Source organism: Nitratireductor sp. ZSWI3 (genome assembly GCF_024655565.1).
In the GTDB taxonomy this organism is placed as follows: Bacteria; Pseudomonadota; Alphaproteobacteria; order Rhizobiales; family Rhizobiaceae; genus Nitratireductor.
Window position 1 is genome coordinate 1 of sequence record NZ_JANKOF010000009.1, and the last position, 55148, is coordinate 55148.

Annotated in this window: 59 protein-coding genes and 2 tRNA genes (1 of these 61 running past the window's edge); 25 read left to right on the forward strand and 36 right to left on the reverse strand. The window is 65.4% G+C overall.

The genetic code is table 11. From position 1 onward, the window contains the following. Positions 1-19: 19 nt before the first annotated feature. Together xseA and NUU27_RS05055 are read right to left on the reverse strand one after the other, a co-directional pair. Positions 20-1579 carry an exodeoxyribonuclease VII large subunit gene (gene xseA, locus NUU27_RS05050; RefSeq protein ID WP_257760978.1) on the reverse strand — a complete coding sequence of 520 codons (1560 nt, stop codon included), beginning with the start codon at positions 1577-1579 and terminating at the stop codon, positions 20-22. Between the two features lie 65 nt (positions 1580-1644). After that, a complete protein-coding gene (locus NUU27_RS05055) occupies positions 1645-2607 on the reverse strand; it encodes a LysR substrate-binding domain-containing protein (RefSeq protein ID WP_257760979.1) in 963 nt (320 codons plus the stop codon). A gap of 162 nt (positions 2608-2769) precedes the next feature. Between NUU27_RS05055 and NUU27_RS05060 the strand changes: the two genes are divergently transcribed. Next, a complete protein-coding gene (locus tag NUU27_RS05060; protein WP_257760980.1) occupies positions 2770-3063 on the forward strand; it encodes a DUF1127 domain-containing protein in 294 nt (97 codons plus the stop codon). A gap of 245 nt (positions 3064-3308) precedes the next feature. Here NUU27_RS05060 and yacG read toward each other — a convergent pair whose 3' ends face one another. The 8 genes from yacG to NUU27_RS05100 form a co-directional block, all read right to left on the reverse strand. Then, a complete protein-coding gene (gene yacG / locus NUU27_RS05065) occupies positions 3309-3506 on the reverse strand; it encodes a DNA gyrase inhibitor YacG (RefSeq protein ID WP_257760981.1) in 198 nt (65 codons plus the stop codon). A gap of 2 nt (positions 3507-3508) precedes the next feature. Continuing rightward, positions 3509-4141 carry a Maf-like protein gene (locus tag NUU27_RS05070; RefSeq protein WP_257760982.1) on the reverse strand — a complete coding sequence of 211 codons (633 nt, stop codon included), beginning with the start codon at positions 4139-4141 and terminating at the stop codon, positions 3509-3511. 28 nt (positions 4142-4169) lie between these two features. Beyond that, positions 4170-4388, reverse strand: coding sequence for a translation initiation factor IF-1 (infA, locus tag NUU27_RS05075; RefSeq protein WP_006200926.1), 219 nt, complete (start codon positions 4386-4388; stop codon positions 4170-4172). Positions 4389-4491: 103 nt separating this feature from the next. Next, positions 4492-4971, reverse strand: coding sequence for a low molecular weight phosphatase family protein (locus NUU27_RS05080; protein ID WP_257760990.1), 480 nt, complete (start codon positions 4969-4971; stop codon positions 4492-4494). A 296-nt stretch (positions 4972-5267) separates the two neighbouring features. Further along, positions 5268-5753 (reverse strand): UPF0262 family protein, encoded by a 486-nt coding sequence (locus tag NUU27_RS05085; RefSeq protein ID WP_257760992.1) that lies wholly within the window; start codon positions 5751-5753, stop codon positions 5268-5270. 1 nt (position 5754) lies between these two features. Continuing rightward, on the reverse strand, positions 5755-6198 hold the full coding sequence (locus tag NUU27_RS05090; protein ID WP_257760993.1) for a DUF2948 family protein: 444 nt from the start codon (positions 6196-6198) through the stop codon (positions 5755-5757). Between the two features lie 21 nt (positions 6199-6219). Next, on the reverse strand, positions 6220-7509 hold the full coding sequence (gene murA, locus NUU27_RS05095) for a UDP-N-acetylglucosamine 1-carboxyvinyltransferase (RefSeq protein ID WP_257760994.1): 1290 nt from the start codon (positions 7507-7509) through the stop codon (positions 6220-6222). Between the two features lie 219 nt (positions 7510-7728). Then, on the reverse strand, positions 7729-7920 hold the full coding sequence (locus NUU27_RS05100; protein ID WP_257760995.1) for a hypothetical protein: 192 nt from the start codon (positions 7918-7920) through the stop codon (positions 7729-7731). A 257-nt stretch (positions 7921-8177) separates the two neighbouring features. Between NUU27_RS05100 and NUU27_RS05105 the strand changes: the two genes are divergently transcribed. From NUU27_RS05105 to NUU27_RS05115, 3 genes are all read left to right on the forward strand, one after another. After that, positions 8178-8252, forward strand: a tRNA-Thr gene (locus NUU27_RS05105). 241 nt (positions 8253-8493) lie between these two features. Next, complete coding sequence (locus NUU27_RS05110; protein WP_257760996.1) at positions 8494-8718, forward strand: hypothetical protein; 225 nt, start codon at positions 8494-8496, stop codon at positions 8716-8718. A 229-nt stretch (positions 8719-8947) separates the two neighbouring features. Next, on the forward strand, positions 8948-9883 hold the full coding sequence (locus NUU27_RS05115) for a hypothetical protein (protein WP_257760997.1): 936 nt from the start codon (positions 8948-8950) through the stop codon (positions 9881-9883). A 133-nt stretch (positions 9884-10016) separates the two neighbouring features. Here the strand turns inward: NUU27_RS05115 and NUU27_RS05120 are convergent, their stop codons facing one another. Then, positions 10017-10190 carry a hypothetical protein gene (locus NUU27_RS05120; protein WP_257760998.1) on the reverse strand — a complete coding sequence of 58 codons (174 nt, stop codon included), beginning with the start codon at positions 10188-10190 and terminating at the stop codon, positions 10017-10019. Positions 10191-10651: 461 nt separating this feature from the next. On the opposite strand from NUU27_RS05120, the gene NUU27_RS05125 reads away from it, so the two are divergent. Genes NUU27_RS05125 through NUU27_RS05135 form a run of 3 tightly spaced genes read left to right on the forward strand, consistent with a single transcriptional unit; the run spans position 10652 to position 12840 of the window. Then, on the forward strand, positions 10652-12055 hold the full coding sequence (locus NUU27_RS05125) for a PTS galactitol transporter subunit IIC (RefSeq protein ID WP_257760999.1): 1404 nt from the start codon (positions 10652-10654) through the stop codon (positions 12053-12055). Positions 12056-12066: 11 nt separating this feature from the next. Further along, positions 12067-12528, forward strand: coding sequence for a PTS sugar transporter subunit IIA (locus NUU27_RS05130; RefSeq protein ID WP_257761000.1), 462 nt, complete (start codon positions 12067-12069; stop codon positions 12526-12528). Positions 12529-12552: 24 nt separating this feature from the next. Continuing rightward, a complete protein-coding gene (locus NUU27_RS05135) occupies positions 12553-12840 on the forward strand; it encodes a PTS sugar transporter subunit IIB (protein WP_257761001.1) in 288 nt (95 codons plus the stop codon). A 78-nt stretch (positions 12841-12918) separates the two neighbouring features. On the opposite strand, the gene NUU27_RS05140 is transcribed toward NUU27_RS05135, so the two are convergent. Beyond that, on the reverse strand, positions 12919-13326 hold the full coding sequence (locus NUU27_RS05140; protein WP_257761002.1) for a VOC family protein: 408 nt from the start codon (positions 13324-13326) through the stop codon (positions 12919-12921). Between the two features lie 195 nt (positions 13327-13521). Here NUU27_RS05140 and NUU27_RS05145 point away from each other — a divergent pair, with 195 nt between their 5' ends. After that, the gene (locus NUU27_RS05145; protein WP_257761003.1) at positions 13522-15147 is read left to right on the forward strand and encodes an MFS transporter; all 1626 of its coding nucleotides are present in this window, start codon (positions 13522-13524) and stop codon (positions 15145-15147) included. 2 nt (positions 15148-15149) lie between these two features. On the opposite strand, the gene NUU27_RS05150 is transcribed toward NUU27_RS05145, so the two are convergent. From NUU27_RS05150 to NUU27_RS05165, 4 genes are all read right to left on the reverse strand, one after another. Then, on the reverse strand, positions 15150-16190 hold the full coding sequence (locus NUU27_RS05150) for a proline racemase family protein (RefSeq protein WP_257761004.1): 1041 nt from the start codon (positions 16188-16190) through the stop codon (positions 15150-15152). A gap of 109 nt (positions 16191-16299) precedes the next feature. Further along, on the reverse strand, positions 16300-17610 hold the full coding sequence (locus NUU27_RS05155; protein WP_257761005.1) for a TRAP transporter large permease: 1311 nt from the start codon (positions 17608-17610) through the stop codon (positions 16300-16302). A gap of 46 nt (positions 17611-17656) precedes the next feature. Beyond that, entirely contained in the window at positions 17657-18145 is a 489-nt protein-coding gene (locus NUU27_RS05160) for a TRAP transporter small permease (RefSeq protein WP_257761006.1), read from the reverse strand. Positions 18146-18344: 199 nt separating this feature from the next. Continuing rightward, positions 18345-19475 (reverse strand): C4-dicarboxylate TRAP transporter substrate-binding protein, encoded by a 1131-nt coding sequence (locus tag NUU27_RS05165; protein WP_257761007.1) that lies wholly within the window; start codon positions 19473-19475, stop codon positions 18345-18347. 230 nt (positions 19476-19705) lie between these two features. Here NUU27_RS05165 and NUU27_RS05170 point away from each other — a divergent pair, with 230 nt between their 5' ends. Then, positions 19706-20353 (forward strand): TetR/AcrR family transcriptional regulator, encoded by a 648-nt coding sequence (locus tag NUU27_RS05170; protein ID WP_257761008.1) that lies wholly within the window; start codon positions 19706-19708, stop codon positions 20351-20353. 21 nt (positions 20354-20374) lie between these two features. On the opposite strand, the gene NUU27_RS05175 is transcribed toward NUU27_RS05170, so the two are convergent. Next, a complete protein-coding gene (locus NUU27_RS05175) occupies positions 20375-21604 on the reverse strand; it encodes an amidohydrolase family protein (RefSeq protein WP_257761009.1) in 1230 nt (409 codons plus the stop codon). Between the two features lie 17 nt (positions 21605-21621). Next, positions 21622-22854 (reverse strand): amidohydrolase family protein, encoded by a 1233-nt coding sequence (locus NUU27_RS05180; RefSeq protein WP_257761010.1) that lies wholly within the window; start codon positions 22852-22854, stop codon positions 21622-21624. A 224-nt stretch (positions 22855-23078) separates the two neighbouring features. Between NUU27_RS05180 and NUU27_RS05185 the strand changes: the two genes are divergently transcribed. From NUU27_RS05185 to NUU27_RS05200, 4 genes are all read left to right on the forward strand, one after another. Next, positions 23079-24059 (forward strand): TRAP transporter substrate-binding protein, encoded by a 981-nt coding sequence (locus tag NUU27_RS05185; RefSeq protein ID WP_257761011.1) that lies wholly within the window; start codon positions 23079-23081, stop codon positions 24057-24059. Positions 24060-24127: 68 nt separating this feature from the next. Then, complete coding sequence (locus NUU27_RS05190) at positions 24128-24649, forward strand: TRAP transporter small permease subunit (RefSeq protein WP_257761012.1); 522 nt, start codon at positions 24128-24130, stop codon at positions 24647-24649. Between the two features lie 46 nt (positions 24650-24695). After that, positions 24696-26006 (forward strand): TRAP transporter large permease, encoded by a 1311-nt coding sequence (locus tag NUU27_RS05195; protein WP_257761013.1) that lies wholly within the window; start codon positions 24696-24698, stop codon positions 26004-26006. 16 nt (positions 26007-26022) lie between these two features. Beyond that, positions 26023-26541, forward strand: a complete 519-nt coding sequence (locus NUU27_RS05200; RefSeq protein ID WP_257761014.1) for a GAF domain-containing protein — start codon at positions 26023-26025, stop codon at positions 26539-26541. A gap of 202 nt (positions 26542-26743) precedes the next feature. Here the strand turns inward: NUU27_RS05200 and NUU27_RS05205 are convergent. From NUU27_RS05205 to NUU27_RS05245, 9 genes are all read right to left on the reverse strand, one after another. Then, positions 26744-26820: transfer RNA gene (locus NUU27_RS05205), tRNA-Arg, on the reverse strand. A gap of 165 nt (positions 26821-26985) precedes the next feature. Further along, positions 26986-28440: a HAMP domain-containing sensor histidine kinase gene (locus NUU27_RS05210; protein WP_257761015.1), complete on the reverse strand. Its 1455-nt coding sequence runs from the start codon at positions 28438-28440 to the stop codon at positions 26986-26988. 106 nt (positions 28441-28546) lie between these two features. After that, positions 28547-29971 carry an NAD(P)/FAD-dependent oxidoreductase gene (locus tag NUU27_RS05215; protein WP_257761016.1) on the reverse strand — a complete coding sequence of 475 codons (1425 nt, stop codon included), beginning with the start codon at positions 29969-29971 and terminating at the stop codon, positions 28547-28549. Positions 29972-30001: 30 nt separating this feature from the next. Then, a complete protein-coding gene (locus NUU27_RS05220) occupies positions 30002-30745 on the reverse strand; it encodes a TVP38/TMEM64 family protein (RefSeq protein ID WP_257761017.1) in 744 nt (247 codons plus the stop codon). A gap of 253 nt (positions 30746-30998) precedes the next feature. Beyond that, positions 30999-31493: a DoxX family protein gene (locus tag NUU27_RS05225; RefSeq protein ID WP_257761018.1), complete on the reverse strand. Its 495-nt coding sequence runs from the start codon at positions 31491-31493 to the stop codon at positions 30999-31001. 156 nt (positions 31494-31649) lie between these two features. After that, complete coding sequence (gene fumC / locus NUU27_RS05230; RefSeq protein WP_257761019.1) at positions 31650-33041, reverse strand: class II fumarate hydratase; 1392 nt, start codon at positions 33039-33041, stop codon at positions 31650-31652. A 146-nt stretch (positions 33042-33187) separates the two neighbouring features. Further along, positions 33188-34828: a chaperonin GroEL gene (groL, locus tag NUU27_RS05235; protein ID WP_257761020.1), complete on the reverse strand. Its 1641-nt coding sequence runs from the start codon at positions 34826-34828 to the stop codon at positions 33188-33190. A gap of 62 nt (positions 34829-34890) precedes the next feature. Further along, the gene (gene groES, locus NUU27_RS05240) at positions 34891-35187 is read right to left on the reverse strand and encodes a co-chaperone GroES (protein WP_257761021.1); all 297 of its coding nucleotides are present in this window, start codon (positions 35185-35187) and stop codon (positions 34891-34893) included. 216 nt (positions 35188-35403) lie between these two features. Beyond that, positions 35404-36042 (reverse strand): DNA-3-methyladenine glycosylase I, encoded by a 639-nt coding sequence (locus NUU27_RS05245; protein ID WP_257761022.1) that lies wholly within the window; start codon positions 36040-36042, stop codon positions 35404-35406. 263 nt (positions 36043-36305) lie between these two features. Here NUU27_RS05245 and NUU27_RS05250 point away from each other — a divergent pair, with 263 nt between their 5' ends. After that, the gene (locus NUU27_RS05250; RefSeq protein WP_257761023.1) at positions 36306-37118 is read left to right on the forward strand and encodes a L,D-transpeptidase; all 813 of its coding nucleotides are present in this window, start codon (positions 36306-36308) and stop codon (positions 37116-37118) included. 206 nt (positions 37119-37324) lie between these two features. On the opposite strand, the gene glcF is transcribed toward NUU27_RS05250, so the two are convergent. The 7 genes from glcF to NUU27_RS05285 all read right to left on the reverse strand — a co-directional run bounded on the left by glcF (position 37325) and on the right by NUU27_RS05285 (position 44053). Continuing rightward, complete coding sequence (gene glcF / locus NUU27_RS05255) at positions 37325-38662, reverse strand: glycolate oxidase subunit GlcF (RefSeq protein WP_257761024.1); 1338 nt, start codon at positions 38660-38662, stop codon at positions 37325-37327. 13 nt (positions 38663-38675) lie between these two features. Then, positions 38676-39056 (reverse strand): hypothetical protein, encoded by a 381-nt coding sequence (locus NUU27_RS05260; RefSeq protein ID WP_257761025.1) that lies wholly within the window; start codon positions 39054-39056, stop codon positions 38676-38678. A gap of 40 nt (positions 39057-39096) precedes the next feature. Further along, the gene (gene glcE, locus NUU27_RS05265) at positions 39097-40305 is read right to left on the reverse strand and encodes a glycolate oxidase subunit GlcE (RefSeq protein WP_257761026.1); all 1209 of its coding nucleotides are present in this window, start codon (positions 40303-40305) and stop codon (positions 39097-39099) included. After that, positions 40302-40709 carry a type II toxin-antitoxin system VapC family toxin gene (locus NUU27_RS05270; protein ID WP_257761027.1) on the reverse strand — a complete coding sequence of 136 codons (408 nt, stop codon included), beginning with the start codon at positions 40707-40709 and terminating at the stop codon, positions 40302-40304. Before NUU27_RS05270 ends, glcE begins: the two co-directional genes overlap by 4 nt. Then, entirely contained in the window at positions 40706-40957 is a 252-nt protein-coding gene (locus NUU27_RS05275; RefSeq protein WP_257761028.1) for an AbrB/MazE/SpoVT family DNA-binding domain-containing protein, read from the reverse strand. Before NUU27_RS05275 ends, NUU27_RS05270 begins: the two co-directional genes overlap by 4 nt. Positions 40958-41013: 56 nt before the next feature. Further along, positions 41014-42510: an FAD-linked oxidase C-terminal domain-containing protein gene (locus NUU27_RS05280; RefSeq protein ID WP_257761029.1), complete on the reverse strand. Its 1497-nt coding sequence runs from the start codon at positions 42508-42510 to the stop codon at positions 41014-41016. A gap of 244 nt (positions 42511-42754) precedes the next feature. Further along, the gene (locus tag NUU27_RS05285) at positions 42755-44053 is read right to left on the reverse strand and encodes a DUF3422 family protein (RefSeq protein WP_257761074.1); all 1299 of its coding nucleotides are present in this window, start codon (positions 44051-44053) and stop codon (positions 42755-42757) included. 246 nt (positions 44054-44299) lie between these two features. Between NUU27_RS05285 and NUU27_RS05290 the strand changes: the two genes are divergently transcribed. From NUU27_RS05290 to NUU27_RS05310, 5 genes are all read left to right on the forward strand, one after another. Beyond that, entirely contained in the window at positions 44300-45088 is a 789-nt protein-coding gene (locus tag NUU27_RS05290) for an FCD domain-containing protein (RefSeq protein WP_257761030.1), read from the forward strand. A 78-nt stretch (positions 45089-45166) separates the two neighbouring features. Then, complete coding sequence (locus tag NUU27_RS05295; RefSeq protein ID WP_257761031.1) at positions 45167-45940, forward strand: (Fe-S)-binding protein; 774 nt, start codon at positions 45167-45169, stop codon at positions 45938-45940. Further along, positions 45940-47379, forward strand: coding sequence for a LutB/LldF family L-lactate oxidation iron-sulfur protein (locus tag NUU27_RS05300; RefSeq protein ID WP_257761032.1), 1440 nt, complete (start codon positions 45940-45942; stop codon positions 47377-47379). Before NUU27_RS05295 ends, NUU27_RS05300 begins: the two co-directional genes overlap by 1 nt. After that, on the forward strand, positions 47376-48047 hold the full coding sequence (locus tag NUU27_RS05305) for a lactate utilization protein (RefSeq protein ID WP_257761033.1): 672 nt from the start codon (positions 47376-47378) through the stop codon (positions 48045-48047). Before NUU27_RS05300 ends, NUU27_RS05305 begins: the two co-directional genes overlap by 4 nt. 3 nt (positions 48048-48050) lie before the next feature. Continuing rightward, entirely contained in the window at positions 48051-48791 is a 741-nt protein-coding gene (locus NUU27_RS05310; RefSeq protein ID WP_257761034.1) for a metallophosphoesterase, read from the forward strand. A 15-nt stretch (positions 48792-48806) separates the two neighbouring features. Here NUU27_RS05310 and NUU27_RS05315 read toward each other — a convergent pair whose 3' ends face one another. Next, positions 48807-48947, reverse strand: a complete 141-nt coding sequence (locus NUU27_RS05315) for a hypothetical protein (RefSeq protein WP_257761035.1) — start codon at positions 48945-48947, stop codon at positions 48807-48809. Positions 48948-49211: 264 nt separating this feature from the next. On the opposite strand from NUU27_RS05315, the gene NUU27_RS05320 reads away from it, so the two are divergent. Further along, positions 49212-49850, forward strand: a complete 639-nt coding sequence (locus tag NUU27_RS05320; RefSeq protein WP_257761036.1) for a hypothetical protein — start codon at positions 49212-49214, stop codon at positions 49848-49850. Between the two features lie 2 nt (positions 49851-49852). Here NUU27_RS05320 and NUU27_RS05325 read toward each other — a convergent pair whose 3' ends face one another. Then, the gene (locus NUU27_RS05325; protein ID WP_257761037.1) at positions 49853-51109 is read right to left on the reverse strand and encodes an Hsp70 family protein; all 1257 of its coding nucleotides are present in this window, start codon (positions 51107-51109) and stop codon (positions 49853-49855) included. Between the two features lie 222 nt (positions 51110-51331). Here NUU27_RS05325 and NUU27_RS05330 point away from each other — a divergent pair, with 222 nt between their 5' ends. The 5 genes from NUU27_RS05330 to rnpA form a co-directional block, all read left to right on the forward strand. After that, positions 51332-52069: a 16S rRNA (uracil(1498)-N(3))-methyltransferase gene (locus NUU27_RS05330; RefSeq protein ID WP_257761038.1), complete on the forward strand. Its 738-nt coding sequence runs from the start codon at positions 51332-51334 to the stop codon at positions 52067-52069. Between the two features lie 104 nt (positions 52070-52173). Then, positions 52174-53547, forward strand: a complete 1374-nt coding sequence (locus tag NUU27_RS05335; protein ID WP_257761039.1) for a glutamate--cysteine ligase — start codon at positions 52174-52176, stop codon at positions 53545-53547. A gap of 97 nt (positions 53548-53644) precedes the next feature. Next, complete coding sequence (locus NUU27_RS05340; RefSeq protein WP_257761040.1) at positions 53645-54565, forward strand: DUF937 domain-containing protein; 921 nt, start codon at positions 53645-53647, stop codon at positions 54563-54565. A 263-nt stretch (positions 54566-54828) separates the two neighbouring features. Then, complete coding sequence (gene rpmH, locus NUU27_RS05345) at positions 54829-54963, forward strand: 50S ribosomal protein L34 (RefSeq protein WP_257761041.1); 135 nt, start codon at positions 54829-54831, stop codon at positions 54961-54963. 23 nt (positions 54964-54986) lie between these two features. After that, positions 54987-55148, forward strand: partial view of a ribonuclease P protein component gene (gene rnpA / locus NUU27_RS05350; RefSeq protein ID WP_257761042.1) — the start only. The gene runs 204 nt beyond the window's last position; 162 of the gene's 366 nt are visible here — the first part of the coding sequence; its start codon is at positions 54987-54989; its stop codon lies off the right edge, out of view.

The following is a 55148-nucleotide window of genomic DNA, read 5'->3' on the forward strand; positions in this document are numbered from 1 at the left end:
TCTTTTTGGGCGGCTCCACTCAGAACAGTGAGCCCTGGCCGCCGGGGGCGCCGTGCGGCTTGCGCGGGTCGCCGCTCTTGCGGCCGTCTCCCGCAGCGACGGCGCGCGTCGTGCCGTCGGCGAACTCGATCTGCAGTTCGAGCCCGGGCTGGATGTCCTGCGCCCGCTTCAAGGGCTCGTTGTCGGGCCCACGCACCAGTGCAAAGCCGCGCTCGAGAACGGCGCGATAGGACAGGGTCTCAAGCAGTCGCTCGGCCTGGGTGCGCTTTTGCATGGCTCGTTCGAGCCGGCCCGCAATGAGCGTGTCGGAGCGCCGCTCCATCAGCCGCAGCCGCTCGCGCCCGTGGACGATGCGCTGGTTCAGCGCTGCCGGCGTGATGCGCGCTGCGTCGCGATCGAACCGGTTGCGCTGCCCGCGCACCATGGCCAGGAACACCGCCGGCAGGCGCTCGCCGCAGGTTTCGCTGTGCCGGCGCGCTTCCTTCAGCCGCCGCTCGAGCATCGCCGGTGACAGCCGCAGGCTGCCGAAGGTCAGGCGCTTGCGCTCGGTGGTCGCCGACAGGGCCCGCCCGAGACGGCTCGCAGCTTCGTCGAAGCGCCGGCGCGGCAGAGCGAGAAGCTGGTCCGGCGAGGGCAGGGCGCGGGAAAGCGCCCTGAGCGTCTGCCGCTTGCGTTCGCCCTCGCGTGAGATGGCGCCCTTCAGACGGGCCGAAAGGCGGGCGAGCGAGGCTTCCAGATCGGCCTTCACGGGCACGGCCATCTCGGCGGCGCCGGTCGGCGTCGGGGCGCGCCGGTCGGCGGCGAAATCGATCAGCGTCCAGTCGGTCTCGTGGCCGACCGCCGAGATGACGGGAAGCTGCGAGGCGGCGACGGCCCGCACCACCGCTTCGTCGTTGAAGCCCCACAGGTCTTCCAGGCTGCCGCCGCCGCGCGCGACGATCAGCACGTCCGGCCGGGGCAGCGGCCCGTCCACCGGCAATGCGTTGAAGCCGCGAATGGCGGCCGACACCTCTTCGCCCGTCGTCTCGCCCTGGACGCGTACCGGCCAGACGAGGACATGGACGGGGAAGCGGTCGGAGATGCGGTGGATGATGTCGCGGATGACGGCGCCGGTCGGCGAGGTGACGACGCCGATGACGCGCGGCATGAAGGGCAGGGGCCGCTTGCGCGCGTCGTCGAACAGGCCCTCGGCGGCGAGCTTCCTCCGCCTTTCCTCGAGCAGGGCCATCAGCGCGCCGGCGCCGGCCGGCTCGATGCTGTCGATGACGATCTGGTATTTCGACGAGCCCGGATAGGTGGTGAGCTTGCCGGTGGCGATGATCTCCAGCCCTTCCTGCGGCAGGAACTTGAGCTTGGAGAAGACGCCGCGCCAGATCACCGCCTCGATGCGCGCCCGGTCATCCTTGAGGGAGAAATAGGCATGGCCGGAGGAATGGGGGCCGCGATAGCCGGACACCTCGCCCCGCACGCGCACATGGCCGAACGCATCCTCCACCATGCGCTTGAGGGCGCCGGAAATCTCGCTGACGGAGAATTCGGCCACGTTGCTGGGCGAATCGGTTTGCGGCAGGTCAGTCATGGTGGGATTGAGACGGGACGCACGCCGCGGGTCAAGTCCGCGCGGGCGTTCCCGGCTTTGTCGGGCTACCAGCCGGCCATGATGTGGCCGGGCCTGAGCCGCTTGCCTTTCGGCGTGTGGAACCCGGCGGTGAAGTCGAAGCTGCCCGTCTCCTCGATGAACGCCGGCACCGACAAATTGTCGAGGCTTTCGCTGATGTGCCGGGCAAGCGCGTCGATGATCTCGAGCTGTCCGGTATGCCCACGCATCAGGCCGATGTGGCAGTCTGGCAGGGCGCTGAAGCCGTCGGCCTCGCCCAGCACCCGCATTCCGGGCCTGAGCGCGCATTCCGGCAGCACGGAGACGGCAAGGCCCGACAGCACCGTGGTGGTGATGACGGTGGCCGAGAAGCTGGTGAAAAGGACCCGGTATTCGCGGTTCACTTCGTCGAGGGCGGCACAGGCGGCCCGCCGCCAGAGGCAACTCGGCCGGCCGAAAGCCATCGGCAGGACGTCGCGCTCGTGTACGGAATGGTTGGCCGAACTCACCCACAGCACGGGCTCGCGCCGCACCGCCTCGGAGCCGCCTTTCGAATCGTCATGGGTGACGAGCGCCAGATCGAGATTGCCGCGCCGGATATGCTCGACCAGGTTGGGGGTAGGCTCGCAGAGCACGGAAAGCTCGACGCGCGGATTGGAGCGCGAGAAACGCGCCATGATCTCCGGCAGGAAACGGTCGGCATAGTCGTCCGGCGTGCCGATGCGGATGTGCCCCTCCAGGCTCGCATCGTCGAACGCGGCCAGCGTTTCGCGGTTGAGGCGCAAGAGGCGGCGCGCATAGGCGAGCAGGCGCTCGCCGTCCTCCGTCAGGCGGTTGCTGCGGCCATCCTTCTGGAACAGCGGCTTGCCGATGCGTTCCTCCAGGCGACGCATCTGCATCGACACCGCCGACTGGGTGCGGTGCACCTCCTCGGCCGCGCGGGTGAAGCTGCCCGTGTCGGCGATGGCGATGAATGTCGAAAGCTGATCGAGGTCGAGCGGAGCGGCCATGGCGGTATCCATCATCGGGATTGATGCCAAAGATTAGAAACATTCGTTCGACTAATCAATAAGGCGCGCATACTGTTTCGGTACAAAAGTTTTCGGGGTGCTTCCGGTCCATCGGATGGCATCCCGGTCCCGTTTTCATCACAGCCAAGAAGGAGAGAGACGATGACCCCCGCCCATTCGGATGCCCTTGCTGCGACCGCTGTTGTTCAGCCGGCCGGCAACGTGCGCCGTGCCGCGGTGGCCGTCCTGTCCGGGCTGATGCATCTGTGGAAAACGCGGCAGGCGATGCGCCAGCTCTCGGAGATGAGCGACTGGCAGTTAGCCGACATCGGCTTGACGCGCTGCGACGTCGACATGGTGGCGCTGAGAGCGCCGCGCAACGAGGCTACGCGGCGGCTGCAGGTGATCGCCAGCGAGCGGGTGCGTGCCATGGTTCCCGACCGCCGCAGTTTCTAGCGCATCGGCCCGAAAATCGGCATCGATTTTCGGAAAGCACGATGCGTGGATCAATGACTTGCAGCGTCCTTTGTGAGTCCAAATGGACGCACGGCGCCAACCGAAGCCAGGAGTTTCACGCAGCCCCTTTCATATCCCATGCAGGCTTGACTCCCGCACCGCCGGTTTCCCCCCGGCCTGCCTGCACATTGCCCGGTCCCGTCAACGGACCGGGCTTTTTTTTGAGGCTGCAGATCGCTGTGCTGTCAGGACGGATCACCGTCCTCTTCATCGATCGAGCGGCCCGGTATCGCATAGGCGCCGGACAGCCACCGATTGAGATCGACATCCTTGCAGCGGGCCGAGCAAAAGGGATAGTGGGCGCGCTGCGAGGGCTTGCCGCATTCCGGACAGGGACGCTTCGGCCGCAGCGGCGTGACCTTTTCCGTCTGCTGATCGGGCATGGCTAACGCGCTCCGACTCCGGACAGCCAGTTGAAGTGGACCTTGTAGCCCTCTGCCACGAGCAGGTTGACGGTCTCGAACAGGGGCAGGCCGACGACATTGGTGTAGGAGCCGACGAGCTTGACGACAAAGGTGCCGGCAAGGCCCTGGATGGCATAGCCGCCGGCCTTGTCGCGCCATTCGCCGGACGCCAGATAGCTCTCCAGCTCCTCGCGCGACAGGCGCTTGAAGCGCACGCGCGTCTCGACCAGCCGCTGGCGCACCTTGCCCGACGGCGTGACGAGGCACAGGCCCGTATAGACACGGTGGGAGCGGCCCGACAGCAACTGCAGGCAGTTGGAGGCTTCGTCGACCATCTCGGCCTTGGGCAGGATGCGCCGGCCGACCGCCACGACGGTATCGGCGGCGAGGATGAAGCCACCCTCGGTGCCGCCGTCGCTCTTCAGGCGGTCGAGCGCTTTTTCCGCCTTGCCGCGCGACAGGCGCTTGGCCAGCGAGCGCGGATGCTCGCCTTTGATCGGCGTTTCGTCGATGTTTGCGGGAACGAGACGGTCCGGTTCGAGGCCGGCCTGCTGCAGGAGTTCGACGCGGCGCGGCGATCCGGAAGCAAGCACAAGTTTCTGCAATGCGCTCATGACGTTCCCAATGGCCGCTGCGGTCGCTCTATTTGAAGCGGTAGGTGATGCGGCCCTTGGTCAGATCATAGGGCGTCATTTCCACGAGAACCTTGTCGCCGGTCAGGACGCGAATGCGGTTTTTACGCATGCGGCCGGCCGTGTGCGCGATGATCTCGTGCTCGTTTTCCAGTTTGACGCGAAACATCGCGTTCGGCAGCAGTTCCGTAACCACGCCTGGAAATTCCAGGACTTCTTCCTTGGGCATCCGTTACCTTTGGTCTTGATAATATTCCCGACCGACGGCCGGAATTGGCGCGGAACCTATCCCATTCATACCGTTTTGTGAACAAGTTTGGGGACGGCTCGCGTTATTTTGTTTCGCCTGCGTTGCCGGCGCCGAAGCGCGCCTGGATCGTGGCGTCGAGCCGCTCGCGCACGTCGCGATAGGCGGCCAGAATCTGCTCGCGCGTGCCGGTGACGATGGTCGGGTCGAGCATCGGCCAATATTCGACGTCGGCGGCCAATGTCCGCGTCATCTCGAGGGCGCGGTGATGGGCCTCAGGAGACAGGGTGATGATGAGATCAAAACTCGTATCGGCGAGTTCCTCTATGGTTTGCGGCTGCCGGTCGCCGAGGGAAAGCCCCGCCTCGCCGAGGATCGCGTCGACGAAGGGATCGCGCTCGCCGGCCCGCACGCCCGCCGAGGCGAGGAACACGCCGCGCGGCAGAGCGCGGCGCGCCAGCGCTTCGGCCATCGGCGAGCGGATGGAGTTCATGCCGCAGAGGAACAGGATCGATCGCGGCAGGCGCCGTTCGTCGCGTTTGGAGAGGGGAGCTGCGGCGTTCATGACCGTGTTCCACGGCGGCGGAAGCTCATGCTAGGGCCAGGACCTATGAATATGGCCACAATGGTCGGCCTGATTTGTGCGGATACGCGGAGCAGGACCGCAGGAAGACTTCACGTCTTTCAAGGTCTTGCGACAAAGCAGCCCGTGCAAATCAGGCCGATCCGAAGGACGCTCGATAGACCGGCGATCTGCCGCGTCAAAGCCCTTGACCGAGGGAAAGACCCCGCTCCGCGGGCTTTTCCTTGCATCTCTTGGTCTATCGAACGCCATTGTGGTCATATTCATAGGTCCTGACCCTAGCCCCGCCAATGCAGAACGCAGACCAGCGTGAACAGCCTGCGTGCCGTGTCGAAATCGACCTCGATCTTGCCCTCCAGCCGGTCCATCAGGGTCTGCGAGCCTTCGTTGTGCAGTCCACGCCGCCCCATGTCGATCGCCTCGATCTGGCTCGGCGTGGCGCTGCGGATCGCATCGTAATAGCTTTCGCAGATCAGGAAATAGTCCTTCACGATGCGCCGGAACGGCGTCAGCGACAGGATGTGGGTAACGACCGCTTCGCCGCTTTCCCGCGCGATGGCGAAGACGAGCCGCGAATCGACCAGCGACAGCTTCAGCTTGTACGGCCCGCCCTGATCGTCGCCGACCGGATGGAAGCGGTTTTCCTCGACGAGATCGAAGATCGCCACCGCGCGCTCATGCTCGATGTCGGGCGTCGCACGGCCGACCGATTCGTCGAGCTCGACGTCGGTCAAGCGTGACGTATCCGCGCCCGTGCCGACCATGTCAGATATCGTGACTTGGCCGGGCCGGCGTTTCCCACGCCGCACCGAGATCGGTCAGCCTGGCTTCGATGCATTCGACCTCGAGACGAATGGCTGCATCGCCGGAGAAGATCAGCTCGATGGTGCCCGACGGTGCTTCGCCGGGGACGAAATGGATCGCCAGCAGCGACAGCACGTCGCCGGGCCGCGACCGATCGATGCCGCTGGCCTTGGTCGACAGGACGCGATCGAAGTGCACGATGCTGCGTCGGCGCTCGTGGGGCAGTGGACGCAGGAAGCGGCGCCTGGTCTCCTTCTCCCAAACGAAGCGGTTCATGGCTGCGGCGAAACGCTTCTCCGGGCGCTCGAACGCCAGGTCGCCGACCTTGACGACCGCGTCCTGCACATGTGCGGAGATGATGCCGAGATCCACCTCATCGAGTGCCACGAGTTTCAGAAAATCCATCGCCAGTCGCGCCGTTCCGGTTCAGCCTGAGATACGCTCGATGTTCGCGCCGCAGCCGGAGAGTTTTTCCTCCAGCCGCTCGAAGCCGCGGTCGAGATGGTAGACGCGGTTGACTTCGGTCGAACCTTCCGCGGCAAGCCCGGCGATGACCAGCGAGACGGATGCGCGCAGGTCTGTCGCCATCACCGGAGCGCCGCGCAGCACCGAGACGCCGTCGACGACGGCGGTCTGGCCCGAGAGCGAGATCCTGGCGCCCAGCCGCGCCAGCTCCTGCACATGCATGAAGCGGTTCTCGAAAATCGTCTCGGTGATGTGGGAGCGCCCCTTGGCCATGGTCATCAGCCCCATGAACTGGGCCTGCAGATCCGTCGGGAAACCGGGGAAGGGCTCCGTGGTCACGTCCACCGGCTCGATTCCGCTGCCGTTGCGGCGCACGCGGATGCCGGTGTTGGCGCGGGTGATCTCCGCGCCGGTCCGCTCGAGGATGTCGAGGGCGGAGTCCAGAAGGTCGGCCTGCGCCCCCTCCAGCATCACGTCGCCGCCGGTCATCGCAACGGCCATCGCATAGGTGCCGGTCTCGATGCGGTCGGGAATGACGCGGTGGCGCGCGCCCGAAAGGCTGGTGACGCCGTCGATGGTGATGGTCGCGGTGCCGGCACCGGAAATCTTCGCGCCCATGGCGTTGAGGCAGTCGGCGAGGTTGACGATCTCCGGTTCGCGGGCGGCATTCTCCAAGACGGTCTGCCCCTTGGCGAGCGCGGCGGCCATCATCAGGACATGCGTCGCACCGACGGAGACCTTCGGGAAGGTGTAGCGGTTGCCGATCAGGCCTTTCTTCGCCTCGGCGATCACATAGCCCTGCTCGATGTCGATCTCGGCGCCGAGCGCCCGCAGACCGTCGATGAAGAGGTCCACCGGCCGCGTGCCGATGGCGCAGCCGCCGGGCAGCGAGACGCGGGCCCGGCCCATGCGGGCGAGCAGCGGCCCGATGACCCAGAAGCTGGCGCGCATCTTCGACACCAGTTCATAGGGCGCCGTCGTGTCGACGATGCTGCGCGCCGTGAAGTGGATGGTGCGGGAGTATCCCTTTTCCTGGCTTTCGCGACGGCCGTTGACGGAATAGTCGACGCCGTGGTTGCCGAGGATGCGGATGAGGCTCTCCACATCGGCCAGATGCGGGACGTTGTCGAGCGTCAGCGTGTCGTCGGTCATCAGCGACGCGATCATCAGCGGCAGCGCGGCGTTCTTGGCGCCGGAAATCGGCAGGGTACCGTTCAGCGTGTTACCGCCGGTTATGCGGATGCGATCCATCTGTTCTCACTTTCCGGGCGGGTTCCGGCCCTGGCCGCGTTCGCGAAGCGCCCCTGCCGGCCAGAATGCACCGATCGCCTTGCGGGATCGTAAACCGATCGCGGCGAGAGCATGGCACAGCGCCGTCGGAACCCTCTCCTGCCGAACAAGGCATGTCTCTTTGAAACGGTCCTAGAACATGGTTGCTTCGGGTGCAAGGAATGCTTGCGTGCCAAGGGTTCATTCCTCGTCGCGCCGGATGTCGCGCCCCAGCCCTTCGGGACGGTCGTCGGCGCTGCCCTGCCGGCGCGAACGGGCCTGGGCCTTGCGGCGGGCGAGATTGGCGCGCAGTTCGGCCGCCAGCCGGCTGCTGCGGTCGCCGTCGCCCTTCCCGGAGCCCTGGCTGCCCTTTTTGTCAGCTGGTTCCTTCACGTGATCACCCCTGCATGTTGCCGGACGCATCGTAGTGCGTGCCGGCGCGACTGCAACCTCACCGGGGCCACACCGACCCCAATCTGCACAGCGTTGCGCGGACCGCCGAAAATCATCACGATGCGCTTGCGCTGCGCATAGCATTGTGGCAGAAGACCGCCGCGTCACGGCTTGCTCTTGTGGAGGGGCTGTGTGGCAATTTGAAGGGCAGGCCGTCCTCCTCCCGATGGAGGCGCAAAGCTACCTGCCCCGTGGATGCTGCGGTAGCTCAGTGGTAGAGCACTCCCTTGGTAAGGGAGAGGTCGAGAGTTCAATCCTCTCTCGCAGCACCATTCTCTCTCTTCCAGCGTTCCGACGGGCAGTCGTTGGCCACTGTATGCAGCATCCTTACTTGCCCATAAGGCGCGCCAAAATCAGTTTATGATTCGTAGAGTTACAGATTCTCGCGCGTTCTCTGCGTGCTGCCAAAGCGTATCTGAATCCGTAAATTGCGCTGTTTGCTGAGGTGAAGCGGGCCGGAGGGATGCCGTTCAGAGACTCTTTCGGACCAAAGGACAAACTGGAAGGTCGTCGTTGCTCGATCCGTTTCCGGGGGTCTCACGGCTGGGAGATGTTGAGAGGCTTTCGGCATGGCTGGCAGAGGAGGAGTCGATCGGCACGTTCGAATTGTGCTGTCTGCTCGCCCAGATCGAACGGTCGTGCAAGCTTCTGGAGGAAGGCCGGGCACAGATTCCGATCCGCCTGCTCTACGCGCGGCGGGTGGTGAAGCTCGCCCTGAAGCGGCGATTGGAGCTTTGACCGGCCGCCGGCTGTGAGCGGCCAGGGATCGAAGCGCCTCTGTGACGGCCTCCGCGGCGGGCAGTGCTTGCGAAGTAGCGTTTTTCGCGTGATGCCACGCTCGTTGGAGCGGGCTTTCAATCCATTCTCACAAAGCGAAAGAATGATGCTGCAACAAAAATTGACCTACAAAACGGGCGTTGGCGGCCAGGTCGCGCTAGCGGGGGCGGGCGGAACCTCCGCTGCGAAGGTGGCTGACACTGCGGTGGACGAGCGGTTGATCGCGCTCCGGGACCTGCTCGCCAGCCCTCATTTCAAGGCGTCGGACCGCAACAGGCGGTTCCTCAAATTCGTCGTCGAGGAAACCGTTGCCGGCCGCGCCGGGCGCATAAAGGCCTTCACCATCGCCGTCGACGTGTTCGGCCGCGATGCCGATTTCGATGCGACCGTCGATCCGATCGTCAGGATCGCCGCAGGGCAGTTGCGCAAGTCCCTGCACGATTATTACGAGAAACATGGCCATGGAGACGGCATGCGGATCAGCTTGCCGCTCGGGGCGTATGTTCCGTCCTTCGAGATGCAGTCGCGCGCCTGGCGGTCGTGGAGAGGGCTCTCCGACAGGATCGGATTGGCCACGGGACGCCTGCCGAAACCGCTGCTTTCTGCCATGTTCGGTGCGGTGCTCGCCGGAGCGTTGGTCTGGTCCCTTCACCTGTTCGAGCCCGCGCAAGGGCCGGCGCGTCCCGTCGTGGTGGTCGACAATGCGCGCAGCTATTCCGCCGATCCGGCTGCCGACGTCTTCGCCCAGGCGCTCACCGATGCCCTGTGGATCCAACTGGCCAAACACACCACCGCCCGGTTCGTCGGGGTGCGGAACGAGGAGCAGTTCAACGGGGTCGTTGCCGAGGCCAGGAACGCCTTCGGAACCAGCGCCGGCCTCTATGAGCTGGTCACGACGGTGCAGGTCGACGGCAGTGCGGTGAGCGTCTACTGGCATCTCATCGATGCGAATTCCCGCGAGACATATTATTCGTCCCGCATCGACGAGACCGTGGTGGCCAAGTCGCAGAACGACGTTGCCGAGGCGGTCGCCGCCAATATGGCGGGCCTGCTGCTAGGCCATGGCGGCGTGATATCCCGCTATGTCGACGGAACGGAGCTGCTGGCCAACGATCTCACCAACTGAACGGCGGTGACGGCCGGGACGGGGAGAGCACCGCTCTCCCCGCCGCGCGTCCGAAAGGCGGCACAGATCACGAGCTGGTGGCCTGATTTTTTCAAACGGATGGGTGCCGTCCGTCTGGATCAGGCCATTGGAGCTATCCGCGACGGTTGGGGAGGAAGCGCGCGCGCGGCTTCGTTTGGCGAAAGGCCGGATGCATACGTTTGCAGTGCTGCAGCATGTCGAGGTCCACCGGGCCTTGCCGGACGATGACGAGGTCCACCTCCGCACCGGACAAGCCGCGCTCTGCCAGTTCGTCCAGCAGCATCATGATGGCAGATTGATTGGTGAGAGGTTGGGCGGGCACTGCTGGAATCCATTGCGGGCGATCCGGCTCTACGGCCGGGTCGATTGAATTGGGTCCCAAAGCCTCGCCTGCGCTCCGGGGAGGCAGACAAGGCTTTGGGAGAAGCCGGCCCGGGGGGCGGGAGGGCCGGCTTGTTCAAAACAGGTTTTCAGAGGTTGCGCCGGGCAACGCTGTCCGATGAAGGTCGTTCTGCTTCACTGCCCTGTCGTCATCCTCATTCAGCTTGTGTGAGGGACAGTGCCGCCGGATGGGAATTATGAGCAAATAGGCGCGTTGTTTTTTCTGGTTTTTTGACGAGCGCCGCTGCTGCGCCGGCGCGAATAGCCGATTGACACCCCCGGACGGCAGGTCATAAACTTGCGTCCATTGAGCAATACAAATGTTCGATGTGTGGGGCGGTTTCGCGCCGCTCTGAGGGGGAGAAAATGGACGTATTTCTGAGCGGCCTCAAGACGGCCGTCGACACGCTTGGCGCAACGGTTCTGTTGCCCATCGTCATCTTCATCATCGCAGTCGTGCTCGGGGCGAGGGTGGGCAAGGCGTTCCGCGCCGCCGTGACCATCGGCGTCGCCTTCATCGGCATCAACCTGGTCCTCGGGCTGATGCTCGGCTCCATCGGGGATGTGGCGCAGGCCATCGTCACCAACACCGGCATCCAGCGCGACATCGTCGACGTGGGCTGGCCTTCGGCGGCGGCCATCGCCTTCGGCTCGTCCGTCGGTCTGTGGGTCATTCCGATCGGCATCGCCGTCAACATCGCGCTGCTTCTGACGCGCATGACGCGCACCCTGAACGTCGATGTCTGGAACTTCTGGCACTTCGCCTTCATCGGCTCGCTCGCCGTGGCCGCCACCGGCAGCCTCGCCTACGGCCTGGTCGTCGCTGCGCTGATGGCCGCGCTGTCGCTGCTCTTTGCCGACTGGTCGGCCCGCGCCGTCCAGAAATTCTATGGCATCCCCGGCGTCTCCGTGCCGCATCTGGCTTCCGCGCAGATTCTGCCCATCGCCATCGTCGTCAACTGGCTGATCGAGCGGATTCCGGGAATAAACAAGGTCAACATCTCCACCGAGACGATCGAGAAGCGCTTCGGCGTGTTCGGCGAGCCGGTGGTGCTCGGTCTTATCATCGGCCTCGTCCTCGGCGTGGTCGCCTATTACAACGCCGGCGATTTCGGCACCGTGCTGTCGAAGGTGCTGCAGACGGGCATGACGCTCGCCGCCGTCATGCTGCTCCTGCCGCGCATGGTGAAGATCCTGATGGAGGGGCTTCTGCCGGTCTCCGAGGCCGCCCAGGATTTCGTGCGCAAGCGCACCGGCGAACGGGAACTGCTGGTGGGGCTTGATTCGGCGATCCTGATCGGCCACCCGGCGGCGATCTCCTCGTCGCTGATCCTGGTGCCGATCGCCATCATCCTGTCGGTGATCCTGCCCGGCAACCGGGTCATCCTGTTCGCCGACCTTGCCGTCATCCCCTTCATCGTCGCCATGACCGCGCCGCTGATGCGTGGCAACGTCTTCCGCATGGTGATCGTCGGCACGGTGACGCTGGCCGTCGGCTTCTACGTCGCCAACGCGCTCGCTCCGCTGTTCACCGCGGCGGCGGTCGATTCAGGCTTCAAGGTGCCGGAGAACGCGGTGCAGATCACATCGGTCGTCGACGGCTTCCTGTGGATCTCCTATGCGGTCATCGCGGCGATCCGCGGCCTCGGCGCGGCCGGTCTGGCGCTGCTGGCGGCGCTCGTCGCCGCGAGCTTCTGGCTCTACCGCCGCAACACGCTCGCCTGGGAACGCGCCGCCGGCGCCGAGGACGATGCGGAACAGAAGGGTTAGCGGATCACGCAATGGCTGAAGCCCTCATCAACCACATCGATCCCGGGGCGATCGCCCTCGGGGTCGAAGCGAGCGACCGGGAAGCGGTCATCAGGCTCCTGGCGGAAAAGCTCCGCCGCGACGGCTACGTGAAGGACAGCTTCGCCGATGCCGTGGTGGCGCGTGAGGCCTCAATGCCGACGGGCCTGCCGCTCGGACGCGCGGTGAATGTTGCCGTCCCGCACACCGATCCGGAGCATGTTCTGAAGCCGGGCATCGCGCTGGCGACGCTTGCAAGGCCGGTGGCCTTCGCCAATATGGAGGACCCGGATGAAGCGGTCGATGTCGGCCTCATCTTCCTGATGGCGCTGAACGACAAGGACAGGCAGATCGAGATGCTGCAGCAGATCATGGAGACCATCCAGAGCGAGGCGGCCATTGACGGCCTCATGCGCGCCGAAACGGTTGAAGATGTCGTCTCGGTTCTGAGATAATCGCGTGCTGATCAGGAGGAGCCAATGAGCATCAAGAAACGCGTTCTGTTCGCCTGCGGCACGGGCATCGCCACCTCGACTGTGGTATCCAATGCGGTGGTCGAGGCGATGAAGGAGCGCGGCATCAGCATCGACGCGCGCCAGTGCAAGGCGACCGAGGTCCGTTCCGAAATGGGCGGCATGGATCTGATCGTATCGACCACGCAACTGCCCTCCGACCTGCCGGTGCCGTCCATCGTCACGCTGGCGTTCCTGACCGGCATGGGCAAGGCGGACGTGCTCGACAAGATCGAGGCGGCGCTCCGCGCCTGAGGCGTTGCATGAAATTCCCGGCAGGGGCAAACCTTCGAGCGGGCTGGAGCCGCAAGCGGCTTCAGCCCGTTCCCGCATTCATGAAAGAGGGGCGTTGAAGCGGAAGAACTCCACCGAGTAGCCGCCGGGATCGCGCAGCAGGAAGCCGTTGACCAGGCTGTTGGTCGGGTTCTCGAGATCCAGATGCTTCTGAAACTCGGCCCCGCCCGCCCGGGCGCGCGCATACCAGCCTTCGAGGTCGGGCGTCTCGATGCTGAGCATGACGCTCTTCGGTCCGGCGGCCGGGTGGTGGCCATGGGCCTCGTCGACGAGGCCCACGCGAGCCGTCCCGGTGATGCGGAAGAATTTCACCCAGCCCCGGTCGAAGATCTTCTCGAGCCCGAGCGTGGCGCCGTAGAAAGCTTCGGCTTGCCCGATGTCGGCGTAGTAGAAGAAGGTGATCTGCCCCTCGATCGGTGGCCGTCCGGTCGCTTGCTCGCTGCCCAAATCTTCCTCCCGCATCCTCATGCCGCCGAAGCCCCGGCCGGCATGCCCATCATTTGATCAAGGATTCTCGCGATTGTCACGCGGGCGCTGGGCGCTGATCCGGGGAGTTACTGGTCCAGTTGTGCCAATCGGTGTACAGGCCGGGGCCAGCGAACTACGATCCCGCATCATCAGGTTCGGCAGGGTCGAGAACAGGTGCCCAGGTCTTCGCTTACAGCTCCGTTCAAGAGTTTCGATTTCCGCCTGTTATGGTCCGCCGTCCTGGTCTCCAACCTCGGCGGCCTGATCCAGGCGGTCGGTGCCGGCTGGATGATGGCGACGATTTCGAAATCGGACGACATGGTGGCCCTGGTCCAGTCGGCCACCACCCTGCCGATCATGCTTTTCTCGCTTGCCTCCGGCGCTTTTGCCGACAGTTTCGACCGGCGGCGCGTGATGCTTGCCGCGCAGGCCCTGATGCTGGTGATTTCGGCGGCGCTGGCGATCTTTGCCGTGACCGGTCAGATGACGCCCTGGCTGCTGCTGACCTTCACCTTTCTGATCGGGTGCGGCACGGCGCTTCACAATCCCTCCTGGCAGGCATCGATGGGTGACATCGTCCCGCGGGAGGACATACCCTCGGCGGTGACGCTGAACAGCATGGGATTCAACCTGATGCGCAGCATCGGGCCGGCGATCGGCGGGCTTGTGGTGGCCGCGGCGGGAGCCGCGACGGCCTTCGCTTTCAATGCGGTGAGCTATATCCCGTTGATCGTCGCGCTGCTGCGTTGGAAGCATCAGCGCGAGCCGTCGAAGCTGCCCCGCGAGGCCTTCGGCCACGCCGTCTCGGCAGGGCTGCGCTACGTGGCCATGTCACCGAACCTCATCACGGTGATCTCGCGCAGCTTCCTCTTCGGCCTCAGCGCCGTCGCCATCCTGGCGCTGCTGCCGCTCGTGGCACGCGACATCATTCGCGGCGGTGCCGTCACCTACGGACTGCTGCTCGGCAGCTTCGGCATCGGCGCCATCGGCGGCGCCTTGATGAACACCCGCGTGCGTGAGGCCTTCAGCAACGAGGTGATCGCCCGCTTTGCCTTCCTCGGCTTCGCCGTCAGCGCCGCCCTGGTGGCGATGAGCCGCGACCTCTGGCTCACCTGCCTGTGCCTGCTTCCGGCCGGCGCCTGCTGGGTGCTCGCCCTGTCGCTGTTCAACGTCATGATCCAGCTTTCGACACCGCGCTGGGTGGTGGGGCGGTCGCTGTCGATCTATCAGACCGCGACCTTCGGCGGCATGGCGGCCGGCGGCTGGCTGTGGGGCGTGGTGGCCGACGCGCATGATGCGACCAACGCGCTTCTGGTCTCCGCGGCTGTGCTTCTGGCGGGCGCTCTGATCGGGCTGCGCTTTCCCCTGCCGGGGTTTCTGGCCCTCAATCTCGATCCGCTGAACCGCTTCAAGGAACCGGCCCTGCGGCTTGACCTCAGATCGCGCAGCGGCCCCATCATGGTTATGGTCGATTACGACATCGCGCAGGAGGACGTGCCGGCCTTCCTGGAGGCGATGACCGAGCGCAGACGCATCCGCATCCGTGACGGCGCCCGCCAGTGGACGCTCCTGCGCGATCTGGAAAACCCCGGCACCTGGACCGAGGCCTATCACGTGCCGACCTGGGTCGAATACATCCGCCACAACCAGCGGCGGACCCAGTCCGACGCGCAGATCTCGGAAAGGCTTCTGGCGCTGCATCGCGGCGATGACCCGCCGCGCGTCCACCGCATGGTCGAGCGCCAGACCGTGCCGGTGCGCGACGACATGCCGATCAAGCAGAACCCGGAAGTGCCCTGACCCTAGCCGGCCTTTGACGCCTTCGGCCAGGTGTCCGACAGGCGATATCCGCCCGGCCAGGGATCGTCAGGATCCAGCATGTGCTGATGAACGCCCGTGATCCAGGCCCGGCCGCTGATCTGCGGGCGGATAGCCGGCAGGCCGCCGACCGTCGTTTCGCCGAGGATCTGTCCGTGAAACTCCGACCCGATGATCGAAACACCGGTAAGGCGGTCGCCGACGGCCATCTCGCCCCTGGCATGCAAAAGGGCCATGCGCGCTGAGACGGCCGTGCCCGTCGGTGAGCGATCGAGCTTGCCGGGCTGGATCGAAACCACCGACCTGGCGCGCAAGCCGGCGTCCGACCGCTCCAGCCTGCCCGCGAACAGGCAGAATGAATGGTGCCTCCAGTCCAGCCGTTCGGGGTGATGAAAGGCGAGTTGTGCGTTGGCTGCGTTGGTGATCCGCACGCCGAGTTCGGCCAGTTGCCGTGCCTCGCCGGGCTCGAGTGCAAGGCCCAGCTTCTCGGCATCGACGACGACGAAGCTGTCGCCGCCATAGGCGGTGTCGACGGTGATGCTGCCGAGCCCCTCGACCTCGATGGTGGCGCCGATCTCGCCGGCGAAAGCCGGCACGTTTTCAACCGTGATGCGCTCGGCCTTTCCGTCGCGGCAATCCGCCTTCACACGCACCAGCCCGCCCGGCGCTTCCAGCACCATCTCGGTCACCGGCTCCTGCATCGGAACGATGCCGCTGTCGAGCAGGACCGTCGAGACGCAGATCGAGTTCGACCCCGACATGGGGGGTGTGTCCTCGGGTTCCATGATGATCCAGGCTGCCTGCGCCTCGGGATGCCTGGGCGGCACCAGAAGGTTCACATGGCGAAAGACCCCGCCGCGCGGCTCGTTGAGCACGAAATTGCGCAGCGTCTGGTCCTCGGCGATCCATTTGCGCTGCTCCCAGACCGTGTCGCCCGGCGGCGGCGCAACGCCGCCGACGATGACATCGCCAACCTCGCCCTCGGCATGGCAGGAAATGACGTGAATGACCTTGCTGCTGCGCATTGAATGTCCTCGCTTTGCGCTGACGAGAGCCGTCCGGTTTTTGTGAATATCACGATTGTAGCCAGCGCGGCTGGATCCTCTGCGGCAGCATCCGGTCTCCCATGCGTCGTCAGCGGTAGATGAGCGAGGGCAGCCACAGGCTGATCATCGGGAAGAGCATCAGCAGCAGCAGCGTCAGCGCGTCCATCAGGATGAACCAGCTCACCCCACGGAACACCTGCGGCAGCGTGACGATGTCGCCCAGCGCTCCCTTGATCATGTAGACGTTGAGCCCCACCGGTGGCGTCACCAGGCCGATTTCCAGCAGCTTAATGACGATGATCCCGAACCAGACCGGCTCCATGCCGGCGCTGTCGACCAGCGGCAGGATGATGGGCAGCGTCAGCAGCAAGAGGCCGATGCTGTCGATCAGCATGCCCAGAACCAGATAGATCACCGTGACCGACAACAGGATCCACCAGGACTGATCGCTGATCGACAGGATGAACTCGGAGAAGGCCGCAGGCAATCCGGACAGCGCCAGGAAGCGCGTGAAGAAAAGCGAGCCGATCAGGATGACGAATATGGAGCCGGTGGCGATCAGCGTCTGGACGATGGCCGCCGAAGCCCGCTCGAACGTCAATCGGCCAAGAACGGCCGCAATGATCGCGGCGAGGAAGGCGCCGAGTGCTCCGGCCTCGGTCGGCGAGAAGATGCCGGTGAAGATTCCGCCCAGCACGCTGAGGATCAGAAGCGGCAGCGGCCAGATCTCGCGCCGGGCCATGCGGCGCTCTTCCGGCGTGATGTCGAGGACGGCCGCACCCGCAAGCTCCGGCTTGATCTTCACGCGAACCGAAATCATCGCCATGTAGATGAGGGCCGAAAGGATGCCGGGCAGGAATCCGGCCATGAAGAGCTGACCGACCGAAACCTGAGCGTAGACGCCGTAGAGGATCATCAGGACGGAGGGCGGGATGAGCGAGCCGAGCGTGCCCGAGGCGGCGATGGTGCCGGTGGCCAGTCCTTTCTCGTAGCCCGACCGCAGCATTTCCGGCACCGCGATGCGCGACATGGCCGATGCGGTGGCGGTGGAGGATCCGGCCGCCGCCGCGAAGAAGGCGCATGCCGCCACCGAGGCGATCGCCAGGCCGCCAGGCAACCGCGACAGCACGACCCGGAGCGCCGCGAACAGGCCGCGTGTCATCTGGGTCTCGGAGCAGATGAAGCCCATGAGCAGGAACATCGGCGCCGCCGAAAGCTCCCACTGGCCGACATAGTCGAACGGTGTCGCGGAGATCATCCCCCAGGCCACCTTCATGCTGAACATGGCCGCGATACCGAGCACCGAGACCGCCCCCAGGGCGAGGCCGATTGGAACACGCAGCGCTATCAGGGCCAGCGCGGCGAGGGTGCCGAAGATGCCGATGTCGAGATTGGTCATGGGGCTCCGATGGGTCGAGATGGCGGACTGGCCGCTGGCTCCGCGGTTACAGCGGCCGGGCCTCCCGCAACGCCTTGATCATGTTGGACAGCAGCGCGAGGCACAGTCCGAGGAAACCGAACGGCAGTGCCCACCGGGCCGGCCAGATGGGAAAGACGAAGTTGGCCATCGCCGTCTCGCCGCGAGCCGTCGCCCTCATCGCGTCCTGAAACGTCTGCCAGCCGAGCATTCCGAAGAAGGCGAGGCCGAACAGGCAGGAGGCAACGTAGAGCCAAAGCTGGAGCGTCGGCGGCATGAGCTGCACGAAGAGGTCGACGCGCACATTCTGGTGCCGCAACTCGACAAAGGCGAAGGAGAGAAAAACCAGCCCGACCATGTAATAGAACGAGACGGTCTCGAGCGTGCCGATCACCGTCCACTTGAAGAAGAAGCGCAGCACCACGTCCAGCGTCACCTGAAACAGCATCAGCAAAAGGCAGACGGCGGCGAGGCCAAGCAACGCCTTGCTGACGAAGGAGGTCATGCGATCGATCATCGGGCAAGCTCCAATCGCGATGTCGCAAACATCGCCGCGCCCGCCGCAGGCCGGGCGCGGGTTTCTCTCGGCTAGAGCGGGATGAGGAAAAGTGTGAAGCGGTTTTCCGCCCGCATCCCGCTCTAACTTTTTGAAAGCGATCGCGTTTATGATTTTGGATTGATTCAATCCAAAATCATCGCGATCTAAGGCGCGCGGCTTATTTCACGCCGTAGGACGCCGGATCGATGTCGGCATAGATCTCCTTGAGGGCCAACGCGGTCAGCGCGTCCTCGTCATCGATGTCCACATTGGCCAGGAGGGCTTCCCATTTTGCCATCGTGTCCGTGAAGTCGTCGATGACGGCCTTCGCGTCGGCCACACCATATTTGGTCTCGGCCGTCTCGTAGATCGAGGAGAGCGTCTCTTCACGAAACGCTTCGACGGACTGCATGAGATCGCCTTCCGGCTCGTAGACGTTGACGCCGCGGGACTTGGCCTCGGCGATCCCGTTGTCGACGTTCTGGCGGAAGTTGATGATGATGCGCGCCATCGAACGCGCCGATGCCTCCATCAGCACGGATCGCTGGTCCGGCGTCAGCGTCGACCAGAAGCCGGCATTGTAACCCCATTCGGGTCCCGACCAGTACATGCCGGTGGGAACAAGCGTCGTGTGCTTGGCGACCTCCCACAGCGACCGGTCGATCAGGTCCGCCGCGGTGTTGCTGGCGCAATCCAGAGTGCCGCGTTCCAGGCCCGTATACATCTCGCCCGATGGCACGTTGACGGGAATCCCACCGGCTTTCTCCACCCACACGGAGACGGTCGATCCGGCCGTGCGGATGCGCTTGCCCTTGATCTCCTCGAGGCTGCGCACGGGGCTCGAGCACATCAGCACATAGGGGAGCGTGGAATAGGCGCCGAGATAGACGAGACCCAGCTTTTCCCATTCGGCAAGCTGCACCGGATTGTGCATCGAAAAGTCGGCAACGGCGAAGATCGCCACCGTCGGGTCGGAGTAATTGAAGCCCAGTTCCTGGACGGCATTGGCGACGGGCATTTCGGACGGCGTGTAGACGGCGGTCTGATGCGCCACCTGAACGACGTTGTCCTGCGTGCCCTGGAGGTTCGCCCGCGCCGCAAGCAGAACCGTGCCGGTGTAGACCTCCGGTTTCAGGTCCCCGCCGGAAAGCTCCTCGACGAGCTTGCCCCATTCGATATAGCCGTATTTCGTCATCGGCACGGCGGTGTCGTAGAAGGAATTCGCGATGAAGCTCGTCTCCGCGCCGGCGGAGGTGGCGGCAAGGAAAGCGGCGAAGGAAAGGGCGATGGATCTGCGCGTCGTGTTCATGAAGTTCCCCGTTCGTTGGTTATCGACAGCGCCGAGGGGCTTGAGAGGGGCCTGGGATGGCCCGGGACTGGCCCGGGACTGGCAACGACATGCTCTCGCCGCTATCTTTAACATACAGACTATCGTGTTTTTAAGAGATCGCAATAAAAAACAGGATGGACTGTTGGTAAATTGATATGATTGAGGCGGACGAAGACCCGAGCATGAACGCAACGCGAGAGAAGAGACCGATGGACGAAATCAGGACGGGTGACGAGCCCACGGTAGTCAGGAAACGGCCGCGCCGAACGCAAGCCGAGCGATCGCAGGACACGCGGCGCCGGGTCTGCGCCGCCACGCTCGATGCTCTGGCCGATGTCGGCTACCAGCAGATATCGACCTCGCAGATCGCCGCACTCGCGAAGGTGTCGCGTGGCGCGCTGACGCATCAGTTCCCGACGCGAAACGACCTTCTGGTTGCGGCGTTCGAGTTCCTTGTCGGCCAGTGGAGGGAGGGCTATCCCTTCAAGACGGACGCCCCGCTGCGCCTGACCATCGACGAGTTCATCGACACCGCCTGGACGGTGATGTTCTCCACCCGGCGCTACGTCGCCTCGCTCGAGCTGATGCTGGCCGCGCGGCTCGACGACGAGTTGGGGCAGCGCCTGCGCAAGGTGCTCAGCGACTGGATCCTCGAGCGCGACGAGCGCGTCATCGAGATTCTCGGTGCCAGCCCGGGCGACAAGGATGCCGAGCTCTTCGTACAGCTCAATCTGTGTGTGCTGCGCGGGGTTGCGGTGCATCGCAGCTTCGACAGCGATCCCTATTTCGCCGAACGGATCATCGCGCAGTGGAAGACGATAGCCCGTGCCCATTCTCCGTTGGGCACGGATTCGTGACGTTGGAGAACCGCGCGGCGATCACAGCGCGTTCTTGAAGACCTGACCGCCGCGCATGATGAGCGGAAGATGGGCACCCTGGCCGGTCAGCAGGGCAAGGTCTTCGAGCGGGTTGCCGTCGACCACGATCAGATCGGCATGCGCGCCGGGTGCGACCGTGCCGATCTCCCCCTCCATTCGCAGCACGCGGGCCGCGTCCACCGTGGCGGAGCGGATCACCGCATCGGCGGGGATATAGCGTCCGCGCAGGGTGAACTCGCCGCTCTGCTGCGTCTGCATGCCGCCCAGAAGATCGGTTCCATAGCCCATCAGAACGCCGGCTTCGTGCATCTTCGCCAGCTTTTCCAGCCCGGCCTCGCGCACATCCTCGATCTTGGCCACCGAAGCGGGCGGAAGCCCGAATTTTGCGCCTTCTCGGGCGAGATAGTCGTAGGTGATGTTGGTCGGCACCACCGCGATCCCTTCGCGGGCGACGCGCGCGATGGTCGCGTCGCTCATCAGGTTGCCATGCTCGATGCATTCGATGCCGCAATCCAGTGCCCGGACGATCGCCTCGTCGGCATAAAGATGGCCGGATACATAGGTTCCGAACCCCTTGGCGATCTCGACCATCGCCTTCAGCTCGTCGACCGAGAAGACCAGATAGCCGATCGGATCCGAAGGTGAGGAGACGCCACCATCCGCCATCACCTTGACGAATTGCGCGCCGTTCTTGAGCTCTTCGCGCGTTGCGCGCTGAACCTCGGCCACGCCGTCGACCACCCGTCCGAGCGAGCCGAGCTTGTCGGCATAGAAGCTGACATCGGCGTTGGAGTAGGGGCCCCGGTAGTCGGTGTGGCCGCCGGTCTGGGAAAGGGCCTTGCCGCAGATGACCAGGCGCGGGCCCTCGATCAATCCCTCCTCGACCGCCTTCTTGAGGCCGATATCGGCCCCGCCGAGATCGCGGACGGTGGTGAAGCCGCGCATCAGCATGTCGGCCATCAACTGTCGCGCGCGCAGCGCCACCAGGGCGTTGGGCAACAGGGCATTCGCCGCCAGATCGGCGGTGGTCGCGATCACATGGACATGGCAGTCGATCAGGCCCGGCATGACGATCGCGCCACCGAGGTCGATCACCTCCTCGGCCTCGAAACGCACGCCCGTGCCCACTTCGGCAAAACGCCCGTTCTCGATGGCGATGTCGACCGGATCGGTCGGCTCGGGTCGTGTGCCGTCGACGATGCGGGCATTCTTGATCAGACAGGTCTTCATGGCTGCTTCTTTCCGTTTCACTGGGTCAGGCGGTCGCGATAGAGCTTGCCGTCCTTCATGATGAGCGGGATGTTCCGCCCTTGCTGGGTGAACGTTGCCGGGTCGGCGAGCGGGTCGCCGTCGACGACCAGTATGTCGGCCAGCGCACCGGGAGCGATGACCCCGATCCGGCCGCCCATCATCATCATCTCGGCATTGGCCGAGGTGGCCGAGATCAACGTGTCCACCGGCCGCTCGACCTGGGCACGCAGGGTGAACTCGTCGCATTGGTGGTCGTGCAGTTCGCTGCCGAGCAGATCGGTCCCGAAGCCGATCGGTGTGCCGGCCTGGCGCGCGATGCGCACGCTTTGCAGCCCGAGTTCGCAGACCTGCGAGATCTTGCGCATCGATTCGGCCGTAAAGCCGTAGCGGTCGGCGAATTGCGTGAGGATGCTCGAGGCGACGAGGGTCGGCACGAGCCATGCCCCCTTGTCGCGCATGAGCTCCGCCGTCTCGCGGTCGATCAGGTTGCCGTGCTCGATGGTGCGCACCCCGGCTGCGACCGCGGCCTTGATGGAGCGCGGGTTGTAGGCATGCGCCATCACATAGGTGTTGAAGGCTTCGGCTTCCTCGACGATGGCGCGCAGTTCCGCGATCGAATACTGTGTGACCTCGATCGGATCGCTGACGGAAGCAGCCCCGCCCGATGCCATGACCTTGATGAGATGGGCACCCTTGCGCAATTCGTCGCGGGCCGCCTCGCGCACCTGCGCCACCCCGTCGGCGATGCGCCCGATCTGGGAGCCGATCAGGCCGGCGGTCTCGCCCGGCGCCAGGGTGCGCGGCCGCATGTCGCCATGCCCGCCCGTCTGGCTGAGCGCCATTCCCGAAATGACCATTCGCGGCCCCGGCACCACGCCTTCCTCGATGGCCCGCACATGGCCGCGATCGGCGCCGCCGGCATCGCGCACCGTGGTGAACCCGCGATCCAGCCAGCCCTTGGCGATGCGGTATGCATGCACGCTGACATAGCTGGCGTGATCCTTGCCGTAGGACAGGTCCACGCTGTTGGCGACGATGTGCACGTGAGCGTCGATCAGGCCGGGCATCAGCACCCGCCCGCCGCAATCGATCACCACGGCTTCGGCGGGCGCCACGGGCGCCTCGCCCATGTCGCTTATCCGGTTTTCCTCCACGACGACGCTCAGCCCCTGCAGGTAGCTCTCCGTCTTGCCGTCGAAGATCCGTGCGTTCCTGAAGATGTATGTCATGGGCCTCGGGCTTATCTCTTGCGGGGGGCGATCGCGGCGTTATGCGGCACTTGATTTACGAACAACATTGTGCGTAACTTAAAAACAGCACAGTCGGAAAGTTTCGTAAAGCGAATTCGCCCGCAGCGGTGATTTTACGGCTCTGCTTCACAGAGCGCGGCTCAGCGCCTCGACGGGAACAGGCGGGCCTTACCGGTCGCAGTCGAAACAAGGAGAACAGGGGAATGTCGTTTCGTTTCAAAGCTGCCTTGATTGGCGCTGTCGTCGCCATGCCGCTTGCGGCGCAGGCCGAGAACTGGGATCTGGCCAACGAATATCCGGCCACCTCGATTCACGCGGAGATCGCGGATTTCTTCGCCAAGGCGGTAAAGGAGGGCACCAAGGGCGAGATCGAGATCGTCAACCACCATGGCGCCTCGCTGGGCTACAAGAGCATCGACCATTTCGATGCGGTGGGCGACGGCGCTCTTCAGCTCGCCTCGTCCTCCTTCGTGTTCTGGACCGGTATCGATCCGATCTTCCAGCTTCCGTCGCTGCCCTTCCTCGCGCCCACGGTCGAGGACACCCGGAAGCTCTACGATCTGGCGAAGCCGGAATATGCGCAGGCACTCGACGAGGCGAACCAGGTGCTGCTGTTTGCCACGCCCTGGCCATCCTCGGGCCTGTGGGGCAACAAGCCGTTCGAAAGCGCGGACGACATGAAGGGCATCAAGGTGCGCACCTATGACACCGCCTCGACCGACACGATGCGCAATGCCGGCGCCTTTCCCGTGCAGATCGCCTGGGCCGACGTGCCCGCGCAGCTTTCGACCAACGCGATCGATTCCGTCCTGACATCGGCCGATGGCGGCGTCGGCGCACAGTTTTGGGAGATGCAGTCGAACTTCACCCAGGTGAACTACGCCATGCCATTGCAGGCGGTGCATCTGAACAAGGACGCCTGGAACGCTCTCGACGACGCGCAGCGCGAGGAGATCCGCAAGGCCGCGGCCGATGCGGAGGCCTTCGGCTGGAACCTGCTCGCCACGCGCACCGAGGAAAACTACGCCAAGATGCGCGAGCACGGCATGACCGTGACGGAAGCCATCGACGGCGCGTTCGCCGATTTCCTGGGCGCCTCGGCGCAGCCTTTCATCGATGCCTGGGTCGAGAAGGCCGGCCCGGAGGCGAGGAAACTCCTCGACGCCTACAAGGCCCAGCGTTGACCCCAAGTCACGGAGCCGGATCTGCGTGCTCCGTGACGCCCATCACCGTTCGAAGGGAGCCGGGCGACATGCAGCGTTTCTATCGCGTGGCCTATTTCCTGTCAGTCTGCGCGGCCACAGTGGCGGCGGCGGCGCTGGTGCTGATGGTGGCGATGATCATCTACGAGATCGCGCTGCGTTACTTCTTTTCGACCTCCACATTCGTGCTCGGCGAATTCGTCGGCTATGGCGTCTCGATCTGCGTGTTGTGGTCGCTCGGCTACACGCTCGAACACAATGGCCTGATCCGCGTCAATCTGCTCATGCAGAGCCTGCGCCCCGGCTGGCAAAGGGGGCTCGAGGTCTGTGCCGCGCTCGCCACCGCCGCCATGACATTCGGCCTGGCGCTCGAATTCCTGAAGCGGGCAATGCGCGCCTGGTCGCGCGGCACCGTCTCGGCCTCCCTGGCCGAAGTGCCCATATGGATTCCCGAAGGCGTGGTCCTGGTCGGCCTGTCGCTCTTCACCTTGCAACTCGTCGCCCACGCGCTGCGCGTTGCGGCCGGACATCCGAGCCCCGCCCGCATCGATCCCCATGTGCTGACCGAATGACCGTCCGCGCTTTTCCATTCCCTCTCGCCGCTCTGGATACCGCCTCATGGATGCACTGATCAGCGCATTCGTCGTGCTGGCCCTGCTGGTCCTTTTTCTGGGCGCCGGATTGTGGGTCTTCGCCTCGCTCAGCCTCGTCGCCGTTTCCTCGCTCGTCCTGCTCTTCGGCATGGACCTGTCGCGGATCGGCTCGATCGCGGCCAACATCGTCTATCGCTATTCATCGTCCTGGGAGCTGTCGGCCATCCCCATGTTCATCTGGATGGGCGAAATCATCTTCCGCACCGACATATCGGCCCGGCTGTTTCGCGGCCTGTCGCCTTTCGTGGCCTATATCCCGGGCCGCCTGCTGCACACCAATGTGCTCGGCTGCACGCTTTTCGCCGCCGTTTCGGGTTCGTCTCCTGCAACGACCGCGACGGTGGGCAAGATCACGACCGGCGAACTCTTCCACCGTGGCTACGACCGATCGCTGACCGTCGGCTCGCTGGCCGGTGCGGGCAGCCTCGGCCTGTTGATCCCGCCGTCGATCGTGATGATCGTCTACGGCATCCTTGCCGAGCAGTCGATCAGCCGTCTGTTCGCCGCCGGCATTGTGCCGGGATTGATGATCGCCGGGCTCTATTCGGGCTATCTGATGCTGCGCGCGATCGTCGATCCGAGCCTCGTGCCGGAAGAGCGCATAAGGTATCGGCCGCTCGACTTCCTCAAGGCGTTTCTCGATCTGGTGCCGCTCACCGTGCTCATGACGATCGTGCTCGGCTCGATCTACACCGGCATTGCGACACCCTCCGAGGCCGCCGCCGTGGGCGTGCTCGCGGCGACCGTGATCGTGATCCTTACGCGGCAGTTCTCGCTGCGGCTGATGCGCGACACGCTGCTCGGCGCGCTCAGAACCTCGACGATGGTGGCCTCGATCCTGATCTGCGCCGCCGTGCTCACGACGGCGATGGGCTATCTGCACATCCCGGCGAATGTCGCGGCCGGCATTGCCGCGCTGGATCTGTCGCCGTGGTGGCTGATCTTCGCGCTGTCGCTCTTCTATCTGGGGCTCGGCTTCTTCCTCGACGGCAACTCCATCGTCGTGATGAGCTTGCCGATCGCCTTGCCGCTGGCGCTGCAGGCCGGCTTCGATCCAATCTGGTTCGGGGTCTATCTGGTCCTGATGGTCGAGATGGCACAGGTGACGCCCCCGGTCGGTTTCAACCTGTTCGTGCTGCAGGGCATCACCGGCCTTTCCATCGGCTATGTCGCCCGTGCCGCCGCGCCGTTCTTCGCGCTGATGCTGCTCGGCGTCGTGCTGCTGGCCGTGTTCCCGCAGATCGCGCTGTGGCTGCCGAATCTCCTTTTCAACTGACGCCGAAACATTCATCGTGACCCTTCCGATAAGCACCACCATCACCCGAATTCTGCGCTTGCAGGCACAGGACAACCAGCCGATGCGCATGTTCCGCGCGGTCGAGGAAGCCTGCCGGGATCGTTTCGGCTTCCGGCTGCTGACCGTCCTCGCATACGATCCGCAGCGCAACGACACATGGCGCGCCTACAGCAGCGATCCGCAAAACTACCCGCGGCGGGCGCGCAAGCCGATGGGCGTGACGCAGTGGGGACAGCGCGTCCTGCACGAGCGCAAGAGCTGGTTCGGAAACGGCCCCGAGGACATCCGCTGGGCCTATCCCGATGCCGATCTCATCCTGTCGCTCGGCTGCGAAGCCACCGCCAATGCGCCGATCGTCTGGAACGGCCGCACCCTGGGAGCATTGTCGATAAACGGCAGCGGCGAGGCCTACCGGCCGCAGATGCTCGGCGAACTCGAGCTGCTCGCGAGCCTTCTCGTTGCCGCAATGCGTGATCTTGACGGGTGCCCCTCCGGTCACGCTGCGGCGGGATAGGTCCGGGGAGCACAAAACTGCTCCCGCCCGTCGAACTTCTGATCAAGGTCGTTACTCTGCCGTTCTTTAGAGGCGCAAAAGTCCTCCTCATCGCACCAAGGTGATTGAGCGGTCGCGGGAGATGGGCCAGCAACGCTGCCGCAAGGGCACGATAGTGTCCAAAAAGGCAAAACAGCGTGGCAATCGACAATTCAAAGAGAAATGGCGCGCCCGAAGAGATTCGAACTCCTGACCCCCAGATTCGTAGTCTGGTGCTCTATCCAGCTGAGCTACGGGCGCGTCGGCTGCCGTAAAGGCGGCCGGTGTGGCAGTCGGTGACTGCCGACCGCGGTTACCTAACGAGTGATGCCGACAAATGCAAGCGGCAACATCCGAAATTCCGACATATCTTTTCACGCGTCCTTCATGAAGCGGCGGGCGAGGGCGGCCCGGCGCCGGAGCGGCTTAGCGCAGCGCGTGCTGATCGGGGATGGTGATGGCGAAGACCGTGTGGCCGCCCATGCTTTCGACGAGCTCCAGGTCGCCGCCATGGGCCCGCACGAGCTCCTGGGCGATCGCCAGGCCGAGCCCGGTCCCACCGCTCTTGGCGGAGCCGCGAAACGGCGCAAAGAGGTTCTCTCGGGCCTTTTGCGGCAGGCCGGGCCCGGTGTCGGCGACGAGGATGCGCGTCGTGCCGTCGAGCCGCTCGGCGCTGATCGTCAGGCGCCGCACCAGGCTGGGATCGTCGTCGCCGGCCATGGCCTGGATGGCGTTGCGGCAGAGATTGGCGAGGGCGCGGAAGAGCTGCTCCGAATCGGCATCCACCTCGAAGGCGGGATCGACGGCGTTGACGAATTCGATGCGGTTTCCCGAATCGAGCGGCAGGGCGCTCTGCACCTCGTCGACCAGCTGGTTGAGGCGCAGCCGGCGCCGGTTCGGCGGCGCTTCCTGGGTCCGGCCGTAGTTGAGAACGCCCTCGGAGTAGGCCACGGCGCGGTCCAGCGCCCGCAGGAGGCGCGGCGTGAGCGTCTTGACGGCCGGGTCGTCGATCATGCTCAGCCGGTCCGATATCAGATGCGCCGAGGCCAGCATGTTGCGCATGTCGTGGTTGATCTTCGAGACGGCGAGGCCGAGATCGGCAAGCCGCTTCTGCTCGCCCAGCGTCTTCTGCAGCGCCGACTGCATCCGCGCCAGTTCCCGCTCGGCGACGCCGATCTCGTCGCCCCGCCGTTCGGGGACGATGACGCGGCGCGGGTCGTCGGGGGCTTCGGCGAAGGACAGCATCGAGCCGGTCATGGCACGGATCGGCCGGATCATGATCCGGTTGATGGCGTAGAACACCAGCGTTGCCGTGAAGAGCGAGATGATCAGCGACAGGAAGGCCACGTTGCGCGCATAGATCAGCATGGCGGTGCGCAGGCCCGCATCGGGAATGAGGATTTCGAACACCTTGCCGCTTTCGCCGACGGTGCCGAAGATCCGGAACACCTGGTCGCCGCCGAAGAAGAGGGTGCTGAAAGTATGCCGGATCGCCGCAAGCGGCGAGATCGTGTCGAGGTCGAGATGGGCGTCGACCGTCGGCGGCATGTCGGAGATGACGAGGATGCGTGAAGCGGCCGCATCGCGCACGGCGATCGCCTTGACGCCCGTCGCCATCAGGATCTCGTCACGGATCGGCGGGGCGAGCGCGCTGTCGCCCTCTTCCATCAGGAGAACGCTGACGGCGGCGGCGTTGGTCAGCCGCTGCATCATCCATTGCATGCCGAAATTGGCGACGGAGGGGATGAAGATCAGCACCTCGGCGATCATCACGAACAGCACCGTCAGCACCAGGAGCTTCGTCGACAGGCCGCGCGTCAGGGGCACCACATCGGTGACGGTGGTCTCCTCTTCCGCGTTGTGCGACGTCCTGTCTGCCATTGCCGGCGCCTTTCACGTCCGCTCCGCGGCATAGAGTGCCGCAGCCATTCGGGCATGCTGGTGGTGCGATCCCAACAGATGGGTACCATCTGTTTCGGTCAGACCACTAGCCGAAGCGGTGCAGGAAACGCACCAATGCGCGCACGAAGGGCTTGCGTGTCGATTCCGTGAAATACGTGATCGAGGCACGTTTGCCAATCTCGGCCATGGTCGGGTAAGGGGCGACATAGGCCGCGATGTCGCGCACGCCGAGTCTGCGGGAAACGGCGAGCGCCCAGAAATTGATCATCTCGCCAGCACCGGCGCCGACGATCGACGCGCCGAGCACGCGGCCCCTTCGGTCGGTGACGAGCTTGATCAGGCCTTCCGTCTTGCGTTCGGCCTGGGCGCGGTCGTTTTCGGCATAGGGCCAGCGCAGCACGCTGATGCGGCGATGGCGCTTGCGCGCCTCCTCCTCGCTGAGACCCACATGGGCGATCTCCGGATCGGTGTAGGTCGCCCAGGGGATGATGGCGCGGTTCTCGCGCACCGGCAGGCGGAAGAGCAGGGCACGCGCCACCAGGCCCGCGTGATAATTCGCCACATGGGTGAACTGCAGCCCCCCGGCAACGTCGCCGATCGCGTAGATGCGCTTGTTGCTGGTGCGCAGCCCGGCCGACACGACGATGCCCTTGCGGTCGTGCGCGACACCGGCCGCATCAAGCCCGAGGCCGGCAATATTCGGCGTGCGCCCGGCCGCGACAAGGAGGTGCGTGCCGTCGATGCGGGCTTCGCCGGCTCCTCCTTCCACATGCACGCGCACACCGGAGTGGCCGTGCTTTTCCACCCGTGTCACGGCCGTTCGTTCGAGAACGGCGACGCCCTCCGCGCGGATGCGCTTGAGGGCGAGGGCGGTCATCTCCGGATCGTCCTTGCCGAGCGCGGCAAGGGCCTCGATCACGGTCACCTCGCTGCCGAGCCGCCGGTGCGCCTGCGCAAGCTCCATGCCGATCGGTCCGCCGCCGATGACGATCAGATGCGCCGGCTGGCGCTGCTGTTCGAAGATCGTCTCATTGGTGAGATAGGGCACGCCGTCGAGGCCGGGGATCGGCGGAACGAAGGGCGCGGACCCCGTGGCCACGACGAAGCGCCGGGCGCGGATCTGGAAATCCCCGGCACGCACCGTGCGGGCATCGGTGAAGCAGGCTTCGGCCTGGATCACGCGCACGCCGAGCGCCGTGAAACGCTCCACCGAATCGTTGGGCGCGATGGCGGCGATCGTTTCCTCCACATGCTTCATAACCCGGTGAAAATCGACCTCCGCCCTGGCCGGCATGATGCCGAGAGGCGCGCCGGTGCCCATCAGATGCGCCTGTTTGCCGGCGGCGATCAGCGCCTTGGAAGGCACGCAGCCGTAATTCAGGCAGTCGCCCCCCATCTTGCCCTTCTCGATGAGGACGACGGGAACACCGAAAGCGGCGGCAATGGCGGCGACCGACAATCCGCCAGAGCCGGCACCGATAACGCAGATATCAGTGGTGAGAAGAGCCATGAAGCGGGGTCTCTTGCTGGTGATGCGGTTTCACGCGTCCGGCGTGCGCCGCAGCTTTCTGATGAGGAGGGGGATGGCCGCCACCGCGGCGAGTACGGCGAAGGCGAGGGTGATCTGCGGCGTCACGAGGTCGGCGAGCCGCACCTCGCGGCCCGTCTCAGCCGCCACCGTCAGCACGCTGTCGAGCCCGTGGCCGAGATAAGCATAGGCGAATGTGGCGGGCAGGATGCCGAGGAAGGTGGCGACGGCGTAGGTGCGCAGCGGCACGTTGAAAAAGGCGGGGGCGATGTTGACGATCCAGAAGGGAAAGATCGGGGCGAGCCGCAGAACGAGCAGATAGCTGAAGGCATTGTCCTCGAACCCCTTGGCCATTCTCGACAAGCGTCCGCCGAGCCTGCGGGCAAGGATGCCGCCCAGCGCGCCGCGTGCGGCGATGAACAGCGCCGAAGCGCCGGCGGTGGCCGCCACCGCAACGAGCATGCCGCCGAGCAGCCAACCGAACAGGAATCCGGCAAACAGGGTGAGAACCGAGGCGGCCGGAAAGGAAAAGGCGACGGCGAGCGCGTAGAGCAGCGCGAAGCCGCCCGGTGCCAGAATGGGATGCCCCGCCACATAGGCGCGCAACGCGTTTCGGCTGTCGGCGAGATAATCGAGGGATAAGTAGCGATCGAGCCCCAGCGCATAACCGGCGGCGAGCCCCGCGAGAATGACGAGCAAGGGCAGAAGACGCCTGAGCAGTCGGTTGGGCACCGGGGCTTCGCTTCTGTCGGCCATCATCCGTATCGTCACCATCTGTTGCGCATGCGCCTGCAAATGCGGGCGGCTCTGCCTCGCTTTGCGTCTACATGCGCTCTCCGGTCCGGCACTGCAATGGATTCGGCTTCAGCTCACCGCGTTTTGAGCGGCATGAAAAGGGCGCTCACCGATCCGTGATGGTCGATGCTCGTGGCGGTCTTGGCATCGGATCAATACGAAAAGGCCCGCTCGTGAGCGGGCCTTTGAGGAAAGGTTCGGGTATGCGCCGCGGTTACGCCTTGGCGCGTTCCACGGCGAGGGTGCCGGAGCCGGAGGCGGTGAGGATGAGCAGACCGCCGGCGATCGCCAGGTTCTTCATGAACTGGATGCTCTGCATCTGATCGCCGAAGTCGAAATGCGCGACCAGCGCCGAGGCGACGCTGAACAGCGCCAGAAGAAGCGCGGCAATGCGGGTCTGAAAGCCGACCAGGATGGCGAGGCCGCCGAGCAGCTCGAGCAGCGCCACGATCCACGCCGTGACCAGCGGGAGCGGCAGGCCGACGCTGCCGAAATAACCGGCCGTGCCGCCGATGTTCGTCAGCTTGCTGAAGCCGGAGGTGATGAAGATGACCGAGATGAGGATACGGCCGATGAGGACGAGGGTGTTCTGAGACATGGTAGCGATCCCGTTGAGAAAGTTGCGCTCATATACGCGAGGCAATCGTGTATAAAAACAGCCCCAGTGGTTACGGTGTGTTATCAAAAGAGATAACAATCCGCTTGCCACCGCCCCGCCCAGGACAGTGGCGAAGAGTACGATGCGCCCTAGTGGTGCGATCCTGACAGATGGTATCCATCTGTCAGGAAAAATCGCCCCACCAGATCAATAGCTTGTGGGCTGACTTGCCGAAACAGATGGGTGCGATCTGTTTCGGTCAGACCACTATGCGGGCGCGATCATCTTTTCCGGGCGCACGAGGCGATCGTAATCCTGCTCGGAAACGAGGCCGCTCTTCAGTGCTTCCTCGCGCAGCGTCGTGCCGTTCTTGTGCGCCGCCTTGGCGATCGCCGCAGCGTTGTCGTAGCCGATCGCAGGCGCCAGCGCCGTGACCAGCATCAGTGAACGCTGCATCAGATCGGCGATGCGCTTCTCGTCCGCCTCGATGCCCTTGACGCAGTTGTCGGCGAAGGAGCGCATAGCATCCGACAGCAGGCGGATCGACTGCAGCACCGCATTGGCGATGACCGGCTTGAAGACGTTGAGCTCGAAATGGCCCTGGCTGGCGGCGACGGTGACGGTGGTCTGGTTGCCCATCACCTGGGTGGCCACCATGGTGAGGGCCTCGGCCTGGGTCGGGTTCACCTTGCCGGGCATGATGGAGGAGCCGGGCTCGTTTTCCGGCAGTTTCAACTCGCCGAGGCCGGAGCGTGGGCCCGAGCCGAGGAAGCGGATGTCGTTGGCGATCTTGAAGAGATCGGCGGCGAGCGCGTTGAGCGCGCCGTGGAAGGCGGTGAGCGCACCGTGACTCGCAAGCGCCTCGAACTTGTTGTCGGCCGTGCGGAAGGGCAGGCCGGTGATGGCGGCGACGCGGGCTGCGAAGGCCTTGTCGAAGCCGATCGGCGCGTTGAGGCCGGTGCCCACGGCGGTGCCGCCCTGCGCCAGCGCATGAACGTCGCCAAGGCTGTCCTCGATGCGCTTGGCGCCGAGCTCGAGCGCCGCCACATAGCCCGAGAACTCCTGGCCGAGGGTCAGCGGCGTCGCGTCCTGGGTGTGGGTGCGGCCGATCTTGACGATGCCGTCGAAGGCCTTCGCCTTTTCGGCAAGGGCTTTTGTCAGGTAGTCGAGCGCCGGCAGCAGCTCGGCCGAAGCCTCGCGGCCGGCGGCGATGTGCATCGCCGTCGGGAACGTGTCGTTGGAGGATTGGCCCATATTGACGTGATCGTTGGGATGGATCGGCTTCTTCGAGCCCATCTCGCCGCCCAGCATCTCGATGGCGCGGTTGGAGATCACCTCGTTGGCGTTCATGTTGGACTGGGTGCCCGAACCCGTTTGCCAGACGGCGAGCGGAAACTCGCTGTCATGCTTGCCCTCGACCACTTCCCTGGCCGCGGCGACGATCGCCTCGCCGAGCTTGGCGTCGAGCTTGCCGCTCTCCATGTTCGCTTCGGCCGCCGCCTGCTTGACGATGCCGAGCGCACGCACCAGCGGCACGGGCATTTTTTCGGTACCGATCTTGAAATTCGCCAACGAGCGTTGCGTCTGGGCGCCCCAGTAACGGTCGGCGGGCACCTCGAGCGGGCCAAATGTATCGGATTCGGTACGGGTCGTGGACATGCATTCACTCCATTGGGCGCAGGCTTTCACGCCGCCCTTAATGACGATATCAGCGCTTCTTGGCAATGGCGCGGCGCCTGTCGTGCGTTCCAAAAAAGAAAGGGCGCCATGAGGCGCCCTTTCCGATGTGGTCTGCACGAAGCGGCTTAGAAGCCCATGCCGTCCATGCCGCCCATGCCGCCGCCCGGCATCGCCGGAGCCGCTTCCTTCTTCGGAAGCTCGGCGACCATGGCCTCGGTGGTGATGAGCAGGCCGGCGACCGAAGCGGCGTCCTGCAGAGCGGTGCGGACGACCTTCATCGGGTCGACGATGCCCATGCCGATCATGTCGCCATACTCACCCGTCTGGGCGTTGTAGCCGTAGGTGACTTCCTTGTTGTCGAGGATCTTGCCGACGACGACGGAAGCTTCCGCACCGGCGTTGGCCGAGATCTGACGGGCCGGAGCCTGGACGGCGCGGCGAACGATATTCACGCCGGCGTCCTGATCGGCGTTTTCGCCCTTGGCGGAGATCGCCTGCGAGGCACGCAGAAGCGCGGTGCCGCCGCCCGGAACGATGCCTTCCTCAACCGCGGCGCGGGTCGCGTTGAGCGCGTCGTCGACGCGGTCCTTGCGCTCCTTCACCTCGACTTCGGTCGAGCCGCCGACGCGGATCACCGCAACGCCGCCGGCGAGCTTGGCCAGGCGCTCCTGCAGCTTCTCGCGATCGTAGTCGGAAGAGGTCTCCTCGATCTGCTGCTTGATCTGGGCGACGCGGCCCTCGATCTCGGCCTTCTGGCCTGCACCGTCGACGATGGTGGTGTTCTCCTTGGAGATCGACACCTTCTTGGCGCGGCCCAGCATGTCGAGCGTGACGTTCTCAAGCTTGATGCCGAGATCTTCGGAGATGACCTGGCCGCCCGTCAGGATGGCGATGTCCTCGAGCATGGCCTTGCGGCGGTCGCCGAAGCCCGGAGCCTTGACGGCGGCGATCTTCAGGCCGCCGCGGAGCTTGTTGACGACCAGCGTGGCGAGTGCCTCGCCCTCGACGTCCTCGGCGATGATGAGCAGCGGACGCGACGATTGCACGACCGATTCCAGCACCGGCAGCATGGCCTGCAGGTTGGAGAGCTTCTTCTCGTGGAGCAGGATGTATGCGTCCTCGAGATCGGCGACCATCTTCTCGGGATTGGTGACGAAGTAGGGCGACAGGTAGCCGCGGTCGAACTGCATGCCCTCGACCACTTCCAGCTCGGTCTCGGCGGTCTTGGCTTCCTCGACGGTGATGACACCCTCGTTGCCGACCTTCTGCATCGCCTCGGCGATCATCTGGCCGATTTCCTTCTCGCCATTGGCGGAGATGGTGCCGACCTGGGCAACCTCGTCGGAGGTGTTGATCTTCTTGGCGGCCTTGGTCAGGTACGCGACGACTTCGTCGACGGCCTTGTCGATGCCGCGCTTCAGGTCCATCGGGTTCATGCCGGCGGCAACCGCCTTGGCGCCTTCCTGCACGATGGCCTGGGCGAGAACGGTCGCGGTCGTGGTGCCGTCGCCGGCGATGTCGTTTGTCTTCGACGCCACCTCGCGCACCATCTGCGCGCCCATGTTCTCGAACTTGTCCTCAAGCTCGATTTCCTTGGCGACGGTCACGCCGTCCTTGGTGATGCGCGGGGCCCCGAAGGACTTGTCGAGAACGACGTTGCGGCCCTTCGGGCCAAGCGTCACCTTCACCGCGTCGGCGAGGATGTTGACGCCGCGCAGCATACGCTCGCGCGCGTCACGGGAGAATTTTACTTCTTTTGCAGCCATGTTTCTCTAGCTCCTGAGCTTCACTGGGAAACTCTGTTACCGTTTCGATCTGGTGGCGATGATCAGCCGATGACGCCCATGATGTCGGATTCCTTCATGATCAGGAGATCCTCACCGTTGAGCTTCACTTCGGTGCCCGACCATTTGCCGAACAGCACGCGGTCGCCGGCCTTGACGTCCAGCGGGACAAGCTTGCCCGCCTCGTCGCGCGCACCGGAGCCAACGGCGATGATTTCGCCTTCCTGCGGCTTCTCCTTGGCGGTGTCGGGGATGATGATGCCACCTGCCGTCTTTTCCTCGGACTCGACCCGGCGTACGACCACACGGTCATGAAGCGGGCGAAAGTTCGTGTTGGCCATGTTCTGAACCCTTGATTCGGATGATGAATTAGGCTTTCTCTCCGTCCGGCGGATGCCGAACGTCCGTTAGCACTCTCGTGCGATGAGTGCTAACGCGGTTTGGAAATAGTAGCGGCGCCGGCTCGAGTCAAGTTTTCGTGAGGCGGGGAAAACGCATTTTTCGGGATGACCCGACGTTTCCCGCCGCGATGCCCGGCGAGGGCCGTCGATACCCCGTCACACGGGACGCCGGAACGTCTGGCGCAGCGTTTCGACCTCGGCGCGGCAGGCGCAGCCCTCGATGTGGTCGTTGACGAGACCCATGGCCTGCATGAAGGCGTAGATCGTCGTGGGGCCGACAAAGGACCAGCCGCGCTTCTTGAGATCCTTGGAGATGCGGGTGGAGATTTCCGTCTTCGGGTTGGCGACGAGCGTCGCGTAATCGACCAGGTCCGGGCGCTCGTGCGGTTGCGGTTCCTGCCGCCAGAAGTAGCGGGCGAGCGAACCTTCCTTCTCGCACAGCTCGATGGCGCGCCGGGCGTTGTTGATGGTCGAGCGGATCTTGCCGCCATGGCGGACGATGCCGGGATTGCCGAGCAGCCGGTCCACGTCCTGCTCGGTGAAGCGGGCGACGCGCTCGAAATCGAAGCCTTCGAAGGCCTCGCGGAAATTCTCCCGCTTGCGCAGGATGGTGAGCCAGGAAAGTCCGGACTGAAAGCCTTCCAGGCAGAGCTTTTCGAACAGGCGGTGATCGTCGGTGACGGGGCGGCCCCATTCATGATCGTGATAGGCCAGATAGTCGGGCAAGTCGCCCGGCCAGAAGCAGCGCGTCGTGCCGTCCGCCCCGGTGATCAGCCCCGTCCTTTTTTCACCCATGCTGTTGCAATCCCTTGGTTAATGGGCACCTAGCCCGTTTTAGCGATGTGTTCACCAGCTTTTTGAACCCGGCGGTAACCACACCAAATGGTTTTCGCGAATCATCGCATTTTATGAAAGCGGATTCACCATTCCGTTGCCGGTCTTCGGCAGCATCCTGACACGGAACGGGTTCAATCAGCCTGTTCCGGCCCTGGCCACCCGCTTCCCGACAAGGAGCAGGCGGCGGGGCTTCGAGGTGACCAACAAGAGAGTAGGGTCTCATGAAGTCGATGTTGTATGCCGCCGGCACGATTGCCGCGCTGCTGATCTCCTGGGGGGCGAATGCCCAGGACCGCTACGTGGAGCCGCCGCCGGTTCTCGTCAGTCCTGACCTGTCCGCCCCATGGGTGATGCAGCTGCGCTCGGCGCCGGTCCGCGCGCGGCAGCATCGCGACGCGCAGGCCGACGTGCAGGCCCGTGAGTATCGTACCTATCGGCAGGCTCAGGGCACGGCCGCCCGCGCGCCCGCCGCGTCGGATTACAGGGCTGGCCGCCGCGCCATGCCGGCGCCGCAGCCGGCCGATCCGCAACCGGTCGCCTACAATGCGTCGCCGAGCGATCGCTCGTGGAGCATGAGCGATCCGAAATGGCTGCCGCAGGTGGTCGAATACGGCGGCCCGCACGCGCCGGGCACGATCGTCGTTGACACGAAGCAGCGTTTCCTCTTCCTCGTCCTGGAGGGAGGCAAGGCGCAACGCTACGGCGTCGGCGTCGGCAAGGAAGGGTTCGGCTGGACCGGCACGGAGAAGATCTCGCAGAAGCGCGAATGGCCAGACTGGCGCCCGCCGGCCGAGATGATCGCGCGCGAGAAGGCCAAGGGCCGCGTCCTGCCGGCGCATATGAAGGGCGGTCCCGCCAATCCGCTCGGCGCGCGCGCGCTCTATCTCGGCTCGACGCTCTACCGCATCCACGGCACCAACGCGCCATGGACGATCGGGCGTGCGGTGTCCTCCGGCTGCATCCGCATGCGCAACGAGGACGTGACCGATCTCTACAACCGCGTTCCGGTCGGCACCAAGGTGGTGGTGATCTGACCGGTCAAGCTACAGCGCCGTGCGTCCGTTCGGACGCACAAAGGACGCTGTAAGTCCTTGAACCTGCGCATCGTGCTTGCTGAAAATCGATTCCGATTTTTGGGCCGATGCGCGAGGATGCCCGGCGCGGGGACCGCCGGGTCGATGGAGAAGGGCGGCGTCGGGGGCGCCGCCTTTCTTCTTTGTCGGGATAGCCGCGCCTCACCTTACCCGGCAGCGGCCATCTCCTGCGCCGCCGCCGCGGGTGCCTTGGCGACACCCTTTGGCCGCGGCCCGCCATAGGCCCAGTCGAGAAGCTCGATCGTGTGCACGATGGGCGTTGCCGTGCCGGTGCCGATCTGCGTCATGCAGCCGATGTTGCCAGTGGCGATCACCGCGGCTCCCGTCGCCTCGATGTTCTTGACCTTGCGGTCGCGCAGTCTCGCCGCGATCTGCGGCTGCAGGATGTTGTAGGTGCCGGCCGATCCGCAGCACAGATGCCCCTCGCGTGGCTCGCGCACGTCGAAGCCGGCCTGCCTGAGAAGTGCGCGCGGCTCGCGCGTGATCTTCTGCCCGTGCTGCATGGAGCAGGCCGAATGATAGGCGACGGTGAGGCCAGGTGCGATCCGCGGCGCCGGCAGGTCGAGCGCCGAAAGATATTCGGTGACGTCCCTGGCGAGCGCTGCGACCCGCGCCGCTTTGTCGGCATAGGCGGGATCGAGCCGCAACATGTGGCCATAATCCTTCACCGTCGTCCCGCAGCCGGAGGCGGTGATGACGATGGCGTCGAGGCCTCCCGTCTCGATCTCTCGGATCCAGGCATCGACGTTGCGCCGGGCGGCGGCGAGCGCTTCCGCTTCGCGTCCCATATGATGCACCAGCGCTCCGCAGCAACCCTCGCCGGCGGGATTCTCGACCACCTCGATCCCAAGCCGGGCAAGAAGGCGCGCCGTCGCGGCGTTGATGCCGGGATCGAGCACGGATTGGGCGCAGCCCGCAAGCAGCGCGACGCGCCCACGTTTCCCGTTCCCGAGAGGTGCCGCAGCCACGGGTCCGGCCTGGGGAACCGTTGCTGGCGCGAGGTCGAGCATCGCCGCGACGGGCGCAAGGCCCGGAAGCTTGCGCAAGAGTGCCGCGAAGGGCCGCCCGAAACGGGCGAGCCGCAGCGCCGCGCGGAAGCGTTTCGGGTAGGGCAGGACCGCCGCCAGCAGGGCGCGCGTGAGGCGGTCGGCTAGCGGACGGCGATAGGTCTTTTCGATATGCGCGCGGGCATGGTCGACCAGATGCATGTAATCGACACCCGACGGGCAGGTGGTCATGCAGGCGAGGCACGACAGGCAGCGGTCGATATGCGTGACGATCTCGCGATCGGCCGGCCGGCCGTTCTCCAGCATATCCTTGATGAGGTAGATGCGCCCGCGCGGGCTGTCGAGCTCGTTGCCGAGCGTCACATAGGTCGGGCAGGTCGCCGTGCAGAAGCCGCAGTGCACGCATTTGCGCAGGATCGCCTCGGATTCCGCCACATGCGGGTCGGCGAGCTGTTCGGGCGTGAAACTGGTCTGCACGGGGGCTCCTTCTCTATATGATCCAGCTTTCGGGGTTCTTGATGGGTTCGCTGCGGCCCACCTGCTGCAGGCCGATGATGCAGCGCACGATCACCCAGATGGCGACGGCGAGCATCAGAAGGAAGCCGATGCCGATGAACATCAGCAGCACCGAGACCAGCGCGTAGAGGATGCCGATCCAGAAGGTGCGGATCGCCCAGGTGTAGTGGGTCTCCACCCAGCCGCCGACCTTGCCGCGATTCATATAGGCGATGATGATGCCGACCAGGGCCGAGATGCCGATGACGAAGCTGACGAGATAGAGGATGTAGATCACCTGGACGTTGGTCGGGCCCGGGTCGAGCCAGCCGTCGGTCTTGCGGCCTTCGGTCGGTTGCGGATCCATGTCGCTCATGACGTTGCCTCCTGGTTTTCCGGCACAATCTAGCACGGGCTCAGGCGAATGCCATGCGGCCGGGATTGAGCACGCCCTTCGGGTCGAACTGCTCCTTGAGGCGGGCGGAGAGGGCGGCGAGCGGGGCCGGCTGTGGCTCGAAGACCGGTGTTGCGGCGCGGGTTGCGAGCGGCGCCCGCACCAGCGTGGCAAAGCCGCCACCGAAATGGGTGATCAGCTCACGCAGGATCTCGGCTTCCGGATCCGCCTCCATGCGCAGCCAGACGAGGCCGCCCTGCCAGTCGTAGAAGGCGTTGGCGCCGGCCGCGCGGCGGAAGGCGTCGACCATGAGGTGCCCCTGCGACGGCGGCATCGAGACGCGCCAGACCGGCGCCGGCGAGCCGTCGGCGAAAGGCTTGCAGTCGCGGATCTCGCGCCACAGCCGGCGCGAGACGGCCTCGTCCAGCGTCTCGGCGGCGCCGAACGGCTTCAGGAGCCGGGTGAGGAGGTCGATTCGGTAGGCGACGGACGGGCCGAATCCCTCGACGCGCAGCACGGTGCGTGCACCGCCGGCAAGGCCGCCGTCGATGAAGCGGCCGGCAACGCCCTCCGGCAGGTGGGCAGCGCCCGAGACTTCCGCGCTGGAGCCCATCGCCGCCGCCATCGCGGCGCTGGCCTGCGCGTCGTCGAGGCCGGTGACGAGGAAGCTCGTCTCTGTTTCGGCCGCCGGCAGCACCTTGAACGTCACATCGGTGGCGACGGCGAGCGTCCCCCAGGAGCCGGCGAGCCCCTTGGAAAGGTCGTAGCCGGTCACGTTCTTCACCACGCGTCCGCCGGATTTGAAGGTCTCGCCGCGCCCCGAGACGGCATGGACGCCGAGGATATGATCACGGGCCGCGCCCGCCTTGATGCGCCGCGGGCCGGAGAGGTTGGCGGCGAGCAGCCCACCGATCGTGCCGCGCCCGGCTTCCCCATCGAGCAGCGGGCCGTAATCCATCGGCTCGAAGGCGAGTTCCTGATTGTGTTCCCTGAGCGCCGCCTCGATTTCGGCGACCGGCGTGCCCGCGCGGGCGGAAAGCACCAGCTCCTCCGGCTCATAGAGCGTGATGCCGGAGAGCTTCGACAGGTCCAGCCGATGCCTCGCCTCGACCGGCTGCCCGATGCCGCGCTTGGTGCCATGGCCGACGATCTCGAGCGACGTCTCCTCGGCGACCGCCCAGCGGACGGCCTCGAGCACCTGAGCGGCGGTGGCGGGGGCGAGGATGGTCATGAAAACTCGCTGGCGTGCAGGGCGGGCATGCCCGTCGTCTGGAGGCGTGCGACTGCCTTGCGATCGAACGAAACGAATGTTTCGCCACCCATCGAGGTCCCCGCGGCGGCGATCACGCCATCGGCAAAATCGCCTCCTGCATCGAGCATGCGCAGACCGGCTGCAACTGTGGCTGCATCGGCAATCACATTCGCCCGGTCCATGATCATGCGAACGGAGGTGGCTATCTCGCCGCGAGGCAGGCGATAAACCCGGCTTAGGACCCAGACGAATTCGCAGAGACACGGCAAGCAGACGGCGACTGCTTCGGCGCCTTCAAGGATCGAAAGGGCCGTCCGCGCCTGAGCCTCGTCATCACGGACGACAACACGCACCAGCAGATTCGTGTCTGCCGTGATATTCATTTCTGGCCAGCCCAACCCTTGGCAATCGCCTCGTTCATCTCCTCGATGGTGGCCACCTTGTCGGTTTTGCCGGCGAGAATCCCATAAACGTCTTTCCAACTACCTTTTGGTCTGGCCGCCCGAACCGTCAGTTGCCCATCCGGCAAGGATTCGACCTCGATCTTCTGCCCCGGTTTCACGCCGAGATGCTGGAGCAGTTCCTTCTTCAATGTCACCTGCCCCTTGGCCGTTACTGTAAGCGTCGTCATCGGTTCGGTTCCTGTGTATTGCTCCAAAGTAAGGCAACATTGCCTTACTTTCAATCTCAGAACCGCTCCAGTTCCGGGAACGGCATCTGGCCGCGATGGATGTGCATGCGGCCGAGCTCGGCGCAGCGATGGAGCTGCGGGAAGACCTTGCCGGGATTGAGCAGGTGGTGCGGGTCGAAGGCGCATTTTACGCGGATCTGCTGGTTCAGATCGTCTTCCGAAAACATCTCCGGCATCAGGTCGCGTTTTTCGACGCCGACGCCGTGCTCGCCCGTCAACACGCCGCCGACCTCGACGCAGAGCCGCAGGATGTCGGCGCCGAAGGCTTCCGCGTTCTCCAATTCGCCCGGCTTGTTGGCGTCGTAGAGGATGAGCGGATGCAGGTTGCCGTCGCCGGCATGGAAGACGTTGGCGACCCGCAGGCCGTATTTCTCCGACAGGGCGCGCATGCCGGCGAGCACCCGCGGCAGTTCCTTGCGCGGAATCGTGCCGTCCATACAGTAATAATCGGGCGAGATGCGGCCGACGGCCGGGAAGGCGGCCTTGCGCCCGGCCCAGAAGACCGCACGCTCCTCGTCGGAGGTGGAGGCGCGGCTGGTGGTGGCGCCATTCTTGCGGGCGATCGCCTCGACCCGGCCGATCAGATGATCGACCTCAGCCTGCGGACCGTCCAGCTCGACGATCAGCAGCGCTTCCACGTCGAGCGGGTAACCGGCATGGACGAAATCCTCGGCGGCGCGGATCGCCGGCCCGTCCATCATCTCCATGCCGCCGGGGATGATGCCGGCGCCGATGATCTCCGCCACGCACTGGCCGGCTTCCTCGCTGGAGGGAAAGCCGATGAGCAGCGCACGGGCGGTCTCAGGCTTCTGCAGGATGCGCACCGTCACCTCTGTGACGACACCGAGCAGACCCTCCGAGCCGGTCATCAGGCCGAGCAGGTCATAACCTTCCGCATCGAGATGCTTGCCACCGAGCCGCACCACGTCGCCGTTCATCAGCACCATCTCGATGCCGAGCACATTGTTGGCGGTCAGGCCGTATTTCAGGCAATGCACCCCACCGGAATTCTCCGCCACGTTGCCGCCGATGGAGCAGGCGATCTGCGAGGAAGGGTCCGGCGCATAGTAGAAGCCTTCCTGCTCCACCGCGTGCGTGATGCCGAGATTGGTGACGCCCGGCTGGGCGACCACCGCGCGGTTCGGATAGTCGATGTTGAGAATGCGGTTGAAGCGGCTCATGACGAGGAGCACCGCATCCTCGAGCGGCAGGGCGCCGCCGGACAGCGATGTGCCCGAGCCGCGCGGCACCACGCGGATGTTGCGCTCATGGCAGTATTTGAGGATGCGCGCGACCTGCGCGGTGGTCTCCGGCAGCACGACGACGAGCGGCAACTGGCGATAGGCCGTCAGCCCGTCGCTCTCGAAGGCGCGCATCTCGTGCTCCGTCTCCACCACGCCCTCGCCGGGCACGATGATGCGCATATCGGCGACGATATCGGCACGCTTGTGCAAGGTAGCGGCATTGGCCTTCGGCATTGCAGGGCCGGACATGCATGTTCCTCCACTGGTCCAATCTATTTACCAGTGCGTCTCCAGTCCTGCAAATGCTGCGCCGAAGCGCCGCCTGCGTCAATCCGCCTCGGGTGTCGCCCCGCCCCTCATCCGCCTGCCGGCACCTTCTCCCCGCAAACGGGGAGAAGGAGGATGGCCGCAATGTTGTGCCTCAACCTCTATGCCCCCTTCTCCCCGTTTGCGGGGAGAAGGTGAGGATGAGGGGCAGCGCCGGCGCACAACATCACTCCCCAGCATCCTCGCGTGCGTGGCCGCGGCGGATGCGGCGCACGAGAAGCCAGACGCCGAGCACCGCGGCAGGCACCGCTGCGGCGGTGATCGTCTCGGCCGAAAGCCCGGGCAGGGTGTGGCCGGCCCCTTTGGCAACGTAGCCGACAAGCCCCACCACATAGTAGGAGATGGCGGCGACGGACAGCCCCTCGACGGTCTGCTGCAGGCGCAGCTGCAGCTTGGCGCGCCGGTTCATGGAGGCGAGCAGGTCGCGGTTCTGCCGCTCCACCTCGACATCCACCCAACTCCTGAGCAGGTTGGCGGCGCGAGTGAGCTTACGCGACAGGTTGGCCTGCCGCTCCTCGACCGACCGGCAGGTGCGCATGGCCGGCTCGACGCGCCGCTGCAGGAAGGCCGCCCAGGTCTCGTAGCCCGAGACGGGAGCCTCGTTCAGCGTGTCGAGACGCTCCTCGACGATGCCGTGATAGGCTCGGCTCGCGCCGAAGCGGTAGAGACTGGCGGCGGCATCGGCCTCCAGCTCGGCGGCAAGCTCGGTGAGCTGCGAGAGCAGGTCATGGCTGTCATGCTTCTCGCGCTGGCGCATCTGCGCCGTCAAGAGGGCGAGGCGGTCTTCCATGCGCCTGAGGCGCGGCGACAGCGACTGCGCCAGCGGCAGGCCGAGCATGGCCAGCGTCCGGTAGGTCTCGATGTCGATCAGGCGCTGCGACAGCGCTCCGATGCGCGCCGGGCTGAGGCCGTCTTCCAGGATCAGGATACGCGTCAGGCCGTCGCCGTCCTGGCGGAAATCGGTGGCGACGGTGGCGCGGCCGCCTTCGACGACCGAATAGCCGAGGCTCGTCGGATCGAAGGCCTCGATCAGCTTTTCGGCCGCCGCCGACCGCTTTCTGATCTCCACCCGCGTTCCCGATATGGCGGTGCCGGGCGGGCTGAAGGCATTGCCGAAGGGCGATTCCTCGAGCGGCTTTCCGTTGCGCGGCGAAATCGGGCAATCCCATTGATAGCTGGAGAATTCCGTGTGGCGCTCCCAGCGCAGCGTACCCTTGCCCCATTTCATCGCGTGGTGGCGGGCGTTGGCGTCCGGCGGCGCGACGCCGAGCCGGCGCGACAGATCGGCAAGGACCGCATGGTCGACCGCCGAGCCGCCCTCGGTCATGAAGGAAAGCTGGATGATGAGACGCGGCGTCTCGAGCAGCGGGTGCGGGCGCGCATGCACCTCGCCCAGCGCGCCGGCGCGGCCCTCATGCGCCGGAAAGCCGAGCACGCTGCCGGTGACCAGCGTCTCGAGCGGCATCGCCTCCGCTTCTGCTTCTTTCACGATTGTAAAAGGTTTCACGGTCTCTTGGCCCATTGCGCCTTGCCGTCTGCATCACGATAGCCCCGCCGCAAGTATGCTATCGCAACGACGAAAGGCGCAACGTGCCCCTTTCGCTGCTGCCGCGCTTTCTTTATTGGACAAAGAAATTGACCAGTTCCGCGCGGCAGCGCTATCCTGCGCGCCAAGAACAGTCCTTCACGCCGCCAAAGACGGCAACGGCCGGTGAAAACAGTCTTTTCCAGGATCGAGCATGCACGCACCGCCGACGGCGTCGTCCGGCAGATCGAGACGCTGATCCTGGAAGGCGTGCTGCGCGACGGCGACCGGCTGCCGGGCGAGCGTGAGCTGGCGCGCCAGCTCGACGTGTCGCGGCCGATCCTGCGCGATGCCCTGAAGGCGCTGGAGGAGCGCGGCCTGATCCTGACGCGCCATGGCGGAGGCACCTATGTCGCCGACGTGATCGGCCAGGTCTTTTCGTCGCCGGTTAGCGCGCTGATCGCCTCGCACCGCAAGGCGACTGCGGATTATCTGGAGTATCGGCGCGAGATCGAGGCGATCGCCGCCGATTTTGCGGCGCGCCGCGCGACGCCGGAGGATCTGGTGTTGCTGCGGGCGATCATGGAGCGCATGGACGCCGCGCACGCCGCGCAGGATTTCGAGGCGGAGGCGGCAAGCGACATCGAGTTCCACAACGCGATCGTCGAATGCGCCCACAACATCGTTCTCCTGCACACGCTGCGCGCCTGCTATCGGCTGCTTTCGGACGGAGTGTTCCTCAACCGCACGCGCATCTATGCGATGCCCGATGCACGCAACACGCTGCTCGCGCAGCACCGCGCGATCCACAACGCCATCGTCGCAGGCGATCCCGCGGCGGCACGGGCGGCTGCGGTCGCCCATATCGACTTCGTCGAGAAGGCCACTTTCGACGCCGAGCGCACGGGCGACTGGCAGCGCATCTCCCGCCTGCGCCTCAACCAGCGCGGCGGCGCGGAGGCGGCCGAGCCATGATCGAGCGCCCGACCTCGATCGAGCCATGAGGAAGCGCTGCGAGGCGCTGCACCAAACCAGCCAGCGAAAGATGAACTGTTGAAAGAAGACACCAAGAAAACACCACGCGTCGGCCTTTTCGTCACCTGTCTGGTGGATCTGTTCCGGCCGACCGTCGGCTTTGCTGCCGTCAAGCTGATGGAGGAGGCCGGCTGCACGGTCGAGGTGCCGATGGCGCAGACCTGCTGCGGCCAGCCGGCCTACAATTCCGGCGACCGCGAGGACGCGGCGGCCATTGCCCGCCAGACGATCGAGGCCTTCGAGGAATACGACTATGTGGTCGCGCCCTCCGGCTCCTGCGCCGGCATGCTGAAGAAGCATTATCCCTCGCTTTTGAAGGCCACGTCGTGGGAAGAGCGCGCCGACGCCTTTTCCGGCAAGGTGCACGAGCTGATGAGCTTCCTGGTCGACGTGCTCGGCGTGACCTCGGTTCACGCCCGCCACGAGGGCAGCGTGACCTATCACGATTCATGCTCGGGCCTCAGGGAGCTGAACGTCCAGAAGCAGCCGCGCCAGCTTCTGGCGACGGTCGAGGGGCTGGAGCTGAAGGAGATGCCGAATGCCGATGTGTGCTGCGGCTTCGGCGGCACCTTCTGCGTCAAGTATCCCGACATCTCCAACAAGATCGTCGAGGAGAAGACGGCAAGCATCGCGGCATCGGGTGCCGAGACGCTGCTGGCCGGCGACCTTGGCTGTCTGATGAACATGGCCGGCAAGCTGCACCGGCAGGGAAGCGGCATCAAGGTGCGGCATGTGGCCGAGGTTCTGGCCGGGATGGACGATGCGCCGGCGATCGGCGGAGGAGGGCGCTGATGGAGGTCGAATCCCCGAAATTCAAGGAAAAGGCACGCCGGGCAATTGCCGACGAGCAGTTGCAGCGCGCCATGGGCAAGGCCAGGATCGGCTTCGTCGGCAAGCGCAAGAAGGCGGTGGAGGCGCTGCCGGAATTCGAGGAACTGCGCTCCTCGGCCCGGGCCATCAAGGACCACACGCTGGCTCACCTCGATCTTTACCTGGAAGCCTATGAGCGCAAGGTGATCGCCTCGGGCGGCCAGGTGCACTGGGCCGAGACCGCCGAGGATGCGCGCCGCGCCGTGCTCGCCATCTGCCGCGCCGCGGGCGCCCGCACCGTGACCAAGGGCAAGTCCATGATCACCGAGGAGATCGCGCTCAACGATTTCCTGGAAGAAGAGGGCATCCAGCCGGTCGAGACGGATCTCGGCGAGTACATCATCCAGTTGCGCGGCGAGCATCCGAGCCACATCATCGGCCCGGCGCTGCACCTCAACAAGGAGCAGGTGGAGGAGGATTTCCGCCGCGTGCACACCGCGCTGCCGGCAGGCCGCGACCTGTCGCAGCCCGAATCGCTGCTCGGCGAGGCGCGCGAGATCCTGCGGCCGCAATATTTCGCCGCCGATGTGGGCATCACCGGCGCCAATTTCCTGATCGCCGAGACGGGCACCTCGATCATCGTCACCAACGAGGGCAACGGCGACCTGACGCAGACCCTGCCGCGCGTGCACATCGTCGTCGCCTCGATCGAGAAGATCGTTCCGACGCTGGAGGATGCAAGCCAGCTCCTGCGCGTGCTCGCCCGCTCGGCGACCGGCCAGGACATGAGCGTCTATACGACCCTGTCCACCGGCCCGCGCCGGCCCGGCGATCCCGACGGGCCGGAGGAATACCATGTCATCCTGCTCGACAACGGCCGTTCCTCGATGCTCGGCACCGAGTTTCACGAGATGCTGCGCTGCATCCGCTGCGGCGCCTGCATGAACCACTGCCCCGTCTACCACGCGGTCGGCGGCCATGCCTATGGCTGGGTCTATCCGGGCCCGATGGGGGCGGTGCTGACGCCATCGCTGGTCGGCGTCGACAAGGCCGGGCATCTGCCCAACGCGTCGACCTTCTGCGGCCGCTGCGAATCGGTCTGCCCGATGCAGATTCCCCTGCCGCGCATGATGCGCCATTGGCGCGAGCGCGAGTTCGAGCGTGGGCTGAACCCGGCGACGCAGCGCTTCGGCCTCGGCTTATGGGCCTTTTTCGCCCGGCGGCCGCGGCTTTACCGCCTGGCGACCGCGCTGACGATCCCGGTCCTTGCGGGGCTGGCCGGCAGCCGGGGGCGCTTCCGCTCGCTGCCGCTCGCCGGCGGCTGGACGAGGCATCGCGACCTGCCGGCGCCGGAGACGCGCACCTTCATGCAGCAATGGCGCGACCGCGAAACCCGCAAACAGGAAAGGAGCGCCGCATGAGCGCGCGCGAAGCCATTCTCGGCAAGCTCAGGGGCGCCGTCGGCGGCGCCGGCGACCAGACGCGCCGCGAGGCGGTGGAAAAGCGCCTTGGCAAGCCGCCGCGCGGCCTGATCCCGGCCCGCGGGCAGGTGGAGGGCGAGGAGCGCCTCGCCCTGTTCTGCCGCATGGCCGAAGCCGTGGTGGCGACGGTCGAGCGGGTGGGAAGCGCTGACGACGTGCCGGGGGCGGTGACGCACTATCTGCGCTCAAAGAACCTCGCCCCCTCGGTGCGCATGGGCGACGACCGGCGCCTGAAGCGCATGGACTGGGCGGCGCAGAAGTCGCTGGAGGTCAAGCATGGCCGCGCCCACCGCGAGGACGAGGTCGGCGTCAGCCACGCCTTCGCCGGCGTGGCCGAAACAGGCACGGTGGCGCTGCTGTCGGGCAAGGAAAATCCGACGACGGTCAATTTCCTGCCGGATCATCACATTATCGTCGTCAACGCAAAGGACATCGCCGGCGATCTGGAAACGGTGATCTCCCGCATGAGGCGCAAATTCGGCAAGGGCGAGATGCCACGGCTCCTGAACCTGATCACCGGTCCGTCGCGTTCCGGCGATATCGAGCAGACCATGCTCCTGGGCGCGCACGGACCGCGGGCGCTGCACCTGATCGTGGTCGACGGGTGACGAATGGGCGCTGGGGTCTCCTATAGAGAGGCTTCGACGCCCGACGGCATGCGCCTCTACGCGATCGGCGACGTCCATGGCCGGCACGACCTGATGGCCGCGCTGCATGCGCGGATCATGGAGGAGATCCTGCACGACCGGCCGGCCGATTGGCGCGTCATCTATCTGGGCGACTATGTGGACCGGGGCATGGCCTCGAGCGGCGTGGTCGAGCATCTCGCCAACCTGCGCGAGCGCGACCCGCGCGTCGTCGCGCTCGCCGGCAATCACGACGTCGGCTTTCTCGAGTTCCTGTCGAATCCCGATCCGTTCGGCCTGTTCGCCACCAATGGCGGCTTCGAGACGGCGCTGTCCTACGGGGTGGAGATCGACTTCACCTCGCGCGCGGCGATGGTGCCGGGATATCAGGCGCTGGTGAAGGCGGTGCCGCAGCACCACAAGGCCTTCCTGGCCACGCTGCCCTTCTCGACGAGCTTCGGCGACTTCTTCTTCTGCCATGCGGGCATCCGCCCTGGCGTGCCGCTGGACGAGCAGACGGCGGACGATCTGATCTGGATTCGCCGGGAGTTCCACGCCTTCGACGGCCTGCACCCGAAGCTGGTGGTGCACGGCCACACGCCGGTGCGCGCGGCGCAGATCCTGCCCAACCGGGTCAATCTCGACACGGGCGCCTGGCAAACCGGCCGGCTGACGGCGTTGAAGCTTGAAGGAACGGATAAGGAACTGATCGAGGCGGCGGTCTGAGAAACCGCCTGACGGCTACTCGATCGCTGCGGTGATGCCGTACCCGTCGACCGGATGGTGGTCGCCGACGGCGCCGGCGGAGAGAAGCCTGGCCCCGACGAGGGTGAACGCAGACACCATGATCAGGAACAGCAATGTTGCGCGCGCGACGGTCATCCGGCAGCGGTCCTCTCGGTTTCAGGTAATGTTCGGCCCTGGTCCCCACCAGTGCCGGAGCGCTATAAGCACAATCGGCCTACAGTTAAAGAAGATTATTCTCGAATACCCTTATTAATTGTGACTGTTGCAAAATGGCGAGCGGGATGAGGAAAAGTGCGAAGCGGTTTTCCGCCCGCATCCCGCTCTGTTTTTTTGGACTCGATCGCGATTATGGTTCTGGATTGATTCAATCCAGAACCATCGCGATCTAGGATGACCGGGATGCCGCTCCAGAACAGGGTCGATCCGTTCGGTGAAATCCGCGCCGTCGAGGCCCGCGGGCTCTTCACGGGCAATCGCGGGGTCCTGCACGATCCCGACACCAAAACGCTTCTCAAGCGCCGCTGGACGACGAAGGCATGGATCGTCTGCGAATGCGCCTTCAAGGGGCGGCGGCGCAGCGTGATGGGCCGCAACGCGCCCTCAGGCGGGGCCGGCTGGACCGAGCTTTTTTTTCTCGACGAGGTGACGGCACTCGCCGCTGGGCACCGGCCGTGCTTCTATTGCCGCCGCGCCGCGGCAACCGATTTCATGGCGCGATTCGCCGCCGCCGCAGGCCTTGCATCGCCGAAGGTCGCCGTACTGGATGCGCGCCTGCATGGCGAGCGATGCGCCTCGGGTGGCCGCCCCCGCGCCATCGGCCGGGACGACCTGGAGACCCTGCCGGACGGGGCGATGGTGGCGGCCGGCGCGAGCGCCTTTGCTCTGCGCGATGGCGAGGCGCGCGCCTGGAGCTTTTCAGGCTATGGAAAGGGACAGCCCCAGGACCATTTGCCGGAGACGCTCGTGCTTCTGACGCCGCCGACGATCCTCGGGGTCCTGCGGGCCGGCTACCGTCCCGTCTGGCACGGGAGCGCCTGACGTCAGGAGAATTTGCGTCGCGCGTCGAGGGCCAGCCCCGAGCCAACGCTGCCCAGAAGGTCGCCGGCGACGATGCGGGCATCCGGCAAGAGGCCGGCGACGGTTTGCTGCAGGAGCGGGATCGAGCTCGATCCGCCGGTGAGGAATACGGTGTCGATGGCGCCGGCGCCGACGCCGGCCATCGCCAGGAGCCTGGAGACCGCCTGCGCAAGACGGTGCATGGCCTCGCCGATCACCGCGTCGAAGGCCGTGCGCGTCACGGCGACGTCGGCCCCGTCGATGAAGCGGGCAAGCCGGATCCGCGTTTCCGCCTCGCCGGTGAGCGCGATCTTCGCTTCCTCGACGGCGAGCGCCAGCGAATGGCCGCGCCGTTCCTCGACCACCCGGATCAGCCGGTCGACGAGATCGCGCCGCGCGGCCTCGTAGCGGATCTGCCGAAGCTCGCTCATGACCTCGCGCGAATACAGCGCGTTGATGCGGTGCCAGGTGGCGAGATCATTGAAATGGCGCTTCGGCAGCAGCCGCTTTCCGTCGGCGGTGGAGGAGCCGAGTCCCAGATGCGGCATCACCTCGGCGATGCTCAGGAGGCGGTCGAAATCGGTGCCGCCGATGTGGACGCCGCCATTGGCCAGAATGTCGTCCTGCCGGTCGGCCTTGCGGGCGCGCTCGGGCGCGACGCGGACGATGGAGAAGTCGGATGTGCCGCCGCCGATGTCGACGATCAGCACCAGCTCCTCGCCGGCGGCCGTCCGTTCGTAATCGAGCGCCGCGGCGATCGGCTCGAACTGAAAGGCGACATGGCGGAAGCCCTGCGCACGGGCGATCTGCTCGAGCATTGCTTCAGCCTCGGCATCGGCTGCATCGTCCTCGTCGACGAAGCGCACCGGCCGGCCGAAGACGGCCTGATCGGCCCTTGTGCCCGCCTCCGCTTCGAGCTTCCCGCGCAGATGGCCGATGAAATGGCCGAGGATATCGGCGAAGGTCATGAAGCGGGTGCGGATGCGCGTCTTCTCATGCATCAGGGAGGAGCCCAGAATGCTCTTCAGCGAGCGCATGAGGCGGCCTTCCTCCCCCTCCACATAGGCATCGATCGCCGCACGGCCGAACCGGACCCGATCGTCGTCGAAACCGAAGAACAGGGCGCTGGGCAGCGTCACCCGATCCCCCTCGAGCGGCAGCAGGCGAGCCTCTTCGGCGTTGCTCACGCCGACCGTGGAGTTGGACGTCCCGAAGTCGATTCCGCAATAGAGAGGGCTCATGGCGCGTGTCCGATCCGTTCGATTGAGGCGACCGGCCAGGGCGCGAAGATGGGCGCGGGTTCCCGTGTGGGAGCCTTGAGCGTCCGGCCAGATGAGTGAAACGAGCCGGTGCGTATAAGCGGCTGAGGCGCAGCCCGCAAGGCGGAAGGCGGACAGAGGGCGAAAAATGCCGGCTGCCGCACGCCTCTTGACGCCCGCCCGACGATCCACCATCAGTCCGCCATGCGCGCGAACTACAAATTGCAACGGCTCTTCATCGATGCCGATCTCTTCGCCGGCGGGCTGGTCGACACCACTCGCGAGCAAGCCCATTACCTGATCAACGTGCTGCGCCTGCGCGAGGGCGCCGAGGTGCTTGTCTTCAACGGTCGCGACGGCGAGTGGCATGCCGAGCTTGCCGAGGCGGGCCGCAAGGTCGCGCGCCTGCGCCTGAAGAGACAGGCGCGCCCACAGACCCCGTTGCCCGACCTCGTCTATTGTTTCGCGCCGCTGAAGAAGGGGCGGCTCGACTATCTCGTGCAGAAGGCGGTGGAGATGGGCGCCGGCGTCCTCCAGCCCGTCGTCACGCAGCACACGCAGGTCGCCCGGCCTGGCACCGAGCGCCTTGCGGCGAACGTGATGGAGGCCGCCGAGCAGTGCGGCATTTTGGCCCTGCCCGAGCTTCGCGAGCCGGTCAAGCTGGACCGGCTTCTGGCAGGATGGGAGCCCGACCGCCGCCTGATCTTCTGCGACGAGGCTGCGGCCGCCGACAATCCGATCGCAGCGCTTTCGGCCGTCGAGGAAAGAAAGCTGGCACTGCTGGTGGGGCCGGAGGGTGGGTTTTCCGACGCGGAACGGGCGCAATTGCGGGCTTTGCCCTTCGTCACGGCCATACCGCTCGGGCCGCGCATCCTGCGCGCCGACACGGCGGCCGTTGCGGCCCTGGCCGTCATCCAGGCGACCATCGGAGATTGGTTATAGGCCCATCGTCAAGAGAAGTTGACGCTGCGGTCAGCAGTTTTTACTTGAAGCGGATTGTCAGCATGGTCCATCAGTCGCGATGACTGATTGGCAGGAGAACCATCATGGCCCGTGACACCACCGACAGCCGGCCGATCGAGCGGGTCGAAGACCTCGTCGAGGACATCGCCAAGGGCTGCAAGCCCAGGGAAAAATGGCGCATCGGCACCGAGCACGAGAAATTCCCTTTCTACGTCGACGGCAACCGCCCGGTTCCCTATGAGGGCGAGCGCGGCATCCGCGCCATTCTCGAAGGGATGCAGCGCATCCTCGGCTGGGATCCGATCGAGGATGCGGGAAACATCATCGGCCTCGTCGAGCCGACGGGGCAGGGGGCGATCTCCCTCGAGCCGGGCGGCCAGTTCGAGCTTTCGGGCGCGCCGCTGGAGACGCTGCACCAGACCTGCCGGGAGGGCAACGCGCATCTGGCGCAACTGCGCGAAATCGCCGAGCCGCTCGGCATCCGCTTTCTCGGCCTCGGCGGCAGCCCGAAATGGACGCTGGCCGAAACGCCGGTCATGCCGAAATCGCGCTACCAGATCATGACGGCCTACATGCCGAAGGTCGGCAGCCACGGCCTCGACATGATGTACCGCACCTGCACCATCCAGGTGAATCTCGACTTCTCTTCGGAAGCCGACATGCGCCGCAAGATGCAGGTCGCGCAGCGCCTGCAGCCGCTGTCGACGGCCCTGTTCGCCAATTCGCCCTTCACCGAGGGGCGTCTCAACGGCTTCCAGTCGTGGCGCGGCGAGATCTGGCGCGACACCGACAACCAGCGCGCCGGTTTGCTGCCATTCGTCTTCTCGCCGCGCTTCGGCTTCGCCGATTATGTGGAGTGGGCCCTCGACGTGCCGATGTATTTCGTCATTCGCGACGGGCGCTATTACGACTGCACGCATGTCACCTTCCGCCAGTTCATGGCCGGCGCGTTGAAGGATGAGGTGCCGGACGGCTGGCCGACCATCGGCGACTGGTCGAACCATTTGTCGACGGTGTTCCCGGATGTGCGGCTCAAGCGTTTCCTGGAAATGCGCGGCGCCGATGGCGGCCCGTGGCGGCGCATCTGCGCGCTGCCGGCCTTCTGGGTCGGCCTGCTTTATGACGACGTGGCGCTGGATGCGGTGGAGGAATTGACGGCGGACTGGTCGTTCGAGGAAGTGCAGCAGATGCGCGATGCGGTGCCGGGCGAAGGGCTGTCGGCGCTTTTCCGCAATCACAAGCTGTTCGAGATGGCGCGCGAGGTGCTGGCGATCTCACGGACCGGCCTGACGAACCGCCGGCGCGTCAACGCGGAAGGCTATGACGAAGCGAGCTTCCTGAGCCCGCTCGACGAGATCGTCGCGCGCGGCACCACCAGCGCTGAGGAACTGACCAACGCTTTCAACACGCGCTGGGGCGGGTCCATCGAGCCGGTGTTCCTGGAGCAGGCTTATTGAGGTGATCTCCGCACGCCGGCGTTTCCACCTGGCTGCAAAATGCTCTATCGTCGGTGCCGACGGGCGACAACGTTCCAATGCGTGAGAGGAGAGAGCCATGCTTCCCTTGTTCGAAATGCTCAACAGTGCCGGGCAGGGCCAGGGGGTCGAGCAGCTGGCGCGGCAGTTCGGCCTCTCGCAGCGCCAGGCGCAGGAGGCGATGGAGGCGCTGCTGCCGGCCTTCAGCCAGGGGCTGAAGCGCAACGCGTCGGATCCCTACGGCACCGGAAATTTCCTCGGCGCGTTGGCCTCCGGCCAGCATGCCCGCTATTTCGAGGATGCCGCCAAGGCCTTTACACCCGAGGGCATGGCTGAAGGCAACGGCATTCTCGGCCACCTGTTCGGCTCCAAGGACGTGAGCCGGGCCGTGGCGAGCCATGCGGCGCAGGCGACGGGCCTCGGAGAAGACGTTCTGAAACAGATGCTGCCGGCGCTTGCCTCGATGATCATGGGTGGGCTTTTCAAGCAGTCGACGGGGCAGATGCAGGCGGCGAGCCGCCAGCAGGCGCAGGCCGGCGGCGGCATGCTCGGTGAGCTGATGGAGCAGATGATGCGCCAGATGGGCGGGCAGGGCACGCAGCCAACCGGCCGCAATCCTTCGGGGCGCAATCCTTCGGGCATGAGCCCGTCCGACAACCCGCTGGGGCAGATCCTGGAGGGCATGTTCGGTGGCGGTGCCGGCGGCACCGCCTCGCGCGGCCCTGCTTCCGGCGGGCGCCCTGGCGCCCAGGCCGACAATCCGCTCGGCCAGATCTTCGATGAGTTTCTGCGCAATGCGCAAGGGGCAGGCCGCGGCGAGCCGCAGCAAAGGGCACCCGAGCCGGAGCCGCGCGTGAACCCGAGCGGCCGGCCGCGCAACCCCTATGACGATCTGTTCGGCCAGATGTTCGAGACCGGCCGCAAGACGCGCGACGACTACGAGCGTGGCGTGGAGAATATTTTCGAGCAGTTCCGCCAGGGGATGGAACGGCACCGCTAGGCTGCGCCCCGAGCCTGTCGGAACGGGCTCCGATGGCACAGGCCCGCGCCCGGCGCGACAAAGCGCCCGCCGGCGGCGCGGTTTGATTGACTTTTCGGCTCCCTCTCCCTATAAGCCCGGCCACGCTTGGGTCTTGGCCCGGCGGCGCGTTGTCGCGCCCTCGGCCAGGCTCTGAAAGCAAAGCTCCTGTTCATAGAAACAGAATGAACTCCTGTTCATAGAAACAGAACGAAGAAGGGCCGCACTCCGCGGTGTTAAAATAAATGAAGCGCACTTATCAGCCCTCGAAAATCGTCCGCAAGCGCCGGCACGGCTTCCGTGCCCGCATGGCCACCACCGGCGGCCGCCGCGTGATCGCCGCCCGCCGCGCCCGCGGTCGCAAGCGGCTCTCCGCCTAAGCGTCGGAGGCGAGGCCGGAAACATGGCGGACCGGCCAGCCCTGCAGCAACCGGCGCGCCTCAAGAAGCGCGCCGATTTCCTGGCTGTCCGCCGCGGTGAAAAGCGGCGTGGACAGCTTTTCCTGCTGGAAGTGCTGGATCGGGGCGACGAGGACGCGCCGCGGCTCGGCATCACGGTCACCAAG

Bases quoted from the DNA above. Each gene is read 5' to 3' on its own strand.
- xseA (WP_257760978.1), bottom strand. From the start codon at position 1,579: ATGACTGACCTGCCGCAAACCGATTCGCCCAGCAACGTGGCCGAATTC.
- NUU27_RS05055 (WP_257760979.1), bottom strand. From the start codon at position 2,607: ATGGCCGCTCCGCTCGACCTCGATCAGCTTTCGACATTCATCGCCATC.
- NUU27_RS05060 (WP_257760980.1), top strand. From the start codon at position 2,770: ATGACCCCCGCCCATTCGGATGCCCTTGCTGCGACCGCTGTTGTTCAG.
- yacG (WP_257760981.1), bottom strand. From the start codon at position 3,506: ATGCCCGATCAGCAGACGGAAAAGGTCACGCCGCTGCGGCCGAAGCGT.
- NUU27_RS05070 (WP_257760982.1), bottom strand. From the start codon at position 4,141: ATGAGCGCATTGCAGAAACTTGTGCTTGCTTCCGGATCGCCGCGCCGC.
- infA (WP_006200926.1), bottom strand. From the start codon at position 4,388: ATGCCCAAGGAAGAAGTCCTGGAATTTCCAGGCGTGGTTACGGAACTG.
- NUU27_RS05080 (WP_257760990.1), bottom strand. From the start codon at position 4,971: ATGAACGCCGCAGCTCCCCTCTCCAAACGCGACGAACGGCGCCTGCCG.
- NUU27_RS05085 (WP_257760992.1), bottom strand. From the start codon at position 5,753: ATGGTCGGCACGGGCGCGGATACGTCACGCTTGACCGACGTCGAGCTC.
- NUU27_RS05090 (WP_257760993.1), bottom strand. From the start codon at position 6,198: ATGGATTTTCTGAAACTCGTGGCACTCGATGAGGTGGATCTCGGCATC.
- murA (WP_257760994.1), bottom strand. From the start codon at position 7,509: ATGGATCGCATCCGCATAACCGGCGGTAACACGCTGAACGGTACCCTG.
- NUU27_RS05120 (WP_257760998.1), bottom strand. From the start codon at position 10,190: ATGATGCTGCTGGACGAACTGGCAGAGCGCGGCTTGTCCGGTGCGGAG.
- NUU27_RS05125 (WP_257760999.1), top strand. From the start codon at position 10,652: ATGGACGTATTTCTGAGCGGCCTCAAGACGGCCGTCGACACGCTTGGC.
- NUU27_RS05130 (WP_257761000.1), top strand. From the start codon at position 12,067: ATGGCTGAAGCCCTCATCAACCACATCGATCCCGGGGCGATCGCCCTC.
- NUU27_RS05135 (WP_257761001.1), top strand. From the start codon at position 12,553: ATGAGCATCAAGAAACGCGTTCTGTTCGCCTGCGGCACGGGCATCGCC.
- NUU27_RS05150 (WP_257761004.1), bottom strand. From the start codon at position 16,190: ATGCGCAGCAGCAAGGTCATTCACGTCATTTCCTGCCATGCCGAGGGC.
- NUU27_RS05155 (WP_257761005.1), bottom strand. From the start codon at position 17,610: ATGACCAATCTCGACATCGGCATCTTCGGCACCCTCGCCGCGCTGGCC.
- NUU27_RS05160 (WP_257761006.1), bottom strand. From the start codon at position 18,145: ATGATCGATCGCATGACCTCCTTCGTCAGCAAGGCGTTGCTTGGCCTC.
- NUU27_RS05165 (WP_257761007.1), bottom strand. From the start codon at position 19,475: ATGAACACGACGCGCAGATCCATCGCCCTTTCCTTCGCCGCTTTCCTT.
- NUU27_RS05170 (WP_257761008.1), top strand. From the start codon at position 19,706: ATGGACGAAATCAGGACGGGTGACGAGCCCACGGTAGTCAGGAAACGG.
- NUU27_RS05175 (WP_257761009.1), bottom strand. From the start codon at position 21,604: ATGAAGACCTGTCTGATCAAGAATGCCCGCATCGTCGACGGCACACGA.
- NUU27_RS05180 (WP_257761010.1), bottom strand. From the start codon at position 22,854: ATGACATACATCTTCAGGAACGCACGGATCTTCGACGGCAAGACGGAG.
- NUU27_RS05185 (WP_257761011.1), top strand. From the start codon at position 23,079: ATGTCGTTTCGTTTCAAAGCTGCCTTGATTGGCGCTGTCGTCGCCATG.
- NUU27_RS05190 (WP_257761012.1), top strand. From the start codon at position 24,128: ATGCAGCGTTTCTATCGCGTGGCCTATTTCCTGTCAGTCTGCGCGGCC.
- NUU27_RS05195 (WP_257761013.1), top strand. From the start codon at position 24,696: ATGGATGCACTGATCAGCGCATTCGTCGTGCTGGCCCTGCTGGTCCTT.
- NUU27_RS05210 (WP_257761015.1), bottom strand. From the start codon at position 28,440: ATGGCAGACAGGACGTCGCACAACGCGGAAGAGGAGACCACCGTCACC.
- NUU27_RS05215 (WP_257761016.1), bottom strand. From the start codon at position 29,971: ATGGCTCTTCTCACCACTGATATCTGCGTTATCGGTGCCGGCTCTGGC.
- NUU27_RS05220 (WP_257761017.1), bottom strand. From the start codon at position 30,745: ATGGCCGACAGAAGCGAAGCCCCGGTGCCCAACCGACTGCTCAGGCGT.
- fumC (WP_257761019.1), bottom strand. From the start codon at position 33,041: ATGTCCACGACCCGTACCGAATCCGATACATTTGGCCCGCTCGAGGTG.
- groL (WP_257761020.1), bottom strand. From the start codon at position 34,828: ATGGCTGCAAAAGAAGTAAAATTCTCCCGTGACGCGCGCGAGCGTATG.
- groES (WP_257761021.1), bottom strand. From the start codon at position 35,187: ATGGCCAACACGAACTTTCGCCCGCTTCATGACCGTGTGGTCGTACGC.
- NUU27_RS05245 (WP_257761022.1), bottom strand. From the start codon at position 36,042: ATGGGTGAAAAAAGGACGGGGCTGATCACCGGGGCGGACGGCACGACG.
- NUU27_RS05250 (WP_257761023.1), top strand. From the start codon at position 36,306: ATGAAGTCGATGTTGTATGCCGCCGGCACGATTGCCGCGCTGCTGATC.
- NUU27_RS05260 (WP_257761025.1), bottom strand. From the start codon at position 39,056: ATGAGCGACATGGATCCGCAACCGACCGAAGGCCGCAAGACCGACGGC.
- glcE (WP_257761026.1), bottom strand. From the start codon at position 40,305: ATGACCATCCTCGCCCCCGCCACCGCCGCTCAGGTGCTCGAGGCCGTC.
- NUU27_RS05270 (WP_257761027.1), bottom strand. From the start codon at position 40,709: ATGAATATCACGGCAGACACGAATCTGCTGGTGCGTGTTGTCGTCCGT.
- NUU27_RS05275 (WP_257761028.1), bottom strand. From the start codon at position 40,957: ATGACGACGCTTACAGTAACGGCCAAGGGGCAGGTGACATTGAAGAAG.
- NUU27_RS05280 (WP_257761029.1), bottom strand. From the start codon at position 42,510: ATGTCCGGCCCTGCAATGCCGAAGGCCAATGCCGCTACCTTGCACAAG.
- NUU27_RS05285 (WP_257761074.1), bottom strand. From the start codon at position 44,053: ATGCCGCTCGAGACGCTGGTCACCGGCAGCGTGCTCGGCTTTCCGGCG.
- NUU27_RS05300 (WP_257761032.1), top strand. From the start codon at position 45,940: ATGGAGGTCGAATCCCCGAAATTCAAGGAAAAGGCACGCCGGGCAATT.
- NUU27_RS05305 (WP_257761033.1), top strand. From the start codon at position 47,376: ATGAGCGCGCGCGAAGCCATTCTCGGCAAGCTCAGGGGCGCCGTCGGC.
- NUU27_RS05310 (WP_257761034.1), top strand. From the start codon at position 48,051: ATGGGCGCTGGGGTCTCCTATAGAGAGGCTTCGACGCCCGACGGCATG.
- NUU27_RS05315 (WP_257761035.1), bottom strand. From the start codon at position 48,947: ATGACCGTCGCGCGCGCAACATTGCTGTTCCTGATCATGGTGTCTGCG.
- NUU27_RS05320 (WP_257761036.1), top strand. From the start codon at position 49,212: ATGCCGCTCCAGAACAGGGTCGATCCGTTCGGTGAAATCCGCGCCGTC.
- NUU27_RS05325 (WP_257761037.1), bottom strand. From the start codon at position 51,109: ATGAGCCCTCTCTATTGCGGAATCGACTTCGGGACGTCCAACTCCACG.
- NUU27_RS05330 (WP_257761038.1), top strand. From the start codon at position 51,332: ATGCGCGCGAACTACAAATTGCAACGGCTCTTCATCGATGCCGATCTC.
- NUU27_RS05335 (WP_257761039.1), top strand. From the start codon at position 52,174: ATGGCCCGTGACACCACCGACAGCCGGCCGATCGAGCGGGTCGAAGAC.
- NUU27_RS05340 (WP_257761040.1), top strand. From the start codon at position 53,645: ATGCTTCCCTTGTTCGAAATGCTCAACAGTGCCGGGCAGGGCCAGGGG.
- rpmH (WP_257761041.1), top strand. From the start codon at position 54,829: ATGAAGCGCACTTATCAGCCCTCGAAAATCGTCCGCAAGCGCCGGCAC.